Origin of the sequence: Microbacterium sp., from assembly GCF_044508325.1 — a bacterium.
Lineage (GTDB): Bacteria > Actinomycetota > Actinomycetes > Actinomycetales > Microbacteriaceae > Microbacterium.
The window spans coordinates 1-44,091 of record NZ_JBIQHX010000020.1 but is presented as its reverse complement, the minus strand read 5'-3'; the positions used below and the strand labels follow the sequence as shown (position 1 = coordinate 44,091).

At 71.8% G+C, this 44,091-nt stretch carries 38 protein-coding genes and 1 pseudogene; 18 read left to right on the top strand and 21 right to left on the bottom strand.

Annotated features, from left to right (window positions below; genetic code table 11):
- On the top strand, window positions 1-384 hold a 384-nt coding region (locus tag ACIWQI_RS13705), incomplete at its 5' end, for a phage holin family protein (protein WP_396658224.1).
- A gap of 12 nt (window positions 385-396) precedes the next feature.
- On the opposite strand, the gene ACIWQI_RS13700 is transcribed toward ACIWQI_RS13705, so the two are convergent.
- Entirely contained in the window at window positions 397-1,662 is a 1,266-nt protein-coding gene (locus ACIWQI_RS13700; protein ID WP_396658223.1) for a hypothetical protein, read from the bottom strand.
- Window positions 1,659-1,937: a hypothetical protein gene (locus ACIWQI_RS13695; protein ID WP_396658221.1), complete on the bottom strand. Its 279-nt coding sequence runs from the start codon at window positions 1,935-1,937 to the stop codon at window positions 1,659-1,661. Before ACIWQI_RS13695 ends, ACIWQI_RS13700 begins: the two co-directional genes overlap by 4 nt.
- 130 nt (window positions 1,938-2,067) lie before the next feature.
- On the opposite strand from ACIWQI_RS13695, the gene ACIWQI_RS13690 reads away from it, so the two are divergent.
- Together ACIWQI_RS13690 and purB are read left to right on the top strand one after the other, a co-directional pair.
- Window positions 2,068-2,565 carry a low molecular weight protein-tyrosine-phosphatase gene (locus tag ACIWQI_RS13690; protein ID WP_396658219.1) on the top strand — a complete coding sequence of 166 codons (498 nt, stop codon included), beginning with the start codon at window positions 2,068-2,070 and terminating at the stop codon, window positions 2,563-2,565.
- A gap of 31 nt (window positions 2,566-2,596) precedes the next feature.
- A complete protein-coding gene (gene purB, locus ACIWQI_RS13685; protein WP_396658217.1) occupies window positions 2,597-3,982 on the top strand; it encodes an adenylosuccinate lyase in 1,386 nt (461 codons plus the stop codon).
- Between the two features lie 3 nt (window positions 3,983-3,985).
- Here the strand turns inward: purB and ACIWQI_RS13680 are convergent, their stop codons facing one another.
- Both ACIWQI_RS13680 and ACIWQI_RS13675 read right to left on the bottom strand, forming a co-directional pair.
- On the bottom strand, window positions 3,986-4,342 hold the full coding sequence (locus ACIWQI_RS13680) for an amino acid transporter (protein ID WP_396658215.1): 357 nt from the start codon (window positions 4,340-4,342) through the stop codon (window positions 3,986-3,988).
- Window positions 4,339-5,064, bottom strand: a complete 726-nt coding sequence (locus tag ACIWQI_RS13675; protein WP_396658214.1) for an acyl-CoA synthetase — start codon at window positions 5,062-5,064, stop codon at window positions 4,339-4,341. Before ACIWQI_RS13675 ends, ACIWQI_RS13680 begins: the two co-directional genes overlap by 4 nt.
- A gap of 104 nt (window positions 5,065-5,168) precedes the next feature.
- Between ACIWQI_RS13675 and ACIWQI_RS13670 the strand changes: the two genes are divergently transcribed.
- Together ACIWQI_RS13670 and ACIWQI_RS13665 are read left to right on the top strand one after the other, a co-directional pair.
- Window positions 5,169-7,415, top strand: a complete 2,247-nt coding sequence (locus tag ACIWQI_RS13670; RefSeq protein ID WP_396658212.1) for an LLM class flavin-dependent oxidoreductase — start codon at window positions 5,169-5,171, stop codon at window positions 7,413-7,415.
- 66 nt (window positions 7,416-7,481) lie between these two features.
- Window positions 7,482-9,833, top strand: coding sequence for an ATP-binding cassette domain-containing protein (locus ACIWQI_RS13665; protein WP_396658210.1), 2,352 nt, complete (start codon window positions 7,482-7,484; stop codon window positions 9,831-9,833).
- A 3-nt stretch (window positions 9,834-9,836) separates the two neighbouring features.
- Here the strand turns inward: ACIWQI_RS13665 and helR are convergent, their stop codons facing one another.
- The 5 genes from helR to ACIWQI_RS13640 form a co-directional block, all read right to left on the bottom strand.
- Window positions 9,837-11,966: an RNA polymerase recycling motor ATPase HelR gene (helR, locus tag ACIWQI_RS13660; protein ID WP_396658208.1), complete on the bottom strand. Its 2,130-nt coding sequence runs from the start codon at window positions 11,964-11,966 to the stop codon at window positions 9,837-9,839.
- Between the two features lie 108 nt (window positions 11,967-12,074).
- A complete protein-coding gene (locus tag ACIWQI_RS13655; protein WP_396658206.1) occupies window positions 12,075-13,436 on the bottom strand; it encodes an FAD-binding oxidoreductase in 1,362 nt (453 codons plus the stop codon).
- A 56-nt stretch (window positions 13,437-13,492) separates the two neighbouring features.
- Window positions 13,493-14,701 (bottom strand): cysteine desulfurase-like protein, encoded by a 1,209-nt coding sequence (locus tag ACIWQI_RS13650; protein ID WP_396658204.1) that lies wholly within the window; start codon window positions 14,699-14,701, stop codon window positions 13,493-13,495.
- Between the two features lie 9 nt (window positions 14,702-14,710).
- Complete coding sequence (locus tag ACIWQI_RS13645) at window positions 14,711-15,916, bottom strand: MFS transporter (RefSeq protein WP_396658203.1); 1,206 nt, start codon at window positions 15,914-15,916, stop codon at window positions 14,711-14,713.
- Window positions 15,917-15,956: 40 nt separating this feature from the next.
- A complete protein-coding gene (locus ACIWQI_RS13640; protein WP_396658201.1) occupies window positions 15,957-16,358 on the bottom strand; it encodes a VOC family protein in 402 nt (133 codons plus the stop codon).
- Window positions 16,359-16,415: 57 nt separating this feature from the next.
- Here ACIWQI_RS13640 and ACIWQI_RS13635 point away from each other — a divergent pair, with 57 nt between their 5' ends.
- A complete protein-coding gene (locus ACIWQI_RS13635; RefSeq protein WP_396658199.1) occupies window positions 16,416-17,030 on the top strand; it encodes a GyrI-like domain-containing protein in 615 nt (204 codons plus the stop codon).
- A 16-nt stretch (window positions 17,031-17,046) separates the two neighbouring features.
- Here the strand turns inward: ACIWQI_RS13635 and ACIWQI_RS13630 are convergent, their stop codons facing one another.
- From ACIWQI_RS13630 to ACIWQI_RS13620, 3 genes and pseudogenes are all read right to left on the bottom strand, one after another.
- Window positions 17,047-18,288, bottom strand: a complete 1,242-nt coding sequence (locus tag ACIWQI_RS13630; RefSeq protein WP_396658197.1) for an alpha/beta fold hydrolase — start codon at window positions 18,286-18,288, stop codon at window positions 17,047-17,049.
- 55 nt (window positions 18,289-18,343) lie between these two features.
- Window positions 18,344-19,626: pseudogene (locus tag ACIWQI_RS13625) on the bottom strand (serine hydrolase).
- Window positions 19,627-19,688: 62 nt separating this feature from the next.
- Window positions 19,689-20,180, bottom strand: a complete 492-nt coding sequence (locus tag ACIWQI_RS13620; RefSeq protein ID WP_396658195.1) for an Lrp/AsnC family transcriptional regulator — start codon at window positions 20,178-20,180, stop codon at window positions 19,689-19,691.
- Between the two features lie 133 nt (window positions 20,181-20,313).
- On the opposite strand from ACIWQI_RS13620, the gene ACIWQI_RS13615 reads away from it, so the two are divergent.
- Window positions 20,314-21,537 carry an NAD(P)/FAD-dependent oxidoreductase gene (locus ACIWQI_RS13615; protein WP_396658194.1) on the top strand — a complete coding sequence of 408 codons (1,224 nt, stop codon included), beginning with the start codon at window positions 20,314-20,316 and terminating at the stop codon, window positions 21,535-21,537.
- Between the two features lie 12 nt (window positions 21,538-21,549).
- Here ACIWQI_RS13615 and ACIWQI_RS13610 read toward each other — a convergent pair whose 3' ends face one another.
- The gene (locus ACIWQI_RS13610) at window positions 21,550-22,032 is read right to left on the bottom strand and encodes a universal stress protein (protein WP_396658192.1); all 483 of its coding nucleotides are present in this window, start codon (window positions 22,030-22,032) and stop codon (window positions 21,550-21,552) included.
- Between the two features lie 140 nt (window positions 22,033-22,172).
- On the opposite strand from ACIWQI_RS13610, the gene ACIWQI_RS13605 reads away from it, so the two are divergent.
- From ACIWQI_RS13605 to ACIWQI_RS13595, 3 genes are all read left to right on the top strand, one after another.
- Window positions 22,173-23,549 carry an MBL fold metallo-hydrolase RNA specificity domain-containing protein gene (locus ACIWQI_RS13605; protein WP_396658190.1) on the top strand — a complete coding sequence of 459 codons (1,377 nt, stop codon included), beginning with the start codon at window positions 22,173-22,175 and terminating at the stop codon, window positions 23,547-23,549.
- A gap of 65 nt (window positions 23,550-23,614) precedes the next feature.
- Window positions 23,615-25,342, top strand: coding sequence for a GAF domain-containing protein (locus ACIWQI_RS13600; protein WP_396658188.1), 1,728 nt, complete (start codon window positions 23,615-23,617; stop codon window positions 25,340-25,342).
- Window positions 25,339-25,974: a response regulator gene (locus tag ACIWQI_RS13595; protein ID WP_396658187.1), complete on the top strand. Its 636-nt coding sequence runs from the start codon at window positions 25,339-25,341 to the stop codon at window positions 25,972-25,974. Before ACIWQI_RS13600 ends, ACIWQI_RS13595 begins: the two co-directional genes overlap by 4 nt.
- Here the strand turns inward: ACIWQI_RS13595 and ACIWQI_RS13590 are convergent.
- Window positions 25,955-26,683, bottom strand: coding sequence for a universal stress protein (locus ACIWQI_RS13590; RefSeq protein WP_396658185.1), 729 nt, complete (start codon window positions 26,681-26,683; stop codon window positions 25,955-25,957). The genes ACIWQI_RS13595 and ACIWQI_RS13590 overlap by 20 nt on opposite strands.
- Window positions 26,658-27,209, bottom strand: coding sequence for a hypothetical protein (locus ACIWQI_RS13585; protein ID WP_396658183.1), 552 nt, complete (start codon window positions 27,207-27,209; stop codon window positions 26,658-26,660). The genes ACIWQI_RS13590 and ACIWQI_RS13585 overlap by 26 nt, the downstream gene beginning before the upstream one ends.
- 231 nt (window positions 27,210-27,440) lie before the next feature.
- On the opposite strand from ACIWQI_RS13585, the gene ACIWQI_RS13580 reads away from it, so the two are divergent.
- The 3 genes from ACIWQI_RS13580 (at window position 27,441) to ACIWQI_RS13570 (ending at window position 33,644) form a co-directional block, all read left to right on the top strand.
- Window positions 27,441-27,944, top strand: a complete 504-nt coding sequence (locus ACIWQI_RS13580) for a flavodoxin family protein (protein WP_396658181.1) — start codon at window positions 27,441-27,443, stop codon at window positions 27,942-27,944.
- Between the two features lie 44 nt (window positions 27,945-27,988).
- A complete protein-coding gene (locus ACIWQI_RS13575; protein WP_396658179.1) occupies window positions 27,989-28,717 on the top strand; it encodes an EI24 domain-containing protein in 729 nt (242 codons plus the stop codon).
- Window positions 28,718-28,871: 154 nt separating this feature from the next.
- Entirely contained in the window at window positions 28,872-33,644 is a 4,773-nt protein-coding gene (locus ACIWQI_RS13570) for an NAD-glutamate dehydrogenase (RefSeq protein ID WP_396658177.1), read from the top strand.
- Window positions 33,645-33,651: 7 nt separating this feature from the next.
- Here ACIWQI_RS13570 and ACIWQI_RS13565 read toward each other — a convergent pair whose 3' ends face one another.
- Window positions 33,652-33,978, bottom strand: coding sequence for a DUF1801 domain-containing protein (locus ACIWQI_RS13565; protein WP_396658176.1), 327 nt, complete (start codon window positions 33,976-33,978; stop codon window positions 33,652-33,654).
- A gap of 143 nt (window positions 33,979-34,121) precedes the next feature.
- On the opposite strand from ACIWQI_RS13565, the gene ACIWQI_RS13560 reads away from it, so the two are divergent.
- Window positions 34,122-34,709: a protoglobin domain-containing protein gene (locus ACIWQI_RS13560; protein ID WP_396658175.1), complete on the top strand. Its 588-nt coding sequence runs from the start codon at window positions 34,122-34,124 to the stop codon at window positions 34,707-34,709.
- Window positions 34,710-34,736: 27 nt separating this feature from the next.
- Window positions 34,737-35,312, top strand: coding sequence for a MarR family winged helix-turn-helix transcriptional regulator (locus tag ACIWQI_RS13555; RefSeq protein ID WP_396658173.1), 576 nt, complete (start codon window positions 34,737-34,739; stop codon window positions 35,310-35,312).
- Here the strand turns inward: ACIWQI_RS13555 and ACIWQI_RS13550 are convergent.
- Window positions 35,281-36,006, bottom strand: coding sequence for an alpha/beta fold hydrolase (locus ACIWQI_RS13550; RefSeq protein ID WP_396658171.1), 726 nt, complete (start codon window positions 36,004-36,006; stop codon window positions 35,281-35,283). The two genes, ACIWQI_RS13555 and ACIWQI_RS13550, sit on opposite strands and share 32 nt — an antisense overlap.
- A 121-nt stretch (window positions 36,007-36,127) precedes the next feature.
- On the opposite strand from ACIWQI_RS13550, the gene ACIWQI_RS13545 reads away from it, so the two are divergent.
- Window positions 36,128-37,681 carry an alpha/beta hydrolase gene (locus ACIWQI_RS13545; RefSeq protein WP_396658170.1) on the top strand — a complete coding sequence of 518 codons (1,554 nt, stop codon included), beginning with the start codon at window positions 36,128-36,130 and terminating at the stop codon, window positions 37,679-37,681.
- A 22-nt stretch (window positions 37,682-37,703) separates the two neighbouring features.
- On the opposite strand, the gene ACIWQI_RS13540 is transcribed toward ACIWQI_RS13545, so the two are convergent.
- Both ACIWQI_RS13540 and ACIWQI_RS13535 read right to left on the bottom strand, forming a co-directional pair.
- On the bottom strand, window positions 37,704-38,156 hold the full coding sequence (locus ACIWQI_RS13540; RefSeq protein WP_396658168.1) for a flavodoxin family protein: 453 nt from the start codon (window positions 38,154-38,156) through the stop codon (window positions 37,704-37,706).
- Between the two features lie 12 nt (window positions 38,157-38,168).
- Entirely contained in the window at window positions 38,169-38,546 is a 378-nt protein-coding gene (locus ACIWQI_RS13535) for a VOC family protein (RefSeq protein ID WP_396658166.1), read from the bottom strand.
- A 131-nt stretch (window positions 38,547-38,677) separates the two neighbouring features.
- On the opposite strand from ACIWQI_RS13535, the gene ACIWQI_RS13530 reads away from it, so the two are divergent.
- On the top strand, window positions 38,678-40,558 hold the full coding sequence (locus tag ACIWQI_RS13530; RefSeq protein ID WP_396658164.1) for a glycoside hydrolase family 15 protein: 1,881 nt from the start codon (window positions 38,678-38,680) through the stop codon (window positions 40,556-40,558).
- Window positions 40,559-40,573: 15 nt separating this feature from the next.
- On the opposite strand, the gene ACIWQI_RS13525 is transcribed toward ACIWQI_RS13530, so the two are convergent.
- Window positions 40,574-41,185, bottom strand: coding sequence for a MarR family winged helix-turn-helix transcriptional regulator (locus ACIWQI_RS13525; RefSeq protein WP_396658163.1), 612 nt, complete (start codon window positions 41,183-41,185; stop codon window positions 40,574-40,576).
- 111 nt (window positions 41,186-41,296) lie between these two features.
- Between ACIWQI_RS13525 and ACIWQI_RS13520 the strand changes: the two genes are divergently transcribed.
- On the top strand, window positions 41,297-43,627 hold the full coding sequence (locus tag ACIWQI_RS13520; RefSeq protein WP_396658162.1) for an MMPL family transporter: 2,331 nt from the start codon (window positions 41,297-41,299) through the stop codon (window positions 43,625-43,627).
- Here the strand turns inward: ACIWQI_RS13520 and ACIWQI_RS13515 are convergent.
- The gene (locus ACIWQI_RS13515; protein WP_396658161.1) at window positions 43,513-43,950 is read right to left on the bottom strand and encodes a pyrimidine dimer DNA glycosylase/endonuclease V; all 438 of its coding nucleotides are present in this window, start codon (window positions 43,948-43,950) and stop codon (window positions 43,513-43,515) included. The two genes, ACIWQI_RS13520 and ACIWQI_RS13515, sit on opposite strands and share 115 nt — an antisense overlap.
- Between the last annotated feature and the right edge of the window lie 141 nt (window positions 43,951-44,091).

The window sequence follows — 44,091 nt, the reverse complement described above, 5'->3', positions numbered from 1 at the left end:
CTCATCCGCGTCGTCATCAACGCGTTCGCGATCTGGGTCGTCACCCTGATCCCGGCGCTTCAGGTGTCGGTCATCGCCTTCCCTCCAGGCGAGACGCTCCAGCTCGTGCTCACGCTGCTGCTCGTGGCGGTGATCTTCGCGCTGGTGAACACGATCATCGGGACGGTCATCAAGATCCTGGCGTTCCCGCTCTACATCCTCACGCTCGGCCTCATCTCCCTGATCATCAACGGGTTCCTGCTGTGGCTGACCGCCTGGATCACGCACTGGTGGAACTGGGGTCTGCGCGTCGAGGACTTCTGGTGGGGTGTGCTGGCAGCGCTGATCATCACCGTCATCAACTGGATCTTCGGCATCATCCTGCGACCGCAGAGGAAGCGCTGACCCGCCGCCGGCTCACGGTCGCCCGGCGGTGTACTCGGTGACCTCGACCGACTCGGCGCGGCCGAGATCGGCGAACACAGCACGCACGGCGTCGACGCGCGGGTCGGTGGACGCATCGACCAGCGCGGCGGTGTGCTCGTACGCGTCCCGCGCGTGCGCGGGCAGCGCCAGGTCGTGCGGCGACACCAGCGGGTCGGCGACCCGCTCGACGACGAAGCTGTGCGGCGACCCGACACCGGCGGCGGACCCGCCCGCGGCCAGCGCGGAGACCACGTCGTCGGTGTGGCGCAGATCGACCGAGAGCACGGACTCCGGCAGTGCCGCCTGGATCGGCGACCCCGCCGAGACGACCGTGCGCACGTCGTACTCGCCCTCCAGCGCCATGCGCCCGGCGATCATCGCCCCCTGCGAGTGGCCGACCTCGTGCACGATGTCGCCCGGCCGCGCGCCGGCCCGCTCGAGCGCCCCGCGCACCGCCTCCGAGGAGGCCGACCGCTCGCCCCGGTACAGCCGCTCGTTCGAACGCATGTCGAAGGCGCTGCCCGCCCCGGTCCCGGCGATGTAGACGACGAACTGCCGAGATCCGCCGGGCAGTGTGTAACGCTCCACGCGCACCGCCGCCTGCGACGGGATGCGGGAGACCGCCTGGGCGAGCGAGGTCACCGGGGTGCCGGCGCGGCGCGACGTCTGCGCCACCGTCACCGGCTCGCCCGGGCCCGAGAGCCGCGCTGCGGCCGGTGTCACAGCGCGGTCGAACACGCGGACCGCCGCGGCGAAGCCGAAGGCCGTCGCGCCGAACACCGCCGGGCCGAGTGGCACCAGCATCCATCCCAGCGACGTGGTCTGCTCGATGAGCTCCCACGGTGCGCGCCGCGCGAAGCCGAGGCCGTGCGGGGCCGCGGCGAGCGCGACGAGTGGTCCGAGCTCGGCGAGGCGGGCGTCGATCACCGCTCGCGCCGCGTCGTCCAGGGTCACGGCCCGGCGTGCCGTCAGCTCCGCGTGCTCGTACACGGCCGCCGCGGCCCGCAGCCGGAGGGCGGCACGGCGGGCCGCGGCGCCCGCACCCTCCGCCTCGGCGCGCAGGCCGGACGCCTGCGCCGACCAGCCGCCGTGCAGCACGGCGTCGACATCCGCGAGCGCCCAGCCGGCGGCGCCGGCCGCCTCGGCCGCCTCGGCGAGCCGTCCGGCGATCTCATCCAGCTGCGCAGCGGCCCCGCGCAGCGACCGGCTGTCGACGGCCACCACCGCACCGTGGCGGATCTCGATGTCGTCGCTCACGGCTGCCTTTCGGCGAGCCGGGCCAGCAGCACACCCACCCCGGCGGCCGTGTCGGCGAGCTCGTCCACGCGACCGCGCAGGCGCGCCACGTCGCCGCGCAGGTCCGCGATGTCGCAGTGGTGCGAGTCGGCGGCCGGGGACTGCCAGTCGGTGGCGTGCGCCGCGCGATCGAGCAGGCGCAGCGCGGCATCCAGCTGCGTCGCCGTCTCGTCGAGCCGGTGGCGTGCCAAGGCCGCGGCGGTCTGCGCCCAGGCGAGGTCCGAGCGGGCGAGCATTCCGCCAGCCTGGCGCAGAGACCCGGGGACTCCGCGTCGCAGTTCCCTCCGCGTGGAAAGGCAACCGCGAGCGCAGGCTGTGCAGGGGTGCGCGGATGAGGGATGCGCGCTCGCGCGGCATGATGGAGGCATGACCGCGTCCGCCGCGCAGCCCTACCGCGTGGTGTTCGTGTGCACGGGGAACATCTGCCGCTCGCCGATGGCGGAGGTCGTGTTCCGAGACCTCGCGCGCAGTGCCGGCCTGGACGACCGCGTGGTGTCCACCAGCGCAGGCACCGGCGACTGGCACGTCGGCGAGCGCGCCGACGCCCGCACACTGGAGGCCCTGGAGCGCCGCGGCTACGACGGCAGCCGGCACCGCGCGCGGCAGTTCACGCAGGAGGCGTTCGCGAACGACCTCGTCGTCGCGCTCGACCGCAGTCACGAGCGGATCCTGCAGAGCTGGTCGCACGCGCAGGAGGATGCCGACAAGATCGCCCTGCTGCTGGCGTTCGACCCCCAGGCGCACGGCGTGCTCGACGTGCCCGATCCGTACTACGCCGGCCCGGAGATGTTCGACGAGGTGCTCGGTATGATCGAGAGCGCGAGCCGTGCGCTCTTCCGCCAGTTGGAGCCGGCGATTCGCTGACCTCCAAGCCGCCGACTCCGGAGTCGTTTCCGTGACCTCCTCCCTGCCCCCGCAGCCGCTCAGTCCCCTCGACGGGCGCTATCGCGCGGTCGTCGCCCCACTGTCCGATCACCTCTCCGAAGCGGGGCTCAACCGGGCACGCGTCGAGGTGGAGGTGGAGTGGCTGATCGCCCTCACGGATCGCTCGCTGTTCGCCACGGCGCCGCTCGCCGATGCCGACAAGGAGCGGCTGCGCGCGCTGTACCGCGACTTCGGCCAGGCCGAGATCGACTGGCTCGCCGCGCGTGAAGCCGTCACCCGCCACGATGTCAAGGCGGTCGAGTACCTCGTGCGCGACCGGCTGTCATCCCTCGGGCTGGACCGCCTCGCCGAGCTCGTGCACTTCGCCTGCACCAGCGAGGACGTCAACTCCCTCGCCTACGCCCTCACCGTCAAGCGCGCGGTCGAGGAGGTGTGGCTTCCCGCACTGCGGGAGGTGATCGGCAGGCTCGACGAGCTGGCGCGCGCTCACCGTGACGCTCCGATGCTCGCGCGCACGCACGGCCAGCCGGCCACCCCGACCACCATGGGCAAGGAGCTCGCCGTGTTCGCGTGGCGGCTGCGCCGCGTGGAGCGGCAGCTGGCGGCATCCGAGTACCTGGGCAAGTTCTCCGGTGCGACCGGCACCTGGTCGGCGCACCTCGCCGCCGACCCGGACGTCGACTGGCCGGCGGTCGCCCGCGGGTTCGTCGAGTCGCTGGGACTGGGCTTCAACGTCCTCACGACGCAGATCGAGTCGCACGACTGGCAGGTCGAGCTGTACGACCGGGCACGGCATGCCGGAGGCATCCTGCACAATCTCGCGACCGATGTGTGGACCTACATCTCTCTCGGCTACTTCTCCCAGATCCCCGTCGCCGGCGCGACCGGCTCGTCGACGATGCCGCACAAGATCAACCCGATCCGCTTCGAGAATGCGGAGGCGAATCTCGAGATCGCCGGCGGCCTGTTCGCGACGCTCGCGGCGACCCTGGTGACCTCGCGGCTGCAGCGCGACCTCACCGACTCGACGACCCAGCGCAACATCGGGGTGGCGTTCGGGCACTCGCTGCTGGCGATCGACAACCTGCGCCGCGGGCTGGGCGAGATCGCGCTCGCCCAGGACGTGCTGGATGCCGACCTCGACGAGAACTGGGAGGTGCTCGCCGAGGCGATCCAGACCGTGGTGCGCGCCGAGATCACCGCGGGACGATCGTCGATCACCGACCCGTACGCGCTGCTCAAGGAGCTCACCCGCGGACGCCGCGTCGGTGCGGCCGAGCTCGCCGAGTTCATCCGCGGCCTCGACATCGGCGCCGAGGCGCGCGAGCGCCTGCTGGCGCTGACGCCCGCCGGGTACACGGGGCTGGCAGCGCGGCTGGTCGACCCCGCCGAGTAGGGCTCAGCCGGGCTGCTGGTCGCGACCGCCCGCCGCATCGTCGGCGTCGGGCGCGGCATCCCCCGGCGCGGCCTGTTCGTCTTCGGGAGGCAGCAGCACCGGGCGGTCGACGGTCTTGGCCACCTGGGCCGGATCGACGGCGAGGATGAGAAGGGCCATCACGACGAGCACGACGATGAAGGTGATGCCGCCGACGACGCCCGCCACGACGAGGGCGTGTTCGGACTGCCCGGCGAAGCGCTGCTGGAAGAAGCCCATCGACACGAGCGTCACCACGAAGGCGAACGCCGCGGCGATGAACGCGAGGCCCAGCAGCTGCAGGGGGCGCATGAGCTGGCGACGGGTCGGCTTGTCGGTCACGCGGGCTCCTCGTCGGTGGCGGAAGTGACGGCAGCGGATGCCTCGGCCTCCGCGGCGGCCGGGTCCTGGCGGCGCGGCGTGAAGGCGGCGATCCCGAGGTACACGGCGACGATCGCGGCGTATCCGCCGAACAGCCCGACGGCGATGGAGATCCCGGTCAGCGCGAACCAGGCGCCCGCTTCGTCGATGAAGTAGTCGAGGCGGAAGTCGGGGGAGACCAGGCCGAGCGCGATCGCGAGCACCACGGTGATGATCCCGACCGTGAACGCATCGCGGATCTCGGAGCGGCGCTGCGGGTCGTCGCCGCCCTCGTCGCGCAGACGCACCCGGTCGACCCACGCCCCGGCGATCTCGACGAGGCCGGTCACGGCCGACCACGTGATCACGATCGCGAAGAACAGGGCCGTCGATCGCCATGGCGGCACGCCGCTGACCATTCCGGCGATCGCGGTCAGCACGGCGACGGCGACGAGCGGCCAGCGACGGCCGCGCGGGTAGGCCATCCACGCCCCGAAGGCGAGCACGAGGGCCGTGGCGATCGCGAAGCCGCTGAACGTCGCCAGGCCGTAGGTCGCGGAGTGGTCGGCCGAGAAGGTGATCATCAGCGCCGCGATGGCGGCGACGATCGCCCGGATCAGCTGGATGTGCCGCACGGCGACGCGGGGCGCGGCGCTGGGTCGCGGCGCGGGCGCTTCGTTCTCGGGCGCGGCGTTGTCGGGCACGGGGATTCCTGGATCGATCGGAGGGATGCCTCCAGTCTACTGAGCAGACCCCGGCAGGAGTCCGCGGGGGAATCCGCTGCGACCGCAGCGGGTTGTGCCCCGGTATGGACTACGGTCACCCGCTCCGATTCGGAGCCTTCATCACCCCGTCCGCCGCAGATCCGCAGGTGCCGGTCGCCCTCGCGACCGTGGCCGAGGCATCCGGTCTCGATCTCGTCGCCTTCCAGGACCATCCCTATCAGCCCGCGTTCCTGGATACGTGGACGCTGCTCTCGTTCGTCGCGGCGCAGACCAGCCGCATCCGCATCGCCCCCGACGTGCTCAACGTGCCGCTGCGGCCGCCGGCGGTCGTGGCCCGCAGCGCGGCCAGCCTCGACCTGCTCAGCGGCGGCCGCTTCGACCTGGCGCTGGGAGCAGGCGGCTTCTGGGACGCCATCGAGGCGATGGGCGGCCGCCGCCTCACGCCCGGGCAGGCGGTGACCGCCCTCGAGGAGGCGATCGACGTCATCCGGGCCCTGTGGGACACCGGCGAGCGCCGCGCGGCGTTCACCGACGGCGAGTATCACCGTGTGCACGGCGCGAAGCGCGGTCCGCGGCCCGCGCACGACGTGCCGATCTGGATCGGCGCGTACAAGCCGCGGATGCTCGCGCTCACCGGGCGCAAGGGCGACGGATGGCTGCCGTCGCTCGGCTACATGAAACCCGGCGACCTGGCGCGGGGAAACGCCGCCATCGACGAGGCCGCGGCCGGAGCGGGCCGCGATCCCCGCGAGATCCGGCGGCTGCTCAACGTCGGGAACCTGGCCTCCGACGTCGCGTCGCTCATCGACCGGATCGCCGCGCTGGCGCTCGACGACGGGGTGGACACCTTCATCTTCACCGGCGACGACCCCGATCTGCTGCGTCTGGTGGGTGCCGAGGTCGCACCGGCCGCGCGCGAGGTCGTGGCCCGCGAGCGCACGCGCCGCGCGACTCCGCCGGCGCCGGCGCGGTCGTCGGCGGCGCTGTCGGCCCGCCGCGACGGCATCGACTACGACGGCGTGCCGCACGGCCTGCGCGCCGTCGAGCCGGGTGACTTCGAGTACCCCGATGTGCGCGCGACCTACCTGCGGGGCGGCTCGCCCGGCATCGTGCTGCAGCCGGACTCGCCGCAGCAGGTGGCCGAGGCGGTCGCGTACGCGCGCCGGCACCCGGACGCGACGCTCTCGGTGCGCAGCGGCGGTCACGGGATCAGCGGGCGCAGCACGAACGACGGCGGCATCGTGATCGACCTGAGCCGCCTGGACGGCATCGAGGTGCTCGACTCGCGCCGGCGCCTCGTGCGCATCGGGCCGGGTGCGCGCTGGATGCAGGTCGCCGCCGCGCTGGGCGAGCACGGCTGGGCGCTGAGCTCGGGCGATTCGGGCGGGGTCGGGGTGGGCGGTCTGGCCACGGCCGCAGGCATCGGGTTCCTCGCGCGCGAGCACGGGCTGACCATCGACAGCCTGCGCGCGGCCGAGGTCGTGCTGGCGGACGGCTCGATCGTGCGCACCGACGCGCAGACCCGGCCCGACCTGTTCTGGGCCATCCGGGGAGCCGGCGCGAACATCGGCATCGTCACGGCGTTCGAGTTCGAAGCGGCGGAGATCGGCGACATCGGCTCGGCCCAGCTGGCGTTCCAGGTGGACGACATCGCCGGGTTCCTCAAGGGGTACGGCCGCATCATGCAGTCCGCGCCCCGCGACACCGGCATCTTCCTCGTGATGGGCGCACCGCGGCCGGGCCGGCCGATGACCGCCCAGCTGTACGGCGTGGTCGACTCCGCCGACCCGGACACGATCATCGAACGGCTGCAGCCGTTCGCCGGGCTCGCGCCGCTGGTGCAGCAGTCGGTGCGCCTCACCGGCTATGCGCAGGTGATGGCGAACGCCGACCTCGGTCCGCACCATGGCAGCGGCGAGCCGCACTCGCGCTCCGCGCTGGTGGACGCGATCACCCCCGAGATCGCGCGGGCCGCGCAGGAGATGCTGGATGCCGGTGCCGCCGCGTTCTTCCAGGTGCGCCCGGTCGGCGGTGCCGTGGCCGACCTTCCCGACGGGGCGACCGCCTACGCCCATCGTTCGGCGGGATTCTCGATCGTCGCCCTCGGCGCGGACCCGGGCCGGCTCGACCGGGCGTGGAACGCGCTCGCCGCGCACGCGCGCGGGCTGTACCTCAGCTTCGATTCGTCGCAGCGGCCGGAGCGGATCGCCCAGGCCTTCCCGCCGGCGACCCTCGCGCGTCTGCGCGCGATCAAGACGCAGGTCGACCCCGGCGGCCTGTTCTCCGACAACTTCCCGGTGCTGCCCGCCGCGGCCGACGCCGCGGCCTGAGCGCGACCCAGGACGGTTGTCGGCGTCGGGGGGAGCCGGTAGCCTCGCCCCGACCGAGAGGACACCATGCCCCAGGCATCCGCCCACATCGCCGACTCGCACAATGCCATCCGCGTCACCGGCGCCCGAGAGAACAACCTCAAAGACGTCAGCCTCGAGATCCCCAAGCGGCGCCTGACCGTGTTCACCGGGGTGAGCGGGTCGGGCAAGTCATCGCTCGTGTTCGCCACGATCGCGAACGAGTCGCAGCGGCTCATCAACGAGACCTACCCCACGTTCGTGCAGCAGTTCATGGGGCAGCTGACCCGGCCCGACGTCGACGCGCTCGAGAACGTGAGTCCGGCCATCGTGGTCGACCAGGAGCGGATGGGCGCGAACGCGCGCTCGACCGTCGGCACAGCGACCGACGTGCACGCGATGCTGCGGCTGCTGTTCAGCCGTCTCGGCGTGCCCCACGTGGGCTCGCCGCAGGCGTTCTCCTTCAACGTTCCGTCGGTGGCCGGGGCGGGCGCGGTGACGTTCGAGAAGGGCGGCAAGAAGGTCAAGGAGCGCCGCTCCTTCGAGATCACCGGCGGCATGTGCCCGCACTGCGAGGGTCTCGGCGAAGTGAGCGACGTCGACCTCGACGAGCTGTTCGATCGCACCAGATCGCTCCGCGAGGGCGCCATCACGATCCCCGGGTACACCGTGGACGGCTGGATGGTGAAGGGCTACAGCGAGTCCGGTCTCGTCGACCCCGACAAGCCCATCGCCGAGTACACCCCGCAGGAGCTCGACGACTTCCTCTACAAGGAGCCCACGAAGATCCGGATCTCGGGCATGAACATGACCTACGAGGGTCTGGTGCCGAAGATCACGAAGTCGATGCTGCAGAAGGACCGCGATGCGCTGCAGCCGCACATCCGCGCCTTCGTCGACCGGGCCGTCCGGTTCATGCCGTGTCCGGCATGCGACGGCACCCGGCTGAACGACGGGGCGCGGTCGTCGAAGATCGGCGGCGTGAGCATCGCCGATGCCGCGGCCATGCAGATCACCGATCTCGCGACCTGGCTCGACACCATCGACGACCCGTCCGTGGCTCCCCTGATGAGCGGGCTGCGCGACACGGTCGCCTCGATGATCGACATCGGCCTCGGCTACCTGTCGCTCGAGCGCGCATCCGGCACCCTCTCCGGCGGCGAGGCGCAGCGGCTCAAGATGGTGCGCCACCTCGGCTCGTCGCTCACCGACATCAGCTACGTGTTCGACGAGCCCACCGCCGGGCTGCACCCGCACGACATCCAGCGCATGAACGACCTGCTGCAGCTGCTGCGCGACAAGGGCAACACCGTGCTCGTCGTCGAGCACAAGCCCGAGGTCATCGCCATCGCCGACCACGTGGTCGACCTCGGTCCAGGCGCCGGGCGCGCGGGTGGCGAGGTCATGTTCGAGGGGGATGTCGCGGGCCTGCGCGCCTCGGACACGATCACCGGCCGCTTCTTCGACCATCGGGCGCGGCTGAAGGACGCGGTGCGCGAGCCCACGGACGTGCTCGAGATCCGCGGCGCCTCGCAGCACAACCTGCAGGACGTCGACGTCGACATCCCGCTCGGAATCCTCACCGTCGTCACCGGCGTGGCCGGCTCGGGCAAGTCGTCCCTCATCCACGGCAACGTGCCCGCCTTCGACGACGTCGTCGTGCTCGACCAGACCCCGATCAAGGGCAGCCGGCGCTCGAGCCCGGCGACCTACACCGGCATCCTCGACGCCGTCCGCAAGGAGTTCGCGAAGGCCAACGGCGTCAAGGCGGCCCTGTTCAGCGCCAACTCCGAGGGGGCGTGTCCGGCGTGCCGCGGGCTCGGGGTCATCATCACGAATCTCGGCTTCACCCAGACCGTCGAGACGCTGTGCGAGCTGTGCGAGGGCACCGGCTTCAGCGACGAGGTGCTCGAGTACACGCTCGACGGCAAGAACATCGCCGAGGTGCTCGCGATGTCGGCGGCTGAGGCATCCGAATTCATCGCCAAGGGTCCCGCGCACACGACGCTCCTGCGGATGGTCGACGCGGGGCTCGGCTATCTCACCCTCGGGCAGGCGCTCAACACCCTGTCCGGCGGCGAGCGGCAGCGACTGAAGCTGGCCATCTCGATGGCCAAGAAGGGTGCGATCTACGTGCTCGACGAGCCGACGACCGGGCTGCACCTCGCCGACGTCGACAATATGCTCGCGCTGCTGGACAGGCTCGTCGACGCCGGCAACTCGGTGATCGTGATCGAGCACCACCAGGCGGTCATGGCCCACGCCGACTGGATCATCGACCTCGGCCCGGGCGCCGGCCACGACGGCGGCCGCGTCGTGTTCGAGGGCACCCCGGCCGACCTCGTCGCCGCCGGGTCGACCCTGACCGGACGGCACCTGGCCGAGTACGTCGGCCAGTGAGTTTCAGCTCGTCAGGACGACCAGCTGCTGCGTGGCCCGGGTCATGGACACGTACCGGTCCACGGCGCCGGCGATCCCCTCCCCGAACCGGTCGGGGTCGACCAGCACGACCAGGTCGAACTCGAGCCCCTTCACCGTCTCGGGCGTGAGCGCGCGCACCCGCGGTCGCGGGGTGGACGGCGACGCGCCGATCACGACGGCGACGCCCTCGGCGTGCCCGGCGAGCCACTCGTCGAGCACCGCGTCCAGCTCCCCGGTCCGCCCGCGGCGCACGGGCACGCCCGACTCGCGCAACGAGGTCGGCACGTTCGCATCCGGCAGCGCCGCGCGGATCACCGGCTCCGCCTCGGCCATCACCTCCGCCGGCGTGCGGTAGTTGACCGTCAGCGACGCGAGCCGGATGTCGCGCAGCCCGACACGCTTCAGCCGCTGCTCCCATGACTCGGTGAACCCGCGGCGCGCCTGCGCGCGGTCGCCGACGACGGTGAAGCTGCGCGAGGGACAGCGGGCCAGCAGCATCCGCCATTCCGCGTCGGTGAGCTCCTGCGCCTCGTCGACGATGACGTGCGCGAAGGGCCCCGCGAGCACGTCCGGGTCTGGTCGTTCCAGCACCGCCTCGTCCACGAGGGAGTTGCGGAGGTCTTCGCCGTCGAGCCACTGCATCAGCTCGTCGCCGGCCTCCTTGAAGCGCTCGACGACCTCTCCCATGTATTCGCGCTCCGCGGCGAGGGTCCTCTCGTGCCCGCGGCGACGACGGGATGCCTGCGGGTCGCCGAGCCGCCGGCGGGCGGCGTCCAGCAACGGCAGGTCTGCGGTGGTCCACGCGCGCGGATCCGCGCGCTGCAGCAGCGCGACCTCGGCGGCGCTGAGCCAGGGTGCGCATCGGCGCAGATACGCCGGCACCGACCACAGGTCGGCGACGAGCACGGCTGCGTCGACGAGGGGCCACGCCCGCTGGAACGCGTGCCTCAGGCCGGCGTTCTGCTCCAGCGCGCGCCGCAGCAGGTGCGGGGGCACGACCTCCTCGTCGACCTTGTCGGCGAGGATGTCGAGCACGGTCTCCCACACCTGGTCGCGCGCCTCGTTGTGCGGCGCGCCGGGCTCGGCCGAGGCGAAAGCCTCCGTCCAGTCCGCGGCGGTGAGCGGGAGATCGGCCCACGGGGTGTCGACGAGCAGGGTCTTCCGCGGCGGCTCTTCGTAGAACGCCACGGCGGGCTCGATCGCATCGACCATGCGGGCATCCGCCTTCAGCCGGGCGACCGCCTCGTGCGTCTCGACGCCGGCGTCGGCGCCCTCCGCCACGAGCGAGCGCAGCATGCAGGTCTGCACGCTCTCCTCGCCGAGACTGGGCAGCACGTCTCCGACGTAGTCGAGGTAGGGCTGATGCGGGCCCACGAACAGCACGCCCCCGCGGCCGGCGCCCAGAGCCGGATCCGCGTAGATGAGGTACGCCGCCCGATGCAGCGCGACCACGGTCTTCCCGGTGCCGGGGCCGCCGTCGACGATGAGCGCGCCCGTCGAGTCGGCACGGATGATCGCGTCCTGGTCGGCCTGGATCGTGGCCAGCACATCGCGCATGCGCGGCGACCTGCTGGCGCCGAGGCTCGCGATGAAGGCGGACTGGTCATCGAGGGCGGCATGGCTGGTGGCCAGGCCCTCGGGCGTGAACGCCTCGTCCCAGTAGTCGGTCACGCGCCCGTCGGTCCAGCGGTAGCGGCGGCGGCTCGCCAGGCCCATCGGCGTCGTGTGCGTGGCGGCGAAGAAGGGCTCGGCTGCCGGTGCCCGCCAGTCCACCAGGAGCCGGCGGCCGTCGCTGTCGGTGAGCCCGAACCGGCCGATGTAGACGGGCGCGCCGTGCGCGGGCACGATGCGGCCCAGGCACAGGTCGCGTCCGTAGCGGCTCAGCGCGCGCAGACGCGCGGAGAGCCGGTGGACCTCGAGGTCACGGTCGAGCGCGGCCTGCCCCCGCCCGCCGGGCTTGCGGCGCTCCTCGGCGAGGCGGTCGTCGAGGGCGGCGACATGCTCGTCGAGCGCCCGCGAGACGGCCGCGAAGTGCCGCTCGTCGTCGGCGGTCAGACGCGGGTCCGCCTTGGCGGCCAGGTCGGGCGGAAGGTTGAAGGCGCTGTCGGTCACGGATCCCTTTCCCGGCGCGCTGATTCCACGCGCGATCAGCGATTCTGCCCCACGGGGGGACTCTTGCCGCAAGGCGCCCCCGGTGCGGGATAATGGAAAGGGCCGGGGTCAGAGCACCGCGCCGGGGTTGAGGATCCCCTGCGGATCGAGTGCCTGCTTGATGCGCCGGTTCAGTTCCAGCACATCCTCGCCGAGGTAGTCACCCAGCCACGGGCGCTTCAGCCGCCCCACGCCGTGCTCGCCGGTGATCGTTCCGCCCAGCCGCATCGCCAGGCGCATGACCTCGTCGTACGCGACGTCGGCGCGCGCCCGCGACGCCGGATCGGCCGGATCGAACACGAGCAGGGGATGCGTGTTGCCGTCGCCGGCGTGCGCGATCACCGAGATCTCCACCCCCGTGCGCGCGCCGATCTCGGCGACCCCCTCGACGAGGTCGCCCAGTCGCGGCAGGGGCACGCCCACGTCTTCGAGCAGCAGCGATCCGCGCTTCTCCACGGCGGGGATCGCCATCCGCCGGGCCGCGACGAACGCCTCGCCCTCATCCGGGTCGTCGGTGACGTAGCACTCGGTCGCCGCGTTCGCGGTGCAGCACGCCTCGATGGCGGCCATCTCCTCGGCGGCCAGGCTCGCCGGTTCGTCCGACTGCACGACCAGGAGAGCTGCGGCCTCGCGATCCAGCCCCATCCTCGTCTCGTCCTCGACGGCGCCGATCGCGACGCGGTCCATGAACTCGAGCATCGACGGGCGCATGGTGCGGGTGATGTCGAGCACGGCCTGGGTGGCCCCCGTCAGCGTCGGAAAGCTCGCCACGAGCGTGGTCGGCGTGCGCTGCGCGGGGATCAGACGCAGCACGACCTCGGTGATGATGCCGAGCGTGCCCTCGCTGCCGACGAACAGCTTCACGAGCGGGAGTCCCGCGACATCCTTCAGCCGGGGGCCGCCGAGGCGCACGGCCCGGCCGTCGGCGAGGACCACCGTCATCCCGAGCACGTAGTCGGTGGTCACCCCGTACTTGACGCAGCACAGGCCGCCGGCGTTGGTGGCGACATTGCCGCCGATCGAGCAGAACTCGTAGGACGACGGGTCGGGCGGGTACCACAGCCCGTGCACGGCGGCGGCCGCCTTGACCTCGGCGTTGAGCGCGCCGGGCTGGACCGTCGCCATCCGCACCACCGGGTCGACCACGACGTCGCGCATGCGCTCGACCGAGACGACGATCGCACCGTCGACGGCCGAGCTTCCGCCGGAGAGCCCCGACCCGGCGCCGCGGGGGATGAGCGGGATGCCGGCGGCCGCTGCGAACCGCACGGTCGCCTGCACGTCCTCGGTGCAGGTCGCCCGCACCACCGCGAGCGGCACACCCGCCGCGGGGTCGTTCGCGCGATCGCGGCGGTAGCCGTCCATCGCGGCCTGGTCGCTGACCACCGCCCCGGGCGGCAGGGCGGCGACGAGGTCGTCGAGCTGCGGCATGCCCCCAGTCTGCCGTGCCCGCCCGCGGGTCCGTCCCCGCCGCGCTTTCGCCGTGCCTAGAGAGCGGCGGCGAGGCCCTCTGCGAGCCGGTCGACCTCGGCGTCGTCGTTGTAGGGTGCGAGACCGATGCGCAGCCCGGCGTCGATGCCCAGTGCACGTGCGGGCTCGTAGGCATAGAACGTGCCCGAGGGCGCGTGCACCCTGCGCTCGGCCAGCACCCGGGCGACGTCGTCGCTGTGCCGGCCCGGGAACGTCGCGAACAGGGTCGGGGTGCGATGCGCCGCCCGCGAGTGCACGACCACCCGGTCCCCGAGCGCGGCGAGGATCTCCTCGATGCGGCGGCGCAGGCGCAGCTCATGCGCGTCGAAGACCTCGTACGCGGCGACGATGCGGGCGCGGCGCGGCGCGGCATCCATTCCGGCGGGCGCCATCCCCGCGATGAAGTCCACCGCCGCGGTCACCCCCGCCAGCTGCTCGTACGGCAGCGTGCCGAACTCGAAGCGCTCGGGCACGTCATTGGTCGACGGCAGCAGCTTGTCGGGGGTGATCGTCTCGAGCAGGGCGGGGTCGGCGGCGAGCATCGCGCAGTGCGGCCCGAAGAACTTGTACGGCGAGCACACGAAGAAGTCCGCACCGAGGGCGGCGATGTCGATCGCCGCGTGCGCGGTCAGGTGCACGCCGTCGACGTACACGAGCGCGCCCACCTCGCCGGCGCGGGCCGCGATGCGGGGCAGGTCTGGACGCGTGCCGATGAGATTCGACGCACCCGTGACGGCGACCAGGCGCGTGCGGTCGTTCACGACCTCGTCGAGCTCGTCGTCGAGGCGCAGGTCGGCGGTCACCGGGTCGGTCGTGAGCCGGCGCAGCGTCGCCCCGGTGCGCTCGGCGGCCTGCACCCACGGCCGCACGTTCGCGTCGTGGTCGAGCTCGGTGACCACGATCTCGTCGCCCGGGCCCCAGTCGCGGGACAGGTGCCGCGAGAAGTCATAGGCCAGCTGGGTGGCGCTGCGTCCGTGCACGATGCCCTCGGGCTGCGCGCCGAGCAGGTCCGCCCCGGCTGCCCGGAATGCGGCCACGGCATCCTCGGCGTTCTGCTCGGAGAGGATGCTCGTCCCGCGGTTCGACAGCGGACCGGTCAGCGTGGCGGCCATCGCCGCCCCGACCGCGGCGGGGGTCTGGGTGCCGCCGGGCCCGTCGAAGTGTGCGATGCCGGAGGCGAGCGAGGGGAAGGCGGCGCGCAGGGCCGAGACATCCAGCTGGGTCATGTCCCGAGCCTATGAGGCAGCCGGCGACCGCGGCCGCAGGAGGGCCATCGGCACCGTGAGCACCGAGATCGTCGCCGCCGCCAGCAGCGCGATCGGGAAGCCGGTGCCGGTGGCGATCGCGCCCACGATCACCGCGCCCACACCGGTGCCCAGGTCGAAGCCGATGTTCCACGCTGCGCTGGCGGTCACCTGGTCGCGACGGGGGACCGCGGCGAAGGCCATTCCGAGGGTGAGGTTCTGCAGGGCGCCGTAGCTCAGGCCGATGAGCGCCATGCCGATCAGCAGCGCCGCCGCGCGGCCGGGCCCCGCCGCCGACCAGGCGCACAGCGACAGCCCTGCCACCGTGCTCAGCACGCTCGGCAGCAGCAGCCCGCTCGGCCCGTATCGGTCGGCGAAGTGCCCGGCGCCCCACCGCGTGAGGGCGGCCAGACCGGTCAGCAGCAGCAGCGCAGCCATGGCGAGCACGGCGTCCGTGGTCAGCTGCGGGACGAAGGTGAGCATCGCGCCGCCGGCCAGCGTCACGCCCAGCAGCAGCACGACCGGCGGCGCGAGCCCGGCGAACCGGCGCAGTCCGCGGTGCAGGTCGGGATGCTGGAGTTCGGGATGCTGCGGCAGTGCATCCAGCCGCCGCCCGAGACGATACGCGGCCACCAGGCCCAGAACGGGAGCCGTCGCCGCGAGGAACACGACGGGGTAGCCGAGGTGTTCGGCCGCCCACGGGGCGAGAGGCAGCAGCAGGACCTGCGGTGCGGCGATCGCCAGGCCGAAAGCGCCGATCGCCCGCCCGCGGCGGGGCGGCTCGATGAGCTCGGCGATGGCGCTGCTGCCGGCGACGGTCAGGATCGCGAAGCCGGCGCCGCGCACGGCGGCGAGTGCCAGCACGAACCACAGCGCATCCGAGAGCAGGTGCAGCAGCGCCGGGGCACCCAGCAGCACGAGTCCGGCTGAGAGCACGAACGCCCAGCCGAGGCGGCGCAGCAGGCTCGGCACGGACAGCTGCACCGCGACGGTGGCGAACATGAAGACGCCGGTGACCAAGCCCACGCCGGTGGCGTCGGCGCCGCCCTGCGCCGCCCACATCGGGGCGACCGGCATCAGCAGGGCGTAGCCGGCGAACCCGGCTGCGACCATGACGAGCAGTGCCGGGATCCCGGGTGCACGCCAGACCGATGCCTCGGCGGCGGGAGTGGGTCTGTCGTCTGGAGCTGTCGGCACGGCATCCAGTCTGCCCGGTGCACCACCGGCGCCAGGCGGTTCAGCCGCCTTCGTACCCGATCAGCCAGGTCACGCCGAACCGGTCGGTGACGGTGCCGTCGTGTGCGCCCCAGGGGCGCTCCTGCAGCGGGTCGATCACCATGCCGGTCTCGGCGAGAACGGCGAACCAGCGTTCCAGTTCAGCGGGTTCTGCGGTGCCGAGCAGGGCGAACAGCAGGCCCTCGACACGCAGCGCGGTCTCTCCGGGTCCGGCGTCGGAGGCGAACAGCGTCACCGGCCCTCCGCTGAGCATGCCGTGCGCGATGTACTCTCCGGGGCCGTCTTCCCGCCCGAACTCCGCGAAGGTGTTCATGCCCGCCTCGCCGCCGAAGAGGTCGCGGTAGAACTCGAGCGCCGGGCGGGCGGTGCCGGGAAGGATGAGGTACGGAGTGAGTCCGGTCATCCGCCGAGGGTACGCCTTCGCTCCGACGCGCGTGCCTCACCGCCCTACGATGGGGCCGTGCGGATCGACCTGAAGAAAGAGATCCCGACCTACAGCGCGCCCCGCGGGCGGTTCGAGGTCGTCACCGTCCCGCCGCTGCAGTACCTCATGATCGACGGTCATGGCGACCCGAACACGGCGCCGGAGTACGCGGCGGCCGTCAGCGCGCTGTACCCGGTCGCGTACGCGCTGAAGTTCGCCGGCAAGCGCGAACTCGACCGTGACTACACCGTGATGCCCCTCGAAGCGCTGTGGTGGGCCGACGACATGACGGCGTTCACGACCGCCCGCGACAAGTCGCGGTGGGACTGGACCCTCCTGAACCTCGTGCCCGACTGGATCACGCCCGGGCAGGTCGAGGTCGCGCGGGAGCGCGCCCGGGCGAAGGCGGATGCCGCCGCGCTCGCAGCGCTGCGACTGGAGACGCTCGACGAAGGGCTGTGCGTGCAGACGCTCCACATCGGGCCGTACGACGCCGAGGGTCCGGTGCTGGCCGAGCTTCACGACGTGTTCCTGCCCTCGCAGCGCCTGCGCCCGACCGGAAGGCACCACGAGATCTATCTCAGCGACCCGCGGCGTGCGGCCCCCGAGAAGCTGCGCACGATCCTGCGCCAGCCCGTCGCGACCGCCTGAGGCGCCGTGTCGCGCGTCAGCGCACGCGCCGACCGCGCGCCAGGTCGATGAGGCGTGCGAGGACGTCGCCCGATCGCAGCCCGCTGTGCTCGTGCTCGCTGGTGATCCACGGGGTGACGCCCGGCATCAGCCGCGCGGTCTCGAGCGAGAACTCCAGCGGCACGTACACATCGTTCACGTAGACGGCTGCGGCCCCGTGGGCACCTGACACCTCGATGGCCGCGGCGTCGTAGAGCCGCGGCCATTCGTGCTCGGCCAGGGCGAGCGTCACCTCGCGCCACGGCTGCAGCGCCGGCACCGTGTCGAGCCACTCTCGGCGCACGTGCTCGCCGGTCAGCAGCGTCGGATCGTCGCGGAAGTCGTCTGGCTCCACGCGCTCGGCCGACCAGCGGGTGGCGAAGCCGTCGGCGTAGCTCGACTCGTGCAGCACCAGATACAGGGGGTTGCGGGCGTCGTAGGGCATCGCAGCGGCGAAGTCGTGCCGGAACGCGTTGGAGCGGGGGTCGCGCTCCAGCAGCGACCACAGCTGCTGCCAGCCGTCGTTGGAGCCGAGCAGGTGCCCGAGCGAGCGCACCCGTGAGACCGAGACCACCTCGCCGCCGGGCAGCACGAGCCCGCCGGCGGCGGCGAGGTCGGCGATGCGGCGGATCGCGTCGCGGTGCGCGGGGAACCGCCGGTAGTAGGCCTCCGATGCCGTGCGCATCTTGTCGTAGGTCAGCGCGTAGACCTCGTCCGGATGCGTGCCGACGGCGCTGAGCCCACCGGTGAAGTAGACCCTTTCGAGCGAGGCGGCGTCGGTGGACAGATAGGCGAGCGTGGTGAACCCGCCGAACGACTGCCCCAGCACGCTCCAGGTCGCCGCGCCCAGCTCCTGGCGCAGCGCCTCGGCGTCGCGCACGATCGCGTCGGCGCGCAGGTGCGTCAGGCGCTCGGCGAGGTCGTCGCGCTCGAGATCGTCGTCGCCGACCGGGGTCGACAGGCCGGTGCCGCGCTGGTCGAGCAGCACGACCCGGTGCTCCTTGAGTGCCGCATCCAGCCATGACGGCGCCGCCGGCGCATGGAACGCCCGCGGTGCCTCGTGCCCCGGTCCGCCCTGCAGGAAGACGAGGTGAGGCAGGTTCTCGCCGCCCTCCCGCGTGACGACGGCGGCATGGATGTCGATGGTGCGCGAATCCGCGTCGTCACCCCATACCAGCGGCACCGTGAGGGTGTGGTCGTCGACGGAGAGGTCCTGCATGCGGCGGGTGGTGACAGGCATGGCTTCACAGTAGACCGACCCCTGCGCCACCTTCTGACCGGCGGGTCGTGCGCGGTCAGTGGGTCGCTCGCACGGCGTCGAACGCGAGGTCGCCGATCAGGACGCGGGTCGGCGCCTGGGCACCCGCCGATTCGAACTGCATCGGGGCCGTGAGGATCGCCGCGTCCGGATCGCCGTCGAAATGCCAGGTCTGCTCGAACCGGTCGTCCGCGATCCGGACCGCCGAGACCGGCACGGCGCGGGGTCCGATCGTGTACACGAGGCGGTCTCCCCGCGCTCTGATGTCGATCTCCCCCAGGGCGGGATGCCGGTAGACGCCCTCGTACCACGCGAGGGGTGGGTGCACCGGCACGTTCTGCGGGGCACTCGCGACCTCATCCCGCGCGGCGACCAGCTGCTCCACACGCGCCACGTAGTCGACGGGCTCCCGCCCCTGGATCAGGTCGAGTGCGTACTTGCTCACCGGACCCGCAAGGCCGCCCTGGTGGGCGAGGTTCGTGAGCACGATCACCCCGATGCGCCGGTCGGGGTCGAATCGCACCGCCGACGTGTAGCCGTACGTCGTGCCCCCATGCTCGATGATGCGCCCCTCCGGCAGGGCGTGCACGAGCCACCCGGTCGCGTAGCCGATGCGCGCCGGCCCGTCGCCGTGCATCATCCCCTCGGCGAAATCGCCGAGGACCGGGAGGAGACGAGGGCCCCCGCCCCGGCGACGCCGGCGGGAAAGCGCGCCGGCTCGAGCACGCGCATTCCACCGTCGGCGATCTGGTGGCCGCGCGTGGTGTCCGTCGAGGCGTCCAGCCCGTCCGCCCTCGCGGAGGTCGCCGTCATGCCGAGCGGTTCGAGCAGCAGCTGTTCGACGGCATCCGGCCAGTCCTGCGTCCCTGCGATCTCGGCGACGATCTCGCCCGCGACCAGGTGCGGCACGTTCTGATACGCGAACTCGTCCCTGAAGCCGGCCACCGGCTCGATGTGCGCGAGCGAGGCGATGGCCGCATCGGCCTCGAAACCGAGTGCGCCCGCCAGATCGGCCGCATAGGCCGGCAGCCCGCTGCGCTGGGTGAGCAGATCGCGGATGCGGAATTCGGCCGTCACCCAGGGGTCGGCGAGCGCGAACCCCGGATGGCGATCGACGACGCGGTCGGTCCAGGCGAGCTCCTCGGCGTAGCGCTGCCAGTCCCGGGCGATGGATGCGAGATCGGCCTCCGACCGGGGCGGCTGGGCGCCGCCGGTGCAGCCGACAGTCAGTCCTGTCGCGGCGAGCACCGCCAGACCTGCGACGACCCTGAGCCTGAAACCCGCCACCGTCACGCGCACATCACCCCGGCTACGACCCATCCACTCGCTGCCCGAGCCTATCCGGGCGCGGGCAGTCGGCGTCCTCCGCTGCGCCGGGGTCCTCAGTTCTCCGCGTCACCCAGCGGCGACCGCCCCGGGACATGGGCGAAGATCACGCTCGTGTTCGTGGCCGCGACCTCCTCGCGGACGCTGAGCGTGTCGGAGACCAGCTCGCGCAGCGCGGCGGCGTCACGCACCGCGACGTGCAGCAGGAAGTCGCGGTCCCCCGCGACGAAGTACACGTGGCGGGTGGCGGGCAGGCGCTCCAGGTACGCCTGGAACCGGCGCAGGTCGCCGCGCGCGTGGGCGTGGAGCCGGATGGCGATCAGGGCCTCCAGACCCAGGCCGAGCGCCGCCGCGTCGATCGACGCGTGGAAGCCGGTGATCACGCCGGAGGCGATGAGGGCGCGCACGCGCTTGTGGCACGTCGACTCGGCGATCCGCGCGCGGCGCGCGAGCTCCGTGTTCGACATCCGGGCGTCGTCGTGCAGCGCGGCCAGGATCGCGCGGTCGATCTCGTCGAGATCTCTGCGTGCGGATTCCGCCTCCGGCATCCCTGTTCCCCACCCTTCGAGAAGGATTCCGCTCGTGTGTGCGGTCTCTTGCGACGATTCTTCCCGATGCGCTCCACATCTCGTCGATTTCTGCAGAATCGTCGGAGAAGAACGTCGTCGGAGAGGACAGCGCATGGCAACGTCGGTCGTCGTCGGAGCGGGGATGCTGGGGCTGGCCACCGCCTGGCACCTCCAGCAGCACGGCGTCGAGGTGACCGTCGTGGACCGCAGCGGCGTCGCGGCGGGATCGTCCTGGGGGAACGCCGGCTGGCTCACGCCCGGAAAGGCCATCCCGCTCGCTGACCCCAGCCTGTGGACCTACGGGCCGAAGGCGCTGCTGGACCCGGATGCCGCGCTGCACGTCCCCTTCCGCGCCGACCCCGGACTGTGGTCGTTCCTCGCGCGGTTCGCGGCGCACGGGACGACGCGGGCGTGGAACCGCACCATGGCGGCCCTCACGCCCATCGACCGGATGGCCCTGGCGTGCTTCGACGAGCTCATCGACGGGGGCGTCGACTCCTGGACGCAGGAGGGCCCGTTCGTCATCGGGTTCACCGCCGAGAAGCACTCCCGGGGCTTCCTGCACGAGATCGAGGGGGTCATCCGGCACGGACAGGACGTCCCCTTCGAGCGCCTGGATGACCCGCAGCAGCTCGTGCCGCAGCTGTCGGACGCGGTCTCGGTCGCGTACCGCCTGGACGGTCAGCGATTCTTCGAGCCGGGGCCGTTCGTGCAGGCGCTCGCCGACGCGGTCGTCGCGCGCGGGGGAGTGCTGCGCACCGGCCACGCGGTCACGGCCGTCGATGGCGGCGCCGCCCCCGCGGTGACGCTCGACGACGGTGAGCGGCTCACCGCCGACTCGGTGGTGGTCGCCACGGGCGCGTGGATGCCCCAGCTCGCCCGCAGGCTGGGCGTGCGCACCCGCGTGCAGGCCGGACGCGGCTACTCGTTCAGCGTGAAGACCGACCCGCCGGTGCGCTATCCGGTGTACCTGCCGTTCCAGCGCATCGCATGCACCCCCTACCAGGGGCGCTTCCGCATCGCCGGGACCATGGAGTTCCGCCGGCCCGACGAGCCGCTGCAGCCACGCCGCATCCAGGCGATCATCAACCAGGCACGCACCCTGTTCCGCGACATCGACCTCGACCAGCGGCAGGACGAGTGGGTGGGCTCGCGGCCGGTCACCCCCGACGGCCTTCCGCTCGTGGGCGCGACGCGCGCTCCCGGTGTGTACGTCGCGGGCGGTCACGGCATGTGGGGGATCGTGCTCGGGCCCGCCAGCGGCAAGCTGCTCGCCGAGCAGATCGTCACCGGCCGCGTCGACCCCGCGATCGCACCGTTCGACCCGCTGCGCTGAGCCGATCGCGGCTCACGCCGGCTCGGACTCTCCAGCGGGAGCATCTTCGCCGCCGAGGCCGTCCCCGTGGACGATCAGCACCGGGCAGTGCGCGTGCGCAGCGCACGCACTGCTGACCGACCCCAGCAGCAGACCGCGGAATCCGCCCAGCCCCCGGCTGCCGAGCACGAGCATCCCGGCGCCGCGGCTGAGCTCGACGAGGGTTCTCGCCGGCGGTCCCGGCAGCACCGTGCACACCAGGCCGGCGGGCGGCTCGGATCCGAACGCCTGCTCGACCGCGGCGTTCAGAACCGCGCGCGCGTCCTCCTCCGGCGACCATTGCGCCACCACATAGGGGCCTGCCAGCCGCGGAAACGCCCACGTGCTGATGGCCTCGATCGGCGCATCGAAGGCGGCGGCCATCCGGGCCGCGTACCGCAAGGCGGCGACCGATGACGCCGATCCGTCGACGCCGACGATCACTCGGTCCGCCTCGAGTTCTGCGCTGTCGTTCATGACTCCACCGTCACCCCCCGCGGCGGCGGGCGACGGGACGAAGGTCACACCGGTGCGCCCAGACCGGCGGGACCTTGGACCCGGTCCCTGCACACGCGTCGGCCGAGGATCAGCCCATCAGCCGCAGAAGGAGCCGGACCGTGGTCTCTCATGAGCATGCCGCGACGCTGCAGTTCCTCGGCGCCGCCGACACTGTCACCGGCTCGCGCTTCCTCATCCAGAACGGGCCGACGCGGCTGCTCGTCGACTGCGGGCTCTTCCAGGGGTACAAGGTCCTGCGCGAACGCAACCGCGCGCCGTTTCCCGTGCCTGCGTCCACGATCGACGCTGTCGTGCTCACCCACGCGCACCTGGACCACTCCGGCTATGTGCCTGCGCTCGTGCGGGACGGCTTCTCCGGGCCCGTGTACGCGACACCGGGCACCGCCGACCTGGCGCGGATCATGCTTCCCGACAGCGGCCGCCTCGCCGAAGAGGAAGCCCGTCGCGCCGCCCGCCGCGGCTACTCCCGCCATGCCCGACCCCAGCCGCTCTACACGGCCGCCGACGCCGAGCGGAGCCTGGACCGCTTCGTGCCCGTCGACTTCGACTGTCCGCTCGCGGTGGGCGACGGCATCCGCTTCACCCTCATCCCCGCCGGGCACATCCTCGGTGCCGCCGGTGTGCGCGTTGAGGTGGGCGGGCGGTCGGTGCGGTTCACCGGCGACCTCGGGCGTCGGGACGATCCCGTGATGCTGCCTCCGCGTCCGCTCGAGCATACGGACGTCCTGGTCGCGGAATCGACCTATGGCGACCGCCTGCACCCGGCCATCGATCCCGAGGACGAGTTGGCGGACATCGTCCTGCGCGTGCTCAGGCGCGGGGGTGTCGTGCTGATCCCGGCGTTCGCCGTCGGGCGCACCGAGACGGTGCTCTACCACCTCTCCCGGCTCGTGGATGCCGGGCGCATCCCCGCCGTCCCGGTCTTCCTGAACAGCCCGATGGCCATCGATGCGGCATCCATCTACCAGCGCTACCCGGGCGAGCACCGGGTCGACGCACAGCGGCTGCGTCGCATGTACGAGCTGGCCACGCTCGTGCGCGAGGTCGACGAGTCGAAGCTGCTCAACCTGCGCGGCGGCCCGATGATCATCGTGTCGGCCAGCGGCATGCTCACCGGCGGCCGCATCCTCCATCACGTCGCCGCCTACGGGCCCGATCGCCGCAACGCGATCGTGCTGACCGGCTATCAGGCCGGCGGGACGCGCGGTGCCGCGCTGCTGAGCGGGACCCGGAGTCTGCGCATCTTCGGAGAGGACGTGCCGATCCGCGCGGAGATCGTCTCGATCGACGGGATGTCGGCCCATGCGGACGCGGATGATCTCTTCGAGTGGATCGCGGCCGTCGACTCGTCGCCCGACATCGTCTACCCCGTGCACGGTGAGCGCGACGCGGCCGACGCGCTCCGTGCGCGGATCAAGCGCCGGCTCGGCTGGGCGGTGCGCGTTCCCGAGCACCTCGAGCGGGTGACGCTCTGAGGCGATGGCGGTGGGACCTCGCGTCACGTTATCTTGGCCTCGAAGCGCCGAGAGACGAGGCGAACGTGGACGCGAAGGGCGGACTGTCGTTCCCTGACGGACCGCGTCAGGGGCTCGACCAGGCCCTGGCAGACCTCCTGGCCCAGGCTGAGCGCGTACGCATCACCCAGGGACGTCTGCGCGCCCTGCTGAGCGCCACCCAGGCTGTCGTCGAGGAGATCGATCTGCCCTCGGTCCTGAGGCGGATCGTGCAGGCGGCCCGGTCGCTGGTGGATGCCGAGTACGCCGCGCTGGGGGTGATCTCCCCCGAGCGGGACGGACTCGAGGAGTTCGTCTACGACGGGGTGTCCGATCAGGAGGCGGCGATGATCGGCCGCCTGCCGGTGGGTCGCGGCCTGCTCGGGGCGCTGATCACCGACCCGCGGACGATCCGGCTCGAGCACCTGAAGGACGACCCCCGCTCCGTCGGGTTCCCGGCGCACCATCCGCCGATGGACTCGTTCCTCGGGGTCCCGGTGCGCATCCGCGGCGAGGTCTTCGGCAACCTGTACCTGACGAATCGACGCGACGGGCTCTTCACGGAGGAGGACGCCGAGCTCATCGAGGCGCTCGCGACCACGGCGGGTTTCGCGATCGAGAACGCCCGACTCCTGGAGCGGGCACGCACACGGGGACAGTGGATGGAGACCGCCGCGGGCCTCTCTGCGGCGCTGCTGTCATCGCCCACCGAGACGGCGCCCGACCTGATCGCCGGCCGCATGTTCCAGCTCCCGCGCGTCGACAAGGTGGCCGTGCTGCTCACCGGCGACGATCCGGCGCAGCTGCAGATCGCCGCGGCCCGCGGTGCCGACGAAGCCCGGCTGCGCGGCCTCGTGCTCGATGCCGACAGCACGTGGGCGGGAGCGGCGCTGCGTTCACCGAGCGCTGCCGCCCGCAGTCGGGAGCCGTCCGAACCGGATGCGCTCCGCGTGGTCAGGGATGGGACCGCCGGCCCCGTGCTCCTCGCCGCCCTGCGCACCCCCTCACGGCTGTGGGGGGCGGTGTGCGCCGCGCGCGACCCGGACGGGGCGCGCTTCTCCGCCACGGAGATCGAGGCGGCATCGCACTTCGCATCGCGGGCCGCGATCGCGCTGGAGCTGGCCCACGCCCGGGCGGACGCGCAGCGGGCCATGCTCGCCGACGACCGCCGCCGCATCGCACGTGATCTGCACGATCATGTCATCCAGCAGCTGTACGGCACCGGCCTCGCGATCCAGGCGGTCGCGGGCAGCCTCGATCGCGGTTCCGAGACGGATCGGCTGGACGAGTGCATCGCTCAGCTCGACGACGCGATCTCGCAGATCCGCACCATCGTCTTCGCGCTGTCACATCAGGACGACAGCTCGCTGCGCCACCGGGTGCTCGATGTGGTGGCCGACCTGTCCGGCTCGCTGCCGCGGCCGCCGGCGATCCGGTTCACCGGTCCGGTCGACCATGCCGTCACCGGTGCGCTCGCCGACGAGGTCGTCGGGGTCACCCGCGAGCTGCTCAGCAACGCCGTCCGCCACTCCGGCGCCGACCGGATCATGGTCGAGGTCAGCGCCGACGGCGACCTGCTGACCGTCCTCCTGCAGGACGACGGGGTCGGCATCCCCGAGGACGGCCGCCGCAGCGGACTGCGCAACCTGGCTGAGCGGGCAGCCGCGCGTGGGGGAGCCCTCGCCATCCGGTCGGCGAGCGGAGAGACATCCGTCCGGTGGAGCGCACCGCTGAGCGCCGCGTCGCGCGGCCGCGCGGAAGGGGGCTCGCGGTGATCCGCGTGTTCCTGGTCGACGACCACGAGATCGTCCGCCGGGGGATCGCGGATCTGATCCGTGCCGAGTCCGATCTCGAGGTGGTCGGCGAGGCATCCACCGTGCGCCAGGCGACCGGCCGCATCGAAGCCACCGCGCCGGATGTCGCGCTGCTGGACGTCCGGCTCCCGGACGGCAGCGGCATCGACCTGTGCCGCGACATCCGCTCGCGCCTGCCCTCGGTCAGGTGCCTGATCCTGACGGCCTACGACGACGACGACGCCGTGTCCGCCTCCGTGCTGGCCGGCGCTGCCGGGTACGTGCTGAAGGACATCGGCGGGTCGAACCTGATCGGTGCGATCCGCGCCGTCGCGGAAGGCCGGTCCCTCATGAACGCGGCGGTCGCGCGCCACGCCGCCGCGCGGATCCGCAGGCGGGCCGACGACGACGATCCGCGGCTCGGCTCGCTCAGCCTGCGGGAGCGGCAGATCCTGCGGCTCATCGCCGACGGACTGACCAACCGCCAGATCGGCGGACAGCTCGGCATCGCCGAGAAGACCGTCAAGAACTATGTGTCGTCGCTGCTGAACAAGCTCGGTCTGCAGCGTCGCACCCAGGCGGTCGCCTTCCAGATCACGCACGACCCCCGGTGACCGGGACGAAGGCGACCGGGCACGGCGCCTGCCGTGCGATCCCCTGCGCGACCGCCCCGAGAAGCTGGTCGGCGTACGGACCGCGGCGGTGCGTGCCGACGACGATCAGCGACGATCGAGGCCCGAAGCGCAGCAGGGCGGCCGACCTGCTGTCGCGGATGAGTTCGCACAGCACGTCGACACGGGGGTGCGTGCGGCCGACCGAGGCGGCGGCCGCGGCGAGCGCGCCGCGATGCTGCTCCATCGCCTCGTCCGGGGTCTGCCCCGGGTGATCGGATGCCTCGCCCGGCGCGCGCGGGAAGGGCGGGGTCGGCATGAGCCAGGCGTGCACGAGACGCATCGGCACGCGGTCCGCCTCCGCCTCCCGTGCGGCGAACGCGAGGGCATCCGCGGACGAGTCGTCGTCGGCCACGCCCACGGTGACCGGGTCGGCTGTCGCGACCCAGCCGGCCGGAACCACCACGACCGCGACGGCTCCGAACGGCAGCGTGGCGATGCCCGGAACCACGGCAGGGGAGGCGCGCCCGTGGTCGACGCCGACCACCAGCAGGCCGCCGGGGGCGGCCGTGCCTTCGGGGGCGCCCTCGCCCCCGGGGTCCGCGCTCAGGATGTCGATCCGCGCCTGCCCGCGACGCGCACGGGATGCCGCCCACTCCAGCGCCGAGCCGGATGCAGCGGAGCCGTCATCGACGACGAGGAGCCGCTCCATCGTCGAGCGTCCCTCCTTCGGGCGGGCGCCCGCCCGCCCGAGCGTGCCTGACCGGCCCGTCCAGCGGCCGCACCACACCCAGCCCGAGCAGGACGAGGCCGATCTCGACCATGCCGGCGACGAAGTAGACGGCTTGCAGCACGCTGAACGGGATGAAGACCATCTGCACGAAGATCCAGATCAGGGCGGCGAACCCCGCCGCCGCCGAGCCCAGCCCCGCGCGCCGGTGGTGCCGCAGCACCATCACGAACGCGACCAGGTGCACGCCCCCGAGGACCATCGCGAGGATGACCCCCGGCACGATGTACGAGGTGAACGGCGACCCTGCAAGGTAGTCCGCCGGCGGGACGAGCACCGACCGCAGTCGCGGATCGAGGCTGCCCGCGATCAACGCCGCCCCGCCGGCGAAGGCCGTCAGCGCCACAAAGAGCTGGATGACGAGCAGAGGGATCCGCACCCATCCCGACCACATGCGCGCGCCGGCCCCCGTGTCGCGCACTGCCGGGACTGCCGATGTCGTATGCATGGGATGCGTCTCCCTCTGTCCGCACGGCGATCCCATCACCGCATCCGGCGTCACGCCGGGACCTTCGTCCTCTGACGCACGCGGCGATCGTCACCGGCTGGGTGGCGGTGCACCTGCTCGCGGATCGGACGCGGCGCGACGTGCACGGCCGCACCGAGCGGTCACCTCGTAGGCCGACGCCGTGTGACTTTCGTCCCGAGGGGCGGCGCCCGAACCGGGCACGGTGGTGACATGCGCGCACTGGTCGTCTACGAGTCGATGTTCGGCAACACCCGCCAGGTGGCCATGGCAGTCGCCGACGGGATGGCCGACGGCGCCGACGTGACGGTCACAGACGTCGCCGACGCGCCCGACCGGGTGCCCGACGACGTCGAGCTCGTCGTCGTCGGCGGTCCGACGCACGCGTTCTCGATGTCGCGCGCGCCCACACGGCAGGACGCCGTCCGGCAGGGCGGTGCGATGGCGGATGCCGCGACGGGCATCCGCGAATGGCTGCACGCGCTGCCCGCACCCACGCGGCCGTGCTCCTTCGCGGCGTTCGACACCAGGGTCGACATGCCGCTGCTCCCCGGAGCGGCCTCGCGCGCCGCCAGCCGCGTGGCCAGGAAGCTCGGCTTCTCGATGATCGATCCCGTGAGCTTCCTCGTCCAGGGCTACCAGGGGCCTCTTGTGGAGGGCCAGCTCGAGCGCGCGCGCGACTGGGGCCACGGCCTGACCGAGCGCCTGGCCGGCTGACGCGCGCGCCGCGCCGTCGCGCGGCCGGTCGTTAGGCTGAGCCGATGCGCGAATTCGTGCGGGGTGCCGCGACTCTGGGCCGCGGTTTCGGGTGCTGGCGCACCCGCCCCGGGCTGATGGCGCTGGGGCTGATTCCGGCCGCTTTGGTCGGCCTCCTGCTGCTGACCGGTCTGATCGCGCTCGGCACGAGTCTTCCGGGCATCACCGTGTCGCTGACGCCGTTCGCCGAGGGCTGGCCGGGCCTGTGGGCCGCCGTCGTCCGGATCGCGGTCGGCACCGCGCTCATCGGCGCCGCGCTCGTGCTCGTCGCCGTCTCGTTCACCGCGCTCACGCTGATGGTCGGCGAGCCGTTCTACGACCGCATCTGGCGCGGGGTCGAGTCGGACCTCGGCGTGACCGACCCGGGCCCGGGCGTGGGCTTCTGGCGCGGCGTCGCCGACGGACTCCTCCTGTTCGTGCGGGGTGTCGGCGTGGCGGTCGTGGCTGCCGTGATCGGACTGCTCCCGGCGGTCGGCGGCATCCTCGCAGCCGTCTTCGCCGTGCTCATGACCGGACGGCTGCTGGCCGACGAGCTCACCGCGCGCGCGATCTCGGCCCGCGGGATCGGTCGGGCCGAGCGGCGGCGGATGCTGCGCGCACAGCGCGCACGCGTGCTCGGCTTCGGCGTCGCGACGCAGCTGTGCTTCATGGTGCCGCTCGGCGCGATCGTCACGATGCCGGCTGCCGTCGCCGGCGCGACGCTCCTCTCGCGCGACCTGCTCGCCGCGCGCTGAACGGCCCTTTCCGCGGGCGCCAGACCGCACAGATTGCTCGAATCCGCCGGTATTCCAGCACTTTGTGCGGCCGCGGCGCGCCCCAGGCGCCCGACGGCTGCGCGGAGGCGGGGCCGAGCGTGCGAATGCCCCCGGCAGAGGCGATGATGGACCCATGACGAGCACCGCCGCTCAAGCCCGGCTTCTCAGCGCCCTCGACGGGGTCGATCCGACATTGCGTCCGGGCCTGGAGCGACTGCTGAAGAGAGTGGATGCCGAAGAGCTCGCCGATCGTGAGCCGCGCGACGTCGTGGGGGCGGCCACCACGATGCGGGAGCTCGCCGCGCGCCGCAGGGCCGGCGAGACCCTCATCGCCGTCTTCACGCCGACCCTGCGCGAATACGGGTGGACGTCACAGCGCACCATCGTCGACATCTGCACCGCCGACGCGCCGTTCCTGGTCGACTCGGTGACCGCGGCCATCGCCCGCCGGGGACTGAGCGTGCATCTGGTCGTCCATCCGGTGGTGTCGGTCAGCCGCGACGCGGACGGCGACCTCGTCGAGCTCGACAGCAGCGACGGGCAGCTCGAGTCGTGGATGCACCTCGAGGTGGACCGCGTGCCCACCGAAGATGAGCGGGCTGCGCTCGAGGGCCACCTGCGCGAGGTCATCGACGATGTGCACGCGGCCGTGGACGACTGGCAGCCGATGAGGCAGAAGTGCCTCGACATCGTCGCCGAGCTGCGCGCGGCACCCCCGGCCACCGTCGATCCCGCCTCCGTGCAGCCCACCATCGACTTCCTCACCTGGCTCGCGGACGACCACTTCACGTTCCTGGGCTACCGCGAGCAGGTGCTCGAGACCGACGCCGACGGCGAGGAGACGCTGCGCTCGCTGCCGGAGAGCGGGCTGGGCATCCTGCGCGGGTCCGAGACCTCGGTCGCCCGCCTCACCCCCGAGGCGCAGCGCACCGCCCGCAGTCCACGCCTGCTGACCATCACCAAGGCGAATTCGCGTGCCACCGTGCACCGTGACGTCTACCTCGACTACATCGGCGTGCGCACGTTCGACGCCGCCGGGGAGGTCACCGGCGAGCGCCGCTTCCTCGGTCTGTTCACCTCGGCGGCCTATGCCGCCTCGGTGCTCACGCTTCCTATCGCGACCAGCCGGGTGCACGCCGTGCTGGAGGCATCCGGTCACACCCCCCAGTCGCACACCGGCAAGGACCTGCTGCAGATCCTCGAGGACTATCCCCGCGACGAGCTGCTGCAGGACGACCCCGAGCATCTGCTCGCCGTCGCCGTCGAGGTGAGCAGGCTGCGCACCCGCCGGCGCGCGCGCATCTTCCTGCGCCGCGACGAGTTCGGCCGGTTCGTCTCAGCGCTCGTGTTCCTGCCGCGCGACCGCTACAACACGACGGTCCGCCTGCGCATCGAGGCGCTGCTGCGCGAGGCGTTCGACGCCGAGAACGTCGACCACGCGATGCGGGTGGGCGAATCGCCCCTCGCCCAGCTGCACTTCGTCGTGCGGGTGGGCAAAGGCAGGGCGCTGCCCGACGTGACCGAGGACGAGCTGCAGCCGCAGCTCGACCAGGCGATCCGCGGGTGGGAGGAGACCTTCGTCGAGGTGCTCCACGGCATCTACGGCGAAGAGGATGCCGCGACCCTGCTGAGCCGGTACGCGAACGCCTTCCCCGAGGCCTACAAGGAGAACGTCACCCCCGCCGAGGCCGCCCAGGACGTCGAGCTGCTGGAGCGCCTGGAAGCCGGCGAGGAGTTCGCCGTGCACCTGTTCGACCCGGAGAAGGGCGATCCGGGCAAGCGCTATCTGACCCTCGTGTCTCCCGCCGAGTACCCGCTCACGCGGGTGCTGCCGGTGTTGACCGACCTCGGCGTCGACGTCGTCGACGAGCGTCCCTATCGGATCGTGCTCGGCGACGGGCGCACCCGGCACATCTCCGACTTCGGGCTCACCGCCCACGAGGCGTCGCCGTGGGGCGACCAGACGTGGGGCGGTGCCTTCGAAGACGTCTTCACGGCGGTGTGGACCGGCGCCGCCGAGAGCGACCGCCTCAACTCGCTGGTGCTGCTGGGCGGTCTCGACTGGCGCCGGATCGTGATCCTGCGCGCGATCGCCATGTATGTGCGCCAGCTCGGCTCGGCGTTCTCGGTCGAGTACATCGAGCAGGCGCTCATCGACAACTCGCGCATCGCCGCCGACCTCGTGCGTCTGTTCGAGGTGAGATTCGCCCCGGCCTTCGCGGGCGACCGCGAGGCCGAGGCATCCGCGCTCGTCGCCGCCATCCGCGCCGCGCTGGACGACGTGCCCAGCCTCGATCACGACCGCATCCTGCGCTCGTTCGTCGGCGTCATCGAGGCGACGCTGCGCACGAACTTCTACCAGCGCGACCCCGACGGCCGGCCGAAGCGGTGGGTGTCGATGAAGCTCGACTGCGCCCGGGTCCCGGGGCTGCCCAAGCCCTTCCCGATGGTCGAGATCTGGGTGTACTCGCCCGAGGTCGAGGGCGTGCACCTGCGGTTCGGGAAGGTCGCCCGCGGGGGCCTGCGCTGGAGCGACCGGCGCGAGGACTTCCGCACCGAGGTGCTGGGACTGGTCAAGGCGCAGATGGTGAAGAACGCCGTCATCGTGCCCACCGGGGCCAAGGGCGGCTTCGTCGCCAAGCGCCTGCCGCCGCCCAGCGACCGCGACGCGTGGCTCGAGGGCGGCAAGTCCGCCTACCGCTCCTTCATCCGGGGCCTGCTCGACATCACCGACAACCGCGAGGGCGGGCAGATCATCCCTCCCGCGGACGTGGTGCGATGGGACGGCGACGACCCCTACCTCGTCGTCGCCGCCGACAAGGGCACCGCCGCGTTCTCCGACATCGCGAACGGCATCTCCGAGGAATACGGCTTCTGGCTGGGCGACGCGTTCGCCTCGGGCGGCTCGGCCGGCTACGACCACAAGGGCATGGGCATCACCGCGCGCGGCGCGTGGGAGTCGGTCAAGCGGCACTTCCGCGAACTCGGCCACGACACCCAGAGCACCGACTTCCGGGTTGTGGGCATCGGCGACATGTCCGGTGACGTGTTCGGCAATGGGATGCTGCGCTCCGAGCACGTCCGACTGGTCGCCGCCTTCGACCACCGCCATGTGTTCGTCGACCCGAACCCCGACGCCGCGGCGACCTTCGCAGAGCGCAGGCGTCTGTTCGAGCTGCCGGGCTCGTCGTGGGACGACTTCGACCGCAGCGTCATCTCGCCCGGCGGCGGCGTCTTCCCGCTCAGCCTCAAGTCGATCGACATCACGCCCGAGATGCGCGAGGCTCTCGGACTCGATCCGGACGTGCGCACGATGACGCCGATGGAGCTGAAGCGAGCAGTGCTGCTGGCCCCCGTCGACCTGCTCTGGAACGGGGCGATCGGCACGTACATCAAGGCCAGCGACGAGACGGATGCCGAGGTGGGCGACCGCGCGAACGACGCGATCCGCGTCAACGGCGACCAGCTGCGCGTGCGGGTGGTCGGCGAGGGTGGCAATCTCGGCGTCACCCAGCGCGGCCGCATCGAAGCGGCGCTGTCGGGCGTCAGCATCAACACCGATGCCATCGACAACTCAGCCGGGGTGGGCACCTCCGACCGCGAGGTCAACATCAAGATCCTGCTCGGAGCGGTGGAGCGCGACGGACGGCTCGACCGCGCGTCCCGCGACGAGCTGCTGCGCTCGATGACCGACGAGGTGGCCGTGCAGGTGCTGCGCGACAACTACGAGCAGAACGTGCTGCTGGGCAACTCCCGCTCGAACGCCGCGCAGATGCTGCCCTCCCACGAGCGGCTGATGGAGTGGCTGGAGGGCCGCGACGAGCTCGACCGCGAACTCGAGTTCCTGCCCGGGCGGGGCGAGATCCAGTCGCGGATCGACGACCGGCGCGGACTCACCCGGCCCGAGTTCGCAGTGCTGGTCGCCTACGCCAAGCTGGCGCTGAAGAGCGATCTCGCGGCATCCGACCTCGCCGCCGACCCGTGGTTCGCGCACACGCTGGCGGAGTACTTCCCGCAGCCGATCCGGGATGCGTACGGCGACGACCTCGCCGGGCATCCGCTGCGCGAGGAGATCATCGTGAACTCAGTGGTCAACTCGATGGTCAACCGCGGCGGCATCACGTTCGCCCACCGTGCCGCCGATGAGACCGGGGGCACGATCGAGCAGATCGCGCGCGCGTTCGTCGTGGCACGCGAGGTGTTCGACCTGCGGGAGTTCGTGATCGCGGTGGAGGCCACCGACACCGTCGTCGCGACGCAGGTGCAGACGGAGCTGTACCTGGAGTTCCGTCGCCTGCTCGACCGCGCCGCCCGCTGGTTCGTGCAGCGCCGGCGTGAGCGGATCGACATCGGCGCCGAGATCGACGCGTTCGCCGAGCTGATCGCGGGGGCTCGTCTGGGGGAGCTGCTGCGCGGAGACGAGCTCGCCAGGTTCGAGGCACGCGTGCGCGAACTGGAAGAGGCGGGTGTGCCTGAGCCGCTGGCCCAGCGCGGCGCCGGCCTGCTGGCATCCTTCCCGCTGCTGGACGTCGTGGAACTGGCGCGCGGCGTCGATCAGCCGCTCGGCAACGTCGCCCGCGTCTACTTCGCACTGTCGGACCTCGTGCACTTCGACGACGCCCTCACCCGTGTCACGGCGCTGCCGCAGGACGATCGGTGGGGGTCGATGGCCCGCGCCGCGATGCGGGAGGACCTCTACGCGGTCATGGTCTCGCTCACGGCGTCCGTGCTCGGGAGCACCGAGCCCGGCGATGCCGGCGTGAGGGTCGAGACCTGGCTCGACGCGGGCGGCGAGTCCGCGCGCCGCGCGCTGGCCGAGGCGGTCGACGCTGTGCACGCCGGCGACGAGACGGGCCTGGCGACGATCTCGGTGGCGCTGCGGCGGCTGCGTTCGCTCGTGCGGTGACGGCGGGTCAGCTCGTCGCGTCGCGCACGATCTGCGCGACTCTCTGCTCGGTGGCCTCGTCGATGCCCGTCAGCGCCCAGGACGTGGGCATGAGCCGGTCGGCGGAGCCGGCGGGAACCTGGAGACGTGCGTGTTCGGTGAGTCCGAAGGTGACCAGCCCGTCGTCCTGGCGGAAGTGCACGACCACGTTGCCGCCGCGCGCATAGCCGGGCGCGCCCCACAGCAGCTTCGGCGTGAGTCCTGGTGCGGTTGCCGAGATGACCGCGTGCAGCCGCGCTCCGATCTCGCGCGCGCCGCTCGGCCATTTGGCGACCTTCTTGAGGATGTCGGCCATGAGGGATCCCTCCTGTCTGGCTGTCTCGACAGTCTCACCTGTGAGCACGGCGATCGCGACCCCCTTGACAGGATCCGGGGGTTGACATTCCTACATAGGAGTCCTATATTCTGTCGTAGTCATACCGAGGCGAAGGAGCCATCATGTCCACCACCACCGCGCACGGCTACACCTACGATGAGACGCTGACCACGTCCCCGGTCACCCTGGCGCAGCTGCGCGAGGTCGAAGCATCCGTTCTTTGGAGTGCGGAGGATGCCGCCGCCCTCCGCCGCGCCGGCGAGATCCTCGTCCCCCAGACCGATGCGATCCTCGATGTCTGGTACGGCTTCGTCGGGGCGACGCCGCATCTCGTGGAGACCTTCGCCGGTCCTGACGGCGAGCCGTCTCCCGAATACCTCGCCGCCGTGCGCGAGCGGTTCGGTCTGTGGATCCGCGACCTGTGTGAGCGCGACCACGACCAGCGCTGGCTGGACTATCAGAACGAGATCGCCCTGCGGCACACCACGGCGCGCAAGAATGCCACCGACGGCATCGACTCCCCGTCCACGCATGTGCCGCTGCGCCACCTGATCGCGCTCATCGTGCCGATCACCGTCACGATCCGTTCCTTCCTCGAGTCCGGCGAGTCCGACGCGACTAAGGTCGATGCCATGTACCAGGCGTGGTTCAAGGCGGTGACCCTCACCGTCGCCCTGTGGGCGCAGCCCTACGCGCCTGAGCTGTGGTGAGACATCGGGAGGCGGTGGCGTGACGTGATGCCTTCCGCCGACCGACCCTCCGCGCCGGGCGCGAAGCTCGCGACGGCGCTCGAGCAGCTCGCGCGCGCCCGCCGCATGCGGCGGCAGGCGCTGGCGACCGCACGCGGCGTGAGCCCCCTGCAGCTCGACGTGCTCACGGTCCTGGCCGCCGGCGCGCCCCCCGAGCCGACGATCGGACTGCTGGCGCGCGAGCTCGGCGTGGCGCAGCCGACGATCACCGACGCGGTCGCGGCGCTCGAGCGCAAGGGCCATGTCGTCCGCGAGGGCCGACCGGGCACGCGCCACGTGCTCGTGCGGGCGACCGCAGCCGGACGCGAGCTGGGTGAGGCGGAGGATCCGCTCGCGCAGGCGGCAGGTCGGCTGGAGCCGGAGCTGCGCGACGCCGCCCTGGAGGCGGCACTGACGATGATCGCGGCGCTCGTGGACGACGGGACCATCACCGTCGCGCGCACGTGTCTCACCTGCCGGTTCCACCGCCGCGACGACGTCGGAAGCCACTGCGACCTGCTGAAGGTGCCGCTGCCTCCCGGCGACCTGCGGGTCAACTGTCCGGAGCACCGGTCCGCGGCGTGAGCGCCATCCACTCGGCGAGCGCCGCTGTCACCGCGTCCGGGGCCTCGATCGGCGCGAAGTGCCCGCTGTCGGGGAACACCACCAGACGCGCGTCGGCGAGCCGGGCCGCGATGTCGCGGTGCTGCTCCGGCGGGCTCCAGGCATCCGCGTCGCCCACGCCCACCAGCACCGGGCACGTGAGCCCGGGCAGCACCGCCTCGGCATTCGGCCGATCGAGGAGCGCCTGGATCTGCGCGCGGTGGATCCGGGGGTTCATGCGCTCGACCATGGCGGTCAGGTCCTCGCGCAGGCCGGCGTTCTCGTCGGCGTCCCAGTCGCGGATCATGGGCGGCAGCCACTGGTCGGCGACGGCCGACATCCCGTCACTCTCGCCGAGTGCGACCAGCGCCAGCCGGTTCACGTGCTCCGTGGGGGTGCGGGGGTGCACTCCGGTATCGAGGAGGGCCAGCCGATCGATGCGGTCCGGAGCGATCCGCGCCATCTCCAGCGCGACGCGGGCCCCCATGGAGTGCCCGGCGACCGACAGCCGACCCGGGTGCTCGTCGAGCACGCGCTGCGCCATCCCGCCGATCGACGAGTCGCGGGTGACGTCGGCGACCTGCACGTTCCACCGGCCGGAGAGCGCACGGGCCTGATGCCGCCACACGACGTCGTCGGACAGCAGGCCGGGAATGAGCACGAGGGTCTCGGTCATCGCTCCATCCTCGCAGAGCGCAGGATGCGGCCCGGGCGCCGACGTCGACGTCATACGCCCACCTCTTGTGCTCTGTGCAGGACGGGAGGATGATCGCGGGCAGCCGACAAGGGAGCCGGACATGCGCCGCACCCGCCCCATCCTCATCGTCTGCGTGATTTCACTGGCCACGCTGGTGCTCTCCGCGGCCTGCACCGGCGAGGAACCCGAGCCCGAGCCGTCGGAACCGGATGCCGCCAGCGCGTCATATGAGTCCGCTCCCTGTCCGAACCCGATCTACGGCACCACCACCGACTTCGACCTCCCTCCCGAGTACACCTGCGGCTACCTCACCGTTCCGGAGGATCGCTCCGATCCCGGCGGCCCCACCATCCGGATCGCGGTCGCCGTCCGCCCGGCGACAGATCCGAACCCCAAGCCCGACCCGATCGTCTTCCTCTCCGGAGGACCCGGCGGCAGCGGGATCGCGGAGGGACCGGGGGTCGCGAAGGCATGGCATCCCGACCGGGATGTGATCTTCGTCGACCAGCGCGGTGCGCTCAAGTCCGAGCCGTTCCTGGCGTGCCCCGAGGTCGATGAGTACATGAGATCGACCGAGGGGATGTCGTGGAGCGATCCCGCGACCCGCGAGCAGAGCGCGGCGGTCCTGACCACGTGCCGAGATCGGCTGACGGCCGACGGGTGGAACCTCGGCATGTACAACACGACCGAGAGCACCGCCGACCTCGCCGATCTGCGCGTCGCGATGGGCATCGACGAGTGGAACGTCTACGGCGTCTCGTACGGAAGCGACTTCGCCCTCCAGCTGCTGCGCGATCACCCCGAGGGCCTGCGCACCGTCATCGTCGACGCCGTCGTCCCGCCCGATGTCGACGTCATCGAGACGGGGTGGCTCGCCGGGAACGAGAGCGCCTCGGCGATCTACGACGAGTGTGCGGCGCAGCCCGAGTGCAGCGCCGCCTTCCCCGCCGGCATCCACGAGTACGTCGAGGTGGTGAACGACCTGGCGGCGAACCCGCGCACGGTGCGCGTCACCGATCCGCGGTCCGGTGAAGAGGTCGATGTCGTCGTCGACGCCTACAAGCTCACCTACACCGTCGCGTTCGCCACGCTCCTGGGATCGATTCCGAAGATCCCGTCCCTGATCCACAACCTCGCCGTCGGCGACGGCAGCGAAGCCGCCCTGGAGGTGCTCGCCGGACGATTCCCGCCGTCCTTCAACAGCTATGGGCTGCAGTGGGGCGTCCTGTGCAGTGAGATGATCGGTCCCGGTGATCTGGATGTGGTCCAGGAGAACGGCGCGATCGCCTGGCCCGGTTTCCCCACCGCGGTCACCGACCTGCCGGCCATGTTCCCCTGGGCGTTCAGCGACTGCGCGGCATGGGACGTGCCCGCCGCCCCTGCCCAGGCGGCCGTCGCGGCCACGAGCGAGACACCGGTGCTCCTCACGAGCGGCCAGTTCGACGCCACCGCCCCGCCGAGCTATGCGCTGCACGCGTCGCAGACGCTGCCGAACTCGCAGCAGCTCGTGTTCGCCGGCGTCGGCCACTCCGCATCGCGCTGGGCGCCGGAGTGCTTCGCGACTGTGCTGGCCGGGTTCCTCGACGAACCTCTCGCCCCGGTCGATCAGAGCTGCGTCGACGCCATCACCGTCCCCCCGTTCGTCGTGCCCTGAGCGTCCCGCCGCGGCCGGCACGTCAGGGCACCAGGCTCGCCGCGGTGGTGGCACCGAGCTCCCAGCAGGCCTCGCGGGCCTGAGCATCCACCTCGCCGATCACCGTCAGCGGCTCGCGCAGCCGACGCCACCGCAGGCCGGTCGCGATCGTCTCGACCCCGCGCACGGCCCCGGTCGTGTCGCTGCCGCCGTGCACGTAGAGGGCGTAGGGGCGCCCGACCGTCGCGTCGAGCACGGGGTAGTAGATCTGATCGAAGAAGTGCTTGAGCGCACCCGACATGTAGCCGATGTTCGCGGGTGTCCCCAGCAGCACGGCATCCGCGCTCAGCACATCGGCGGCCCCGGCCGCGAGTGCGGGCCGGACGACGACGTCGACACCCGCGATCGCGTCATCCCGGGCGCCGGCGAGCACCGCTTCGAGCATCGTCTGCATGCTCGGCGACGGCGTATGGTGCACCACGAGAAGGGTCGGCACTTCTCCGGCGCCCTACGAGCGTGCGACCACGTAGAGCATGTTGCCGTCCGGGTCGCGGAACGGGCGATAGCGGAAGGAGCCGGGCTCTCCTGTCGTCGGCGCGACGAATTCGACGCCGCGGCGCTCCAGCTCCGCGACGGCCGCGTCGAAGTCCGGCACGCGGAAGGAGAGGTGATCGATGCCGGCCGGATTCCGTGGCAGGTCGGCGTCACGACCCGGGGTCGCCGCCTGCGTCGCGGTCTTGAAGACGTAGAGGTAGATGTCGCCGAGGTGCAGCGTGCCCTCATCCTCCGTGCCCTCGCCGGAGAAGCCCAGCACCTCCGTGTAGAACGCCACCGCGCGGGGGACGTCACTGACGGCGACGCCGATGTTGTCGAGCGCTTCGAACATCGTCCTCCCCGAGGTCCGGCCCGGCTACGCGGCCGGCTTGCCGATACGGACCCGCTAGTCTACCGGGCCGGCTCCGGGCCGCTCGACTCCCGAGCGTGCCACCGCCATAATCAGGCGGTGGGAGGCCGAACATGGCACGGGACTACCCGAACATCGCGGACCACGGGATCATCGGCGATCTGCAGACCGCCGCGCTCATCGACACGGACGGCACCATCGACTGGTTCTGCCTGCCCCGCTTCGACTCGCCGAGCGTCTTCGCGTCGCTGCTCGACCGCGACCGGGGCGGCTTCTGCAGCATCCGCCCCGCCACCGACGATTACGTGACACGGCAGCTCTACCTGCCCGACACGGCGATCCTCGTCACGAGGTTCATGACCGAGGCCGGCGTGGGCGAGGTGACCGACTTCATGCCGATCGTCGACGGGGAAGCGACGAATCGGCATCGGCTCGCGCGCATGGTGCGGGTGGTGCGCGGCTCGATGGACTTCGTCGCCGAGATCCAGCCGCGCTTCGACTACGGGCGGATGCCGCACTCGGTGGAGCTCGTGCCCGACGGCGGTGTGAGGTTCACCGCCGGAGACCACTCGCTCACCGTGCACCGCATCGGCGACCCGGTGCTGCACGGCTCGCAGCGGGCCGGGCGGGTCGAGCCCGCGGGCGACGGACTGCGGATGATCGGCCATCTCGAGGCCGGCGACCTGACCGGCGTGATGTTCGAGTCCGGGGGTGCGTCACCCCGCCCCGTCTCGGAGGCCGAGACGCTCGAGCTGTTCGAGCAGACCCGGCGCTACTGGCGGGACTGGAACGCGCGCTCGACGTACCGCGGCCGGTGGCGTGAGATGGTGGCCCGCTCGGCGATGACGCTGAAGCTGATGACCTATGCGCCGACGGGCGCGCTGGTGGCGGCACCCACCGCCGGACTGCCCGAGCAGATCGGCGGCGAGCGCAACTGGGACTATCGGTACACGTGGATCCGCGACGCGTCGTTCTCGGTGTACGCCCTGCTCGGACTCGGGTACACGGAAGAGGCCGAGGCCTTCGTGAGCTGGCTGATGGATCGCATCCATGAGAGCGTCGGCACCGATTCCGGCCCGCTCAAGATCATGTACCGCGTGGACGGCTCATCCGACCTGGTCGAAGAGACGCTCGACCACCTGAGCGGCTATCGCGACTCCGCCCCCGTGCGCATCGGCAACGGCGCCGCCGACCAGCTGCAGCTCGACATCTACGGCGAGGCGATGGACTCGATCCACCTCGCCGACACGCACGGACTGCAGCTGCCGCACGTCGGCTGGACGCAGGTCGCCCAGCTGCTGGACTGGGTCTGCGAGAACTGGGACACACCCGAAGAGGGCATCTGGGAGACCCGCGGAGGCCGGCAGAACTTCACATACGGCCGCTTCATGTGCTGGGTCGCGCTGGACCGCGGCATCCGGCTCGCCCGCCTGCGCGGGCGTCCCGCCAACGTCGATCGCTGGGTCGAGCAGCGCAACGCGATCTACGACCAGATCATGGAGCGGGGCTGGCATGCCGAGCGCCGGGCCTTCGTGCAGCACGACAAGACGGACGTGCTGGATGCCTCGCTGCTGGTCATGCCGCTGATGGGATTCGTCGCTCCGCGGGATCCGATGTGGCTGTCGACGCTCGCCGAGATGGACCGCGAGCTCGTCTCCGACAGCCTCGTCTATCGGTACAACCCGGAGGCCTCCCCGGATGGTCTGCGCGGTTCCGAGGGCACCTTCACGCTGTGCTCGTTCTGGTATGTCGACGCGCTGGCGCGGGCGGGCCGCCTCGACGAGGCGCAGCTCACCTTCGAGAAGATGCTCACGTACGCGAACCACCTGGGCCTGTACGCCGAGGAGATCGGGCTCACCGGCGAGCAGCTGGGCAACTTCCCGCAGGCCTTCAGTCATCTCTCGCTCATCAACGCCGCCGTGAACCTGGACTACCAGCTCGACCACGGATCAGGTGTCGTCGACCCGGTCCTGCATCGGGGCCGCCGCGGCTGAGCCGAGCCGGTCAGGTCAGGGCCGGGCTCCAGGCGCCGGGGCATCGGCACCGGGCTGCGCCCAGGCCTCGTCGGTGAGCGTGATCTCGTCGGTCATGTCGTCGAGGAACCGGATGACGGTTTCGCGCTCCTCGGCTGTGAGCCGCGCGGCCGCATGGAATCGCTTCGCCTGCTGGCGTCCGACGGTCTCCATCGCCGCCTGGTGCGTCGCGGGCGTGATGGAGATCGCCAGAGCCCGGCGATCGGACGGGTGCGGGCGACGCACGATGTGCCCGCCGCGTTCGAGCCGGTCCAGCATCTTGGTGGTGGACGCCGTCGAGATGCCCAGATGTGCCGCGAGCGCTCCGGGGGTGACGACCGCGCCCGTGTGCGAGGCCACGATCAGGTAGTGCAGTGCGCGCATGTCGGTCTGGTTGAGCTTCATGTAGCGCAGGGATGCGTCCGAAAGCTCCTTCTCGGCGTCGCGCAGGCGGCTCAGGGCCGCCATCAGCTCGCCGATCTGCGCCACGTCCTCCGGGCGCATGCCGGAGCGATCGATGAGCTGGCTGCGGGGGTCGCTCGCCTCCACGTCGTAGAGGTTCGCGAACGTCGACGCGCCCTCCTCGCTCGGATTGGCCACGTTCGTCATTTTACTTCACCATCTTCGTGCTAGTCTCTTTTCTAGCTTAGCTAGATACATGTCGGGTTAGAGACCACCGCTCCGCGCTGTCCACCCGGCACCGACGCGGAGACCCACGACATGACACTGCACCTCGACGCCCCAGCTGAGGAGGAGACTCCTCCCACCCGACGCTCCCGTTCGCGATCGCGCAACCGGGTGCCGCGCTGGCTGCGGATCTTCCTCCCGGCGGTGCTCATCCTCGGGTGGCTGATCGCGGCCGGCGTGGGCGGTCCGTACTTCGGGCGGGTCGATGAGGTCTCCTCCAACGACCAGACCAGCTATCTGCCGGAGTCCGCAGACGCCACGCAGGTGCAGAAGCTCCTCGGCGAGTTCAGCGACTCCGACGCCATCCCGGCGATCGTCGTGTTCACCGGTGATGCCGAGCTCACCGCGGAGCAGTTCGACGCGATCGCCGCGCAGGTCGAAGCGCTGCCGGGCATCGCCGGAGTCGGCGACGACGTGTCGCCTGCGCTCGCCTCGGACGACGGACTGGCGGTCCAGGCATTCGTCCCCGTGGACTCGGAGGCCGAGATCGGCGAGGTCGTGTCGCAGATCGGTGAGCAGCTGCGCGCGCAGGCGCCGCCCGGCGTGACGGTCCACGTGACCGGTCCGGCCGGGTTCACCGCCGACCTTGCAGCCGGCTTCGCCGGCATCGACGGGCTGCTGCTCGGGGTCGCGCTGCTCGCCGTGCTGCTCATCCTCGTCGTCGTGTACCGGTCGCTGCTTCTTCCCGTCGTCGTGCTCTCGACGAGTCTGTTCGCGCTGTGCGCCGCCCTCCTCACCGTGTGGTGGCTGGCCAAGTCCGGGGTGCTCCTGCTGAGCGGGCAGACCCAGGGCATCCTCTTCATCCTCGTGATCGGGGCCGCCACCGACTACTCGCTGCTCTATGTCGCGCGCTATCGCGAGGAGCTGCGGGTCGAGACCGACAAGGCGCGGGCGACCATGCGCGCGATCCGCGGATCGCTGGAACCCGTCCTGGCCTCGGGCGGCACCGTGATCGCGGGCCTGCTGTGCCTGCTGCTCAGCGACCTGAAGTCCAACAGCACGCTCGGGCCCGTCGCCGCGATCGGCATCGTCTTCGCGATGCTCGCGGCGCTCACCCTGCTCCCGGCGCTGCTGTTCGCGTTCGGCCGCAGCGCCTATTGGCCGCGCCGGCCGAAGTTCGAGCCCGAGGTCGTCGCCTCCGAGGACGGCGTGCGCCAGACCGGCGTGTGGACCCGGCTCGCACGTGCCGTCGGCCGTCACCCGCGCCGCATCTGGATCGTGACGACGATCATCCTGCTCGCCGGCGCCGCCGGTGTGACACAGCTCGACGCCGTCGGTGTGCCTCAGTCCGAACTCGTCCTCGGCGCCTCCGAGGCCCGCGACGGCCAGACCGCACTCGGCGAGCACTTCCCGGGCGGCTCGGGCAGCCCGGTGCAGGTGGTCGTCGCGGAGGAGGATCTGCTCGACGCCGCTGACATCATGCTCGCCGCCGACGGGATCGAGAGTGTGGCCGTGGTGTCGGCCGACTCTCCGAGCGGCACCGCCGGCGTGACCGAGGACGGCATCGTCGCCTTCGGCCCGCCCGGGAGCCCGGCGCCGGCGCCGACGGTGGTGGACGGTGCGGTGCTCCTGCAGGGCACGCTCGCCGACGCCGCCGACTCGGATGCCGCCGCGGACACGGTGCTCGCGCTGCGTGCCGACCTCGCCGACGCAGCGCCCGGCGCCCTGGTGGGCGGGGTGACCGCGACGGCGATCGACACGAACACCGCGTCGATCCACGACCGGAACCTCATCATCCCCATCGCGCTGGCGGTGATCCTCGTCATCCTGATGCTGCTGCTGCGGTCGATCCTCGCGCCCGTCCTGCTCGTGCTGACCACGGTCATCTCCTTCGGCACCGCGCTGGGGGTCTCGGCGCTCGTGTTCAACGGCATCTTCGGCTTCCCCGGCGCCGATCCTGCCGTCCCGTTGTACAGCTTCGTGTTCCTGGTCGCCCTCGGGATCGACTACAACATCTTCCTGATGACGCGCGTGCGCGAGGAGTCCCTCACCCACGGCACCCGCCAAGGCATCCTGCGGGGCCTCGCCGTCACCGGAGGCGTCATCACGTCGGCCGGAGTGGTGCTGGCGGCCACCTTCGCCGCGCTCGCCGTGATCCCGATCCTGTTCCTGGTGCAGATCGCGTTCATCGTGGCGTTCGGGGTGCTCATCGACACGTTCGTGGTCCGGTCGCTTCTCGTGCCCGCGCTCACGTACGACATCGGGCCCGCCATCTGGTGGCCCTCGAAGCTCGCCCACGAGCGCGGCGGTCAGCGCTCGGCGGGGCGCTCCCAGGGCTCGATCCCGCCTTCGCGCACCGTGAACAGCGAGTGGGCGGCGGGCTCGTCAGACAACCAGCGCGCGGAGTCGGCCGGGCTTCGCTGAGCCAGCTTGGCGCCCAGGTGCGCCCACTCGTACTCGAGCTGCCCGCGGGTGACGGGGATGGGCGGGGGGAGGGCATCTGGGCGCCGGATGCGGGAGGCATCGAACCGGTACCCGCGGGCATCCGCCTCTGCGGCCACGCCGGCGAGGTAGGCGCTGATCGCCGCGACCGGGTCGGGCGTGTTCCGGAACCGCTCCAACTGAGGATGCCACCGGTACCCGTGGGTATCGCCCGACAGCACGGCCTGCGCCAGCAGCGTCTCGCGCCAGCAGGCGACCAGGCCGATGCGGTCGAGATGTCGCGGATGCAGCGACCAGATCCTCACCCCTGAACCGTACCCCTGGGCCTCATGGGCTCTCGCTGCTCAGAGCGCTGTCGACGGACTCGGGGTGGTTGAGGTCGAACGCGGGTCGCTCGCTGCGGATCCGCGGGATCGACACGAAGTTGTGCCGCGGCGGCGGGCAGC

What these genes read in the sequence shown, in the direction of transcription:
- ACIWQI_RS13695 (WP_396658221.1), bottom strand. Translation starts at nt 1,937, where the DNA reads ATGCTCGCCCGCTCGGACCTCGCCTGGGCGCAGACCGCCGCGGCCTTG.
- ACIWQI_RS13690 (WP_396658219.1), top strand. Translation starts at nt 2,068, where the DNA reads ATGACCGCGTCCGCCGCGCAGCCCTACCGCGTGGTGTTCGTGTGCACG.
- ACIWQI_RS13670 (WP_396658212.1), top strand. Translation starts at nt 5,169, where the DNA reads ATGGACTACGGTCACCCGCTCCGATTCGGAGCCTTCATCACCCCGTCC.
- ACIWQI_RS13665 (WP_396658210.1), top strand. Translation starts at nt 7,482, where the DNA reads ATGCCCCAGGCATCCGCCCACATCGCCGACTCGCACAATGCCATCCGC.
- ACIWQI_RS13655 (WP_396658206.1), bottom strand. Translation starts at nt 13,436, where the DNA reads ATGCCGCAGCTCGACGACCTCGTCGCCGCCCTGCCGCCCGGGGCGGTG.
- ACIWQI_RS13650 (WP_396658204.1), bottom strand. Translation starts at nt 14,701, where the DNA reads ATGACCCAGCTGGATGTCTCGGCCCTGCGCGCCGCCTTCCCCTCGCTC.
- ACIWQI_RS13640 (WP_396658201.1), bottom strand. Translation starts at nt 16,358, where the DNA reads ATGACCGGACTCACTCCGTACCTCATCCTTCCCGGCACCGCCCGCCCG.
- ACIWQI_RS13630 (WP_396658197.1), bottom strand. Translation starts at nt 18,288, where the DNA reads ATGCCTGTCACCACCCGCCGCATGCAGGACCTCTCCGTCGACGACCAC.
- ACIWQI_RS13620 (WP_396658195.1), bottom strand. Translation starts at nt 20,180, where the DNA reads ATGCCGGAGGCGGAATCCGCACGCAGAGATCTCGACGAGATCGACCGC.
- ACIWQI_RS13615 (WP_396658194.1), top strand. Translation starts at nt 20,314, where the DNA reads ATGGCAACGTCGGTCGTCGTCGGAGCGGGGATGCTGGGGCTGGCCACC.
- ACIWQI_RS13610 (WP_396658192.1), bottom strand. Translation starts at nt 22,032, where the DNA reads ATGAACGACAGCGCAGAACTCGAGGCGGACCGAGTGATCGTCGGCGTC.
- ACIWQI_RS13590 (WP_396658185.1), bottom strand. Translation starts at nt 26,683, where the DNA reads ATGGAGCGGCTCCTCGTCGTCGATGACGGCTCCGCTGCATCCGGCTCG.
- ACIWQI_RS13585 (WP_396658183.1), bottom strand. Translation starts at nt 27,209, where the DNA reads ATGCATACGACATCGGCAGTCCCGGCAGTGCGCGACACGGGGGCCGGC.
- ACIWQI_RS13580 (WP_396658181.1), top strand. Translation starts at nt 27,441, where the DNA reads ATGCGCGCACTGGTCGTCTACGAGTCGATGTTCGGCAACACCCGCCAG.
- ACIWQI_RS13575 (WP_396658179.1), top strand. Translation starts at nt 27,989, where the DNA reads ATGCGCGAATTCGTGCGGGGTGCCGCGACTCTGGGCCGCGGTTTCGGG.
- ACIWQI_RS13570 (WP_396658177.1), top strand. Translation starts at nt 28,872, where the DNA reads ATGACGAGCACCGCCGCTCAAGCCCGGCTTCTCAGCGCCCTCGACGGG.
- ACIWQI_RS13565 (WP_396658176.1), bottom strand. Translation starts at nt 33,978, where the DNA reads ATGGCCGACATCCTCAAGAAGGTCGCCAAATGGCCGAGCGGCGCGCGC.
- ACIWQI_RS13560 (WP_396658175.1), top strand. Translation starts at nt 34,122, where the DNA reads ATGTCCACCACCACCGCGCACGGCTACACCTACGATGAGACGCTGACC.
- ACIWQI_RS13555 (WP_396658173.1), top strand. Translation starts at nt 34,737, where the DNA reads ATGCCTTCCGCCGACCGACCCTCCGCGCCGGGCGCGAAGCTCGCGACG.
- ACIWQI_RS13550 (WP_396658171.1), bottom strand. Translation starts at nt 36,006, where the DNA reads ATGACCGAGACCCTCGTGCTCATTCCCGGCCTGCTGTCCGACGACGTC.
- ACIWQI_RS13545 (WP_396658170.1), top strand. Translation starts at nt 36,128, where the DNA reads ATGCGCCGCACCCGCCCCATCCTCATCGTCTGCGTGATTTCACTGGCC.
- ACIWQI_RS13535 (WP_396658166.1), bottom strand. Translation starts at nt 38,546, where the DNA reads ATGTTCGAAGCGCTCGACAACATCGGCGTCGCCGTCAGTGACGTCCCC.
- ACIWQI_RS13530 (WP_396658164.1), top strand. Translation starts at nt 38,678, where the DNA reads ATGGCACGGGACTACCCGAACATCGCGGACCACGGGATCATCGGCGAT.
- ACIWQI_RS13525 (WP_396658163.1), bottom strand. Translation starts at nt 41,185, where the DNA reads ATGACGAACGTGGCCAATCCGAGCGAGGAGGGCGCGTCGACGTTCGCG.
- ACIWQI_RS13520 (WP_396658162.1), top strand. Translation starts at nt 41,297, where the DNA reads ATGACACTGCACCTCGACGCCCCAGCTGAGGAGGAGACTCCTCCCACC.